Source organism: Cryobacterium sp. MP_3.1, assembly GCF_035984795.1.
In the GTDB taxonomy this organism is placed as follows: domain Bacteria; phylum Actinomycetota; class Actinomycetes; order Actinomycetales; family Microbacteriaceae; genus Cryobacterium; species Cryobacterium zongtaii.
Genome location: NZ_JAXCHV010000029.1, coordinates 1 through 44,915, shown reverse-complemented (window position 1 = coordinate 44,915; position 44,915 = coordinate 1). Strand labels below are relative to the sequence as shown.

The window sequence follows — 44,915 nt, the reverse complement described above, 5'->3', positions numbered from 1 at the left end:
CACCCGAAGACGGGTTTCCACTCGTTAACGAAGACACGGTCGTTGCAACTCCCAGAAGTACGGGGTGTTGCAACGACCGCTAGAACCCAAGCATCGGGTGTGGGGCCTTTCTCACGGTTCGCGGCGTTGGGCCGGGGGGACCCACTGGTGGGCGCGCTCGTTGCGCGCGGCCGCCTCGGCCGTCTCCCGGATGCGGGCGGCGCGGGTGGCGGGCCGCTTGGCCTGCACGATCCACTCCAGGATGCCACGGCGGGGAGAGCGGGGAAAGGCATCCCAGTTCGCCCGGGCACCGTCGAGGGCGGCGAGGGCCTCGGCCAGGTCGGGCGGCACGATCAGGTCCTCGACCTCGTCGAGCAGGATCCAGGAGCCGTCGGCCTCGGCGGAGCGCACCGCAGCCTCCCCGGCGTCCCGCATCAGTCCCTCGGCGCGGAGCCGTTCGATGCGCTGCTTATTGGGCCTGGACCACGCGCTGCCGCGGCGGCGCGGCGCGAAGTAGAGCATGGTGCGCCGCTCGTCGACCTTGCCGCCCTTGCTGTCGACCCAGCCCACCGCGAGGGCCTCGAGCACGGCCTCCTCATAGCCGAGCACCGGCATCCCGGAGCCTTGCCGCCAGGTGACCAGCCACACGCCGGTCTTCGTCGTGTGGTTCTCCGCCAGCCAGGCCCGCCACGCGGCCCGGTCGTCCGGGTGCACACGTTCGGCGTCGTCGCTCACGGCGCCACCATAGCCCGCGAACGGTGCGCTGAACCTTCGCGAGCCGGGCGCACGAGGCTAGAGCGTCGCATCGTAGGCGTGCTTCAGCCAGGCGGCCACCTCGGAGTCGACCTGACTGGCGGAGGTGAGCGGGATCCGGGCGGGGAAGTCGGCGCCGAGCTCGGTGGCCGGCCGCAGCCGGGTGCTCGGTGCCACGTCAGGCATCGGTATGCGCAGACCCAGGTCCACGCGGTGCCGGGTGGTCGGCTGCACCACGGCGAAGGTGCGCTGCGGTCCGGACAACGCGACGTGCGTCGTGCGCGTCTGGATGCCCACCTCGTCGAGGTCGCCGGCGTACAGCAGCACGGCGTCCAGAATCGGCCGCAGCGACGGGCGGTCGGCATACTGGGCGTCGATCAGTTCGTCGGCGGCCCGCACCGTGGAATCCGGGTAGCCGAACGTCTCGTGCACGAGCAGTGCGCGCGGGTAGCCGCTGAGCCCCTCGGTCCCCAACCACTCGCGCAGGGCGTGTTCGTCGGGCGGGTCCAACTCCTGGATGCGGGCCAGCCAGTGCTCGAGGCCGCTGCCGGTGGATTGCTGCAACATGCCGATCTCCCAGAGCCGGATCGCGGCCCAGGGCAGTGGCTGCTCGTCGGTCATGCAGGCAGGGTACGCCCGCGGCGCCGCCCGCGCACCGACTGTGCACCGGCAGCGCCGGGGGTTTCGGCTCGTCGCCTAGATGACGCCCAGCGCGAGCATCGCGTCGGCGACCCTGGTGAAGCCGGCGATGTTCGCCCCGGCCACGTAACTTCCCGGTGTCCCGTACTCGTCAGCGGTTTCCAGGCACCGATCGTGGATGCCGCGCATGATCTCGGCGAGACGGTCCTCGGTGTGCTCGAAGGTCCACGAGTCACGCGACGCGTTCTGCTGCATCTCCAGCGCGCTGGTGGCCACCCCGCCCGCGTTGACGGCCTTCGCGGGAGCGAACAACACGTTGGCCTCCGCCAACAACCGGGCGGCGTTCGGGGTGGTCGGCATGTTCGCGCCCTCGGCGACGATCTGGCAGCCGTTGCGGATCAGTGCCGCGGCGCCGTCGGCGTCGAGTTCGTTCTGGGTCGCGCACGGCAGCGCGATGTCGCACGGAACATCCCAAATCGACCCGCCGGCAACGTGCGTGACGCTTCCCGGGCGCAGGGTCGCATACTCGGCGATCCGTCCCCGGCGCTCACCCTTGACCTCCTTGAGCACAGCGAGGTCGATCCCGGACGGGTCGACGACGTAACCGCCGGAGTCCGAGCAGGCGATCACGGTGCCGCCGAGCTGGTGCACCTTCTCGATGGCGTAGATCGCAACGTTTCCCGAGCCGGACACGACGACGCGCTTGCCGTCGAAGCCCTGGCCGGCGGCTTTGAGCATCTCGTCGACGAAGAAGACGGTGCCGTAGCCGGTCGCCTCGGTGCGCACCTGGGAACCGCCCCAGCTCAGTCCCTTGCCGGTCATCGTGCCGGATTCGTAGCGGTTGGTGATGCGCTTGTACTGGCCGAACATGTAGCCGATCTCACGCCCGCCGACGCCGATGTCACCGGCCGGAACATCCGTGTACTCACCCAGGTGCCGGTACAGCTCGGTCATGAACGACTGGCAGAAACGCATCACTTCGGCGTCTGAGCGGCCCTTCGGATCAAAATCCGACCCGCCTTTTCCGCCGCCGATGGGCAGCCCGGTGAGGGAGTTCTTGAAGATCTGCTCGAAGCCCAGGAACTTCACGATCCCGAGGTTGACGCTCGGGTGGAAGCGCAGGCCGCCCTTGTACGGCCCGAGGGCGGAGTTGAACTCCACCCGGAACCCGCGATTCACCTCGATCTTGCCCGAATCCGTCACCCACGGCACCCGGAAGATGATCTGGCGTTCGGGTTCGCACAGGCGTCGGATCACGGCCGAGTCGGCGTACTGCGGATGCTTGGTCACCACCGGTCCGAGACTCTCCAGAACCTCCCGCACCGCCTGGTGGAATTCGGCTTCGCCCGGGTTCCGGTCGAGGACCTCCTCGAAAATTGGAACCAACTGCCTGTCGAGCACCGACATAGATCTCCTTCGTGCGTGGGGGAGCCGAAGGCAGCTCGGCAGCTGCGTGACGGGTTCGGCCTTTCCACCGTACCGGCTCCACCTGGACGGGGGCATCCGGGGTCCCCGCTGCCCCCGCTGCCCCCGCAGCGCGACGCTCAGTCGATCAGGTCGGCGGCGTGCAGCCGGCGCAGCACCTCGACGCCGGCCGGCGGGCACCGCTGGTGGTCGGCCGAGGTGGCCCAGTGCAGGGCGCTCACCTCGGCGCTGGCCGCGGGTTCCTCGACGGTCTGCGCCCCGAACACACTCATCCGCACCAGCCGGCCGTCGGGTTCACCGTGTGCCTGGATCAGCACCGTGAACAGGGGTTCGAGGGCGGCGGGGTCCAGGCGCACGGTGACCTCTTCCTAGGCTTCCCTGGCGGCCGCATCCGCCTCGCTCTCGCCGGGGTCGATCTTGCCGCCGGGCATGAACCAGACGTCCCGCCCGCGGGCGGTGACCATGAGCACCCGGCGGTCACGGATGAGTGCGACGGCGGCGACCAGGATGTCGGGGTGCGCGCCGGCGGGCGCGGCCGGAGCGTCGCTCACGCGCGGGCGAAGGCCGAGGCGTCCCGCACCTGCTCGGGGGTCGGCCGTACGCCGGTGTAGCGCTCGAACTGTTCGGCGGCCTGCAGGGCGATGACCTCGGCGCCGGTGATGACGGTCTTGCCGGCCGCCCGCGCCGCGAGGACCAGCGGCGTCTCCGCGGGCAGCGCCACGACGTCGAAGACGGTGTCGGCGGCGGCGATGGCCGCGGCCGTGAAGGCGGACTCGGTGGCCTGCGCGCCGCCGGCCATGCCGATCGGGGTGACGTTCACCAGCAGCGGTGCCGTCGCGGTGCCGGGCTCGGCCAGCCAGCTGTAGCCGAGCTCGTCGGCCAGGGCCCGGCCGCGGCTCTCGTTGCGGGCCACGATGGTGCCCGCGGCGAAGCCGGTGTCGCGGAGGGCCGCACCGACGGCCTTGGCCATGCCGCCGGAGCCGCGCAACAGGAACGGGGTGGCCGGGTCGAGGTTGTTGGCTCTGAGCAGGTCGGCCGCGGCGATGTAGTCGGTGTTGTACGCCCGCAGGTAGCCGTCGTCGTTGACGATGGTGTTCACCGACTGGATGGCCGTGGCCGAGGCGTCGAGTTCGTCCACGAGAGCGATGACATCCTCCTTGAACGGCATCGACACCGAGCAGCCGCGGATACCGAGCGCCCGCACCCCGGCGATGGCGCCGGCCAGGTCGGTCGACGTGAACGCCTTGTAGACGAAGTCCAGCCCGAACTGCTCGTAGAGGTAGTTGTGGAACCGGGTGCCGAAGTTGCTCGGCCGCGCGGCCAGCGAGATGCAGAGCCGGGTGTCCTTGTTGAGCGGGGGCTTGGTCGGAGTCGTCAGCGGGGGCTTCGTTGTGTCAGTCATCGCCTCCAATGCTACGGCCCGCCCGGATATTCACCCGGGCGGGCCGCAGTACCGAAGAAGAAGGGACTCGCTCAGCAGCACCGGCCCTGGGGGTTGGTGTCCTGACGGTCGGTCTGGTCGCGCCAGAACTCCCGTTCCGTCAGCACCGGTGCCGAGGGATCCGTGCCGTGCACCGACTCGTGGTGCGCGCGGTACTTGTCGTAGGCATCCTCACCCATGACCCCTCTGACGTACCAGGCGAGCCCGGCCGCGGCCGAGCGCACCGCGGTGGCGACGCGCATCAGTGCTGGCCCGACATCAGTGCTCGCGCGCCTTGCGCTTGCCGGTCTTCGGAAGGGCGTCCCAGAGGGCCTGGTTGGCCTTCTCGGCCGGCGTGGCCATGATGCCCGCCGGCGCGAAGATCCGCGACGGCACGGCCGGGTCTTCGCTGGTCGCACTGGAGTGGGTCCTCCACGCGTTCCAGGTGGCCTGCAGCGCGGTGAAGATCACGACCACGGCGAGGGTGACGAAGACTATCGAGAGGATGCCCTGCACCATGGTGTTGCGCACCACGGCCTCCATCGCCTCCACCGAGGTAGCCGTGCCGAAGCTCGTCTCCCCGGCGGCCAGGGCATTGGAGAACGCGGCGTTCTGGGCGAAGTAACCCACCGACGGCACGGTCGAGAAGATCTTCAGGATCGAGGCCGTGATGGTCACCACGGCCGCGAAGCCGAGCGGCAGCGCCACGATCCAGATGTACTTGAACAGTCCGCGCTTGGCCACGATGGCCATACACACGGCGAGGGCGATCGCAGCCAGCAGCTGGTTGGCGATCCCGAACAGCGGGAACAGCGTGTTGATGCCGCCGAGCGGGTCGGTGACGCCCATCACGAGCACCGCACCCCAGGCTGCGACCATGATGCCGGTGCAGATCCAGGCGCCGGTGCGCCAGCTGGTGTCCTTGAACTTCGGGAAGATGTTGCCCAGGCTGTCCTGCAGCATGAACCGCGCGACGCGGGTGCCGGCATCCACTGCCGTGAGGATGAACAGCGCCTCGAACATGATCGCGAAGTGGTACCAGAACGCCATCATGCCGCTGCCGCCGGCGACCTGCTGCATGATGTTGGCCAGCCCCACCGACAGGGTCGGGGCGCCACCGGTGCGGGACACGATCGACTCCTCGCCGACGTTGATCGCGGTCTGGGTGAGCAGCTCAGGGGTGACGCTCACGCCGGTCAGGCCCAGGCCGTTCACGAACGCGGCCGCGCCCTGCACGGTGCCGCCGGTGAGGGCGGGTGACGCGTTCATGGCGTAGTAGATGCCCTGGTCGATCGACAGCGCGGCCACGAGGGCCATGATCGCCACGAAGGACTCCATCAGCATGCCGCCGTAGCCGATGAACCGGCTCTGGCGTTCCTTCTCGATCAGCTTGGGCGTGGTGCCGGAGGCGATCAGCGCGTGGAATCCGCTCAACGCACCGCAGGCGATGGTGACGAAGAGGAACGGGAAGAGGGTGCCGCTGACGACGGGGCCGGCGCCGCTGGAGGCGAACTCGGTGACCGCGGGGACCAGGATCTCGGGCCGCACGATGATGATCGCGATGGCGAGCATGCCGATGGTGCCGATCTTCATGAAGGTGGAGAGGTAGTCGCGCGGGGCCAGCAGCAGCCAGACCGGCAGGATGGCGGCGATGAAACCGTAGACGATGATGCCGATCGCCAGCGGCACCTTGTCGATGGTGAAGAGGGCCGCACCCCACGTGGTTTCGCTGATCGCGCCACCGCCGACGATCGCGGCGATGAGCAGTACGAAGCCGATGATCGAGATCTCGGTGACCTTGCCCGGGCGAAGGAAGCGCAGGTAGCAGCCCATGAACAGGGCGATCGGGATGGTCATTCCGACCGAGAAGACGCCCCAGGCGCTCTCGGCGAGGGCGTTGACCACGACGAGGGCGAGGATGGCGACGATGATGACCATGATCGTGAGCGTGGCGAGCAGGGCGGCGGTGCCGCCGACCCGGCCGAGCTCGTCGCGGGCCATCTGGCCCAGCGACCGGCCGCCACGGCGCATCGAGAAGAACAGCACCAGGTAGTCCTGCACCGCACCGGCGAACACCACACCGACGATGATCCAGATCGTGCCGGGCAGGTAACCCATCTGGGCGGCGAGAACCGGGCCCACCAGGGGGCCGGCGCCGGCGATGGCGGCGAAGTGGTGGCCGAAGAGCACCCGGCGGTCGGTGGCGGCGTAGTCCTTGCCGTCCGCCTTGTACTCGGCGGGGGTCGCCCGCCGGTCATCCGGGTGCAGCAGGTGCTTCTGGATGTAGTTGGAGTAGAACCGGTACCCGATCAGGTACGTGCAGATGGCGGCGAAGACGAACCAGATGGCGTTCACGGTCTCGCCGCGCACGACGGCCAACATCACCCAGCTCAGCCCGCCGAGCAGCGCGATGGCCACCCAGATCGCGATCTTCACCGGGGTCCAGTGGGCCTCCTCGGCCTCATGGATTCTGGGATCCAGGGCCACCGGCGGAAGGGCCGGGTCCTGGGTCAGGTCTGGATCGTCGGTTGCGCCTTGCGGAATGCTGGACGTCGCGCCCATCGGTACTCCTCTTTGAGATACACGGTCTATGAAAACACAGAGAAACTCACAGCATTTTGCCGGGTAACTCGGTAACGGTAACACTCGTCGCGCTCGGCGACGGTGCCATTGGTCCCGCTGGTGACGTGTCGTGAGGTGCGAAAGTCACGGATGAGCCGCGCTGGTGAACACGTCGTTGAGGGTGACGGTGGTCAGCCCGCGGTCGTGCAGCAGCGCGCGCAACTGCGGGAAAACGTTGGTGACCGGTTCGAAGTTGAGGTGCCCGATCACGATGTGCTGAGGCAGGAACCAGGTGGTCGCGAAATCCACCACCTGTTGTTCGGTGAGGAGCCCCGAGTCCGCCAGCGACCCGTACCAGGTGGTCGGGACCGTGTAGCCCAGCGCGGCGGCCAGGGCATCCACCCGATCGTCGTGCACGCCGTACGGCGGCCGGAAATAGGGCCGGGCGTCGACGCCGTAGGTGTCGCTGAGGAAGTCGTGGTTGCGCTGGAGTTCGGTGGTGACGTCGGCGTCGCTGAGGGTGCTGAGGTCGGGGTGTGACCAGGTGTGGTTGCCCAGCTGGATCTGGCCGGTCTGCACGAGGGGCCGGAGCCGGTCGGCGTTGTCGGTCCAGGCGTCGTAACAGCCGGTGACGAAGAAGGTGAGCCTGGTTCCCGTCTCGGCGGCGAAGCGGATGTACCGGGCCACCACCTCGCTGCTGGAGCCGTCGTCGACGGTCCAGGCCAGCAGGGTGCCCTCGCCGGGCAGGTCGGACAGGGTGCCGGGCGGCACCGGAACCCGCACCAGACCGGGCGCGGGCTGGGTGACGGGCACGGGCGGCGGTACCGCGCCGGGCAACGGTCGGGGGAGGGGGCTGGGAGTCGGTGGCGTCGTGGTTGCCGGGACGCTCGGGCGCGGAGCGGCTGCGAGGGTCGCGCAGCCGGCGAGGGTGAGGGAAAGACCCAGCGAGGCCAGCACAGTGCGCCGGGTGATGGCGGGGTCCTGCCGCACGGCGGTCCTCCCCCCGGAGCCGGTCGTTGGAGCCGATGGAAAGCCAGAACAAGCCGGGCGTGAGTCGAACGAGTCGAAGATATCGCCGCTGCCGGCCGCAGACAACGCCCGTAATCGGGGGCCGTGCCCGCATCGCTAAAATGGTCGAATCCGTACCCGGGCCTCTGCCCGGTATTTTGACCATCCTTTTGGACCATTGGAGCCACCGTGGCCGCACTTTCCCGTCTTGATTCCGTCATCGCCCTCGCCCGCCACCGCGGCTTCGTCTTCCAAGCCGGTGAGATCTACGGCGGCAGCCGGTCGGCCTGGGACTACGGGCCCCTCGGTGTGGAGCTCAAGGAGAACATCAAGAAGCAGTGGTGGCGTTTCATGGTCACCAGCCGCGACGACGTCGTGGGCCTGGACTCCTCGGTGATCCTGCCGCGCAAGGTCTGGGAGGCCTCCGGCCACGTCGAGGTCTTCTCCGACCCGCTGGTGGAGTGCACCAGCTGCCACAAGCGCTTCCGCGAGGACCACCTGGTGGAGGAGTTCGAGGAGAAGAAGGGCCGCGCCCCCGAGGGCGGCATCGACGGCATCGCCTGCCCCAACTGCGGCAACCGGCACACCTGGACCGAGCCGCGCGCGTTCTCCGGCCTGCTCAAGACCTTCCTGGGCCCGGTCGACGACGAGGCCGGCATGCACTACCTGCGCCCGGAGACGGCGCAGGGCATCTTCGTGAACTTCGCCAACGTGCTGCAGGCCGCGCGCATGAAGCCCCCGTTCGGCATCGGTCAGATCGGCAAGAGCTTCCGCAACGAGATCACCCCCGGAAACTTCATCTTCCGCACGCGCGAGTTCGAGCAGATGGAGATGGAATTCTTCGTGGAGCCCGGCACCGACGAGGAATGGCACCAGTACTGGATCGACCAGCGGATGAGCTGGTACACGGGTCTGGGCATCAACATCGAGAACCTCCGCCTGTTCGAGCACCCCGCGGAGAAGCTCTCGCACTACTCCAAGCGCACCGTCGACATCGAGTACCGCTTCGGCTTCTCCGGCAGTGAGTTCGGTGAACTCGAGGGTGTCGCCAACCGCACCGACTTCGACCTCAAGACGCACTCGGAGGCGTCCGGCAAGGACCTCTCCTACTTCGACCAGACCAAGAACGAACGCTGGGTCCCCTACGTGATCGAGCCCGCGGCCGGCCTGACCCGCTCGCTGATGGCGTTCCTGGTGGATGCGTACCACGAGGAAGAAGTGCCCAACGCGAAGGGCGGCGTCGACAAGCGCACCGTGCTCAAGCTCGACCCGCGCCTGGCCCCGATCAAGGCCGCCGTGCTGCCGCTCTCGCGGAACGAAGCCCTCTCGCCGATGGCCCGCTCGCTGGCCGCGCGCCTGCGCGAATCGTGGAACGTGGACTTCGACGACGCCGGCGCCATCGGCCGCCGGTACCGCCGCCAGGACGAGATCGGCACGCCGTACTGCATCACGGTGGACTTCGACTCGCTCGAGGACCAGGCCGTCACCGTGCGTGACCGCGACACCATGGCGCAGGAGCGCGTGCCCCTGGCCGAGCTCGACGCCTACCTGGCCGTGCGCCTGCGCGGAGCGTAACCCGCCCCATCCGGCGCCTGACCCGCTTGATCGTCTCGCGGGTCGGGCGCCGCTGTGCGCGTGGCGCGCCACCCGCAGAGCGGCGCCGCACCCGCATGACTCCGGATGCTGCGCCTCCGGGCGACCGTGACGACCGGGTCAGGACGCGGCGTCGGAGAGGCCGGCCGCGCCGGGCAGTCCGACGGGCGCCGCCGTGGTCTCCGGCAGGGTCACCTCGATGCCGAACAGGGCGTCGAGCCCGCCGAGGAATGCTTCCTGATCGCCGGCACGGGCCAGCTCGCGGGAACGCACCATGGGCGTGTGCAACAGCACCCCGGCGAGGTGCCGCAGGGCGGATTCGGTCTGCTCGCTGGTGTCACCGCGCCGCTTGGCCCGCTCGATCTCGCCGTCGAGGATGTCGAAGACGTGCGAACGCAGCGCCACGACGGCGGGCGCCAGGCTCTGCTCCTCGGCAACGGCCGAGAACTTCCTGGCGGCGCGGCCCACCAGCGCGCGCGCCTCGCTGGTGGCGTTGAGCTGTTCGAGGGGGGCGTGGATGCGGATGGTCTCGAGGTCGAGCAGTTCCACCCCGGGCACGTCACTGACGTCGGGGTCGACGTTGCGCGGCAGGCCGAGGTCGATGACCAGCTGGCGGGCCGCCTCGGCCTCTGACCCGACGGGACAGGAGCGCACGGGACCGGCCTCGGCAACCGGCGCACCGATACCGGCGTGCGTCGCGGCGAGGAGCGCCCGGCCGGCGGTGAGGATGCCCGCATCGATGACGTGGTGATCGACGGTGGTGCAGGTGAGGATCAGGTCGGCCAGGGCGGTCTCGGCGGCCAGGGCATCGGCATCCGTCGACACGGCCGAGATGTCGTGGGCCACGGCGAACTTCTCGGCCCGGCCCGACGACGAATAGACCCGCACGTCGGTGACGCCGAGTTCACGGAGGGCCGCCAGTGAGGCGCCGGCGTACCGGCCGGTGCCCACGAGCAGCACCCGGGTGTGTGCCCAGTCGGTGACCCGGCTCTCGGCCAGTTCCAGCGCCAGACGCACCAGGGAGCGCCCGGCGGCGCCGATGCCGGTGTGGTTCTTCACGCCGCGGGAGGTCTGCGAGGCGCGCTGGAACAGGCGCTCCAGCTCGGGGCTGGTGGTGCCGGCGGCGCGGGCCTCCTCGAGGGAGCGGCGCACCTGGCCGGCGATCTCGCCCTCGCCGACGACCACGGACTCGAGTCCGCTGGTCACGGCGAAGAGGTGCTCGGCCACGCCGTTGCCGTGCACCAGGTCCAGGGTGTCGCGCAGCAGGTCGGCGCTTACGCCGGTGCTCGCGCTGACGGCGTCGATCGCGGCGTAGACCGCGGGAAGCGGGGAGACCCCGAACGGTTCGTCGAGGTCGAGGTAGGCCTCGAAGCGGTTGCAGGTGGCCACGACCACGGCGCCGCTGAGTGCATCGTGCCCCGTGAGCATCCCGCCCGCTGCGGAGTCGGCGCCCACAGACAGCTTTTCGAGCACGTCAAAGCTGGAGTTCTTGTGGTTCGCGGACAAACAAATCAACACCGCTTGATTCTACGGTGTGTGCAACAACACCTCGAATCGTTCCCCCGGCCGATGTAGAGGACAATCGAGAGTGATGAACCTCGAGACGACACACCCACTTTCTTCCGGCCTCACCGCAGACTCCCGGCTCGTGCGGGCATACCAGGGCACCCGTCCGGACGTGACTCCGGTCTGGTTCATGCGCCAGGCCGGCCGTTCGCTGCCCGAGTACCGTGAGCTGCGGGTGGGCACCCGGATGCTCGACGCCTGCCTGGACCCCGCCATGGCCAGCGAGATCACCCTGCAGCCGATCCGCCGGCACGGTGTCGACGCGGGCATCCTGTTCAGCGACATCGTGGTGCCCCTCAAGCTCGTGGGCGTGGACGTGGAGATCGTGGCCGGCAAGGGCCCGGTGCTCGCCAAGGCGGTGCGCACCGCGGCGGATGTCGACAGTCTCACCGCGCTCGACCCCGCCGTGCTCGACACGGCGTTGGCCCCGATCAGGGAGGCCGTCGCGCTCACCGTCGCTGCGCTGGGCTCGACCCCGCTGATCGGTTTCGCCGGGGCGCCGTTCACCCTCGCCGCGTACATCGTCGAGGGCGGACCGTCCAAGGACCACATCCACGCCCGCACACTCATGCACTCGGATCCGGACGCGTGGGCCCGGCTGATGGCCTGGACCGCCGAGGTCACCGGCCGGTTCCTCCGCGCCCAGGTGCTCGCCGGCGCCAGCGCCGCGCAGCTGTTCGACTCCTGGGCCGGCGCCCTCTCGCTCAACGACTACACCCGCTTCGTCGCCCCGGCGTCCACCGCCGCGATCGCGCACGTGCGCGACCTCACCTACACGGAATCCGCCGCCGACGCGGCCGCCGATCCGGAGTCGATCCGCCGCAACGTGCCCGTTGTGCACTTCGGCGTCGGCACCGGCGAACTGCTCAAGGCCATGCACGGCATCGGCGCCGACGTCGTCGGGGTGGACTACCGGGTGCCGCTGGATGAGGCCAGTCGGCGCCTCGGCGGTGTCGTGCCGGTGCAGGGCAACATCGACCCCGCCCTGCTGAACGCGCCCTGGCCGGTGTTGGAAGCCCACGTTCTCGATGTGCTCGAGCGCGGCCGCACGGCGCCGTCCCACGTGCTCAACCTGGGTCACGGAGTGCCGCCGGAGACGAACCCCGACGTGCTCACCCGGCTCGTCGAGTTCGTGCACAGCACGACATCGAGCACTTCCAGCGCGTCCTAGAACACCGCTCACTCGAGCACGTGCCGGCGGGAGCCGCCGGCGGAAAGCAAGGTCATGAAGGACGTTCTGGTCATCGGCGGAGGTGTCGCCGGTCTGGTGGCGGCCCGCGAGTGCGCCCACCTCGGGCTCAGCGTTGTCGTCCTGGAGACCGCAGACGAGCCGGGCGGAGCCGTGGCCGGCCACGAGGTCGCCGGCCTCCGGCTCGATGCCGGTGCGGAGAGCTTCGCCGTGCGCGGCAACACCGTGGCGTCCTTCATCGCCGACCTCGGCCTCACCGCCGAGATCATCGAACCGAACCCGGCCGGGGCCTGGCTGCACCTGCCGCCGCACCGGCCCGGCGGAGCCCCGATGTCGGTGCCGCTGCCCAAGGCCGGCGTGCTCGGCATTCCGGGCTCACCGCTGGCCGAGGACGTGCGCCGCGCGATCGGCTGGTCCGGCGCCCTGCGCGCCTACGCCGACAGGCTGATGCCGGTGCTCAAGATCGGCCGTGAGCAGAGCCTCGGTGAGCTCGTCGGCAAACGGATGGGCACCAAGGTGCTCGAACGCCTGGTCAACCCGGTCGCCGGCGGCGTCTACGCCACCGCGGCCGCCGACCTCGAGGTCGACGTCGTGGCCCCTGGCCTCAACCGCGCCCTCACCACGGCCGGGTCGCTCTCCGGCGCCGTCACGGCTCTCCGCACCGCCGCACCGGCCGGTTCCGCCGTCCGCGGGCTGAACGGCGGCATGCACCGCCTCGTCGCCGCCCTCGTCACCGATCTCGACACCTACGACGTCGAGATTCGCACGAGCACCGCCGCGACCGGCCTCACGCCCGTTGACACCGAAGAAACCGGCGCCGACGGCACCGCGACGACCACCCGCACGTGGGCCGTCCGGCTTGCCCCGACGGCGGATGCCGATGCCGCGGCCGACGCCGAGCCGGGCACCCTCGAAGCCCGGCAGGTCATCCTCGCCGTGCCGGCGGCAGCCGCGCTGGCCCTGCTGGCCCCGCTCGGCGCCGAATTCGCCGCTCTCGCCGCCCTGGACTGGCCGGAACCGGCCGCCGTAGAGCTCGCCACGCTGGTGCTCGACGCCCCGGTGCTGGACGCGCATCCGCGCGGCACCGGCGCGCTCGTGGCGGAGGGGACCCCTGGCGTCACCGCCAAGGCGATCACCCACGTCACCGCCAAGTGGGCCTGGGTGGCTGCCCTCACGCCGCCAGGCCGGCACATTGTGCGGCTCTCCTACGGACGCGCCGGCGCCCCGGTGCCGACCCTCGGCCTCAGCGACGCCCAGCTGCAGCAGCTCGCCGTGCAGGACGCCGCCGCGATCCTCGGGGTGGACCTCGCCGACAGTCAGGTGGCCGGTTTCGCCCGCACGCTGTGGGCCGACGGCCTCTCGCCGGCCACGATCGGCGCACCCGAACGCATCCGCCGGGTGCGGGAGGTCGTCGAGACCACGCCCGGCCTCGACGTGACCGGCGGCTGGCTCTCCGGCACCGGCTTGGCCTCGGTGATCCCCGACGCCCTCGCGGCGGGTATCCGGGTCAGGCGGGCAGTGCTAGACCTCTGATCAGGAGTCTTTGAGGTCCCGTACACATGTGCCTCCCCGGGCTGGGGGGCTACGCTGGCAACTCATGAACGTATAGGAATGGAGTCACAATGCGGGGAAAGCTTCTTTTCATCACGGGTGGCCTCGTCGGCTACGTGCTGGGTGCACGCGCCGGACGTCAGCGCTACGACCAGATCGCGTCGGCCGCCTCGGACCTCTGGAACCGGCCGCCCGTGCAGAGGCGCGTGAACGAGGTCAAGGACTTCGCCCTCGAGCGTGTCGGCGACGTTCCCGGCGCACTCTACGAAGCCGGCAAGAAGGTCGCTTCTGCAGTGTCGAACAAGACCGACAAGGCCGGCAAGACCACGGGCACCCCGGCCACCGGCGCGTCCGGCGCCGCCACCGCGGCCACGAAGGCCGCTGCGTCTGCCACCCAGTCCGCCAAGGCCGCCGCGGCCTCTGCCACCTCCGCGGCTGACTCCGCGAAGGCCGCCGACGACACCTCGGCCGCGCAGTAATCTCACAGACGACAGTCCAAGGAAGGATGCCAGTGAGCAACAGCGGGTACAACCCCAAGAGCAAGCAGTCACTGTTCACGCTCCTCAGCGAGCTTCCGGGTCAGATCGTCGATCTGGTCAAGGCCGAGATCGACGCCTTCAAGGCCGACATCTCCGGCAAGGCCAAGAACGTCGGCATCGGCCTGGGCCTGTTCATCGGTGCCGCGGTGTTCGGCTTCTTCGCGATCATCGTGTTCATCGCCCTGGCCGTGATCGCCCTCGACCTCGTGCTGCCGCTCTGGCTGGCCGCCCTCATCGTGGCCGTCGCGCTGCTCCTGATCGCGGTGATCCTGGCCCTGATCGGGCTCAACCGGGTCAAAAAGGGCACCCGCCACGACCCGGATGGCGTGACCGCGAGCATCCAGAAGGACGTCGACGCATTCAAGGGAGTTGGCGAGTATGAGCACTGACAAGAGCCCGGAGACCACGCCGGAACACCGAAGCACCGCCGAGTTGCGCTCCGAAGCCGACCGGGCGCGTGCCGCGCTCGCCGGCACGCTGGACGCCATCGAGTACAAGCTCAATGTGCCCAAGCAGATCAAGATCAATACCCGGCGCTTCACCCTCGGGTTGCACAGGCTCGGCGATGACAACCCCCTCGCCCTGGCCGGCATCGCCCTGGGTGCTGCCGCGGCAGCGGGAACAATCGTTTGGTGGGGCGTGAAAACGGTCCTCGACCGCCGCTGAGCGCGCGGGTGGGCGGGTCTACTTTTGGCTCTCCGGGCAAAGCGGTGGAGACTAGTAGACATGACTCACCCGGCTGCCGGAGAGGCAGTAGACAAGACCACGCCCACCCCCGCTACACACACCTCCTCAGAGGCTGAACCCACCGAGGCCTCGCCCTCCGGATTCACCCTCTTCACGGTGCTGCGCAAGGACCCGGCCAACCCCGACGACCTCGACGGCCGCGACGTGCCGCGGTTCGTCGACGAACTCGACGACATCATCGCCCTGGTCGAGGCCGAGGGCGTGACCCTGCGCGGGATCTACGACGTCTCCGGCCTCCGCGCCGACGCCGACGCGATGCTCTGGACCCACGCCGACGAGGCGCAGACCCTGCAGTGGGCCAACCGGGAGCTGCGCCGCAGCCGCCTGCTCAAGAGCCTGCTGCCCACCTGGAACGCCATGGGCGTGCACCGCGACGCCGAGTTCAACAAGAGCCACGTGCCCGGCTTCCTGCGCGGCGTTGAGCCCAAGGCCTGGCTCACCGTCTACCCCTTCGTGCGCAGCTTCGAGTGGTATCTGCTGCCCGAGGCCGAGCGCAGCACGATGCTCGCTGACCACGGCCGCAGGGGTGCCGCGTTCCGCGGCGCCATCGCCAACACGGTGTCGTCGTTCGCGCTGGGCGACTACGAGTGGCTGCTGCCGATCGAGTCCGACGAGCTCACCGAGCTGGTCGACCTGATGCGCGAGCTCCGCGCCACGGAGGCCCGTCGTCACGTGCGCGAGGAGGTGCCGTTCTACACCGGACGACGCATCTCGACCGCCGAGCTTGTGGAGGTCCTGCAGTAATGACGAACTACGACGCCATCCTGCTCGCCGGCTTCGGCGGACCAGAGGGCCAGGACGACGTGATCCCGTTCCTGCGCAATGTCACCCGTGGCCGCGGCATCCCGGAGGAACGCCTCGAAGAGGTCGCGGTGCACTACCGCCACTTCGGCGGCATCAGCCCGATCAACCAGCAGAACCGCGTGCTGCGCGCTGCCCTGCAGGCCGAACTGGACCGTCGCGGCATCAACCTGCCGGTGATCTGGGGCAACCGCAACTGGGCGCCTTACCTGCCGGACACCATCGCCGAGGCGCACGCCAACGGCCAGGACCGCCTGCTCGCCATCGCCACCAGCGCGTACAGCTCCTACTCCGGCTGCCGTCAGTACCGGGAGGACTTCGCCCAGGCGCTGGACACCACCGGGCTGACCGGAACCGTGCAGATCGACAAGATCCGCCAGTTCTTCGACCACCCCGGCTTCGTCACCCCGTTCATCACCGGTGTGCGCCAGGGCCTGGCCGACGTCAAGGCCCAGAACCCCGGCATCAACCTCAGCACCGAGGTCGAGGTGCTGTTCAGCACCCACTCGATCCCGTCCACGGATGCCGCCAAGAGCGGGCCCGCCGAGCGCGGCTTCGGGGAGGGTGGCGCATACGCCGCCCAGCACCTGGCCGTCGCCGACGTGGTCATGCAGGGCCTCGAGTCCCCGTGGCAGCTGGTCTACCAGTCCCGCAGCGGCCCGCCCAGCATGCCGTGGCTCGAGCCCGACATCAACGACGCCATCGCGCTGCTGCCGGCGCGCGGCATCCGCGCCGTCGTCATCGTGCCGCTCGGTTTCGTCAGCGACCACATGGAGGTCATGTGGGACCTCGACAACGAGGCCACCGAAACGGCGAAGGAACACGGCCTGTTCTCGGTGCGCGTGCCCACCCCCGGCGCCGACCCGGTCTACGTGAGCGGCTTGATCGACCTCGTCGAGGAGCGTCTCAACGACGTGCCCGTTGAGGGACGCCCGGCCCTGACCGACCTCGGCCCCTGGTACGACATCTGCCGGCCGGGCTGCTGCGAGAACGTGCGCCTCGGTTTCAAGCCGGCCGTCGCCGGTGTCGCGCCGTGAGCATCATCCGCGTCGGAACCCGGGGCAGCGCCTTGGCCATGGCCCAGACAACGGCCGTCGCCAACCGCATTCAGGCGGCGACCGGGGGCGAAGTGGAGATCATCCCGATCACCACGCACGGCGACGTGTCCCGTGAATCCCTCTCCAGCCTGGGCGGCACCGGCGTCTTCGCCAGCGCCCTGCGCGAGGCCCTGCTGAACGACGAGTGCGACGTTGTCGTGCACTCGTTCAAGGACCTGCCCACCGAGGAGTACCCGGGCCTCGCCATCGGCGCCACGCCCAAGCGCGCGGATGCCAGGGACGTACTCTGCGCCAGGGACGGCTTCACCCTGGCCACCCTGCCCGAGGGTGCCACGGTCGGTACCGGGTCGCCCCGCCGCGCCGCGCAGCTGCGCGCCCAGCGTCCCGACCTGGAGGTCGTCGACATCCGCGGCAACGTCGGTACCCGGCTCGCGCTGGTCGCCGACGAGAAGCTGCACGCCGTGGTGCTCGCCGCGGCGGGCCTGGGCCGCCTGGGCCTGCTCGAGAACGTGGCCACCGACTACCTGGAACTCTCCGACTGGCCCACCGCGCCGGGGCAGGGCGCCCTGGCCATCGAGGTGCGCGAGGGTAAGCCGGACCGCCTGCTCACCAAGGCCCTCGCCGTGCTCAACCACGCCACCACCCAGGCCACCGTGACGGCCGAGCGACACGTGCTCGCCCGGCTCGAGGCCGGCTGCGCGGCCCCGATCGGGGCCACCGCTGTGCTCGACGACGGCCTGCTGTTCCTCACCGCCACCGTGTACAGCCCGGACGGCACCCGCCGGATCACGGCATCGCACGCGGCGACCCCCGAGTCACACTCCGCTGTCGACCTGCAGGATGCCGCCCTCGACGTCGCCGAGCGCGCCGCCAGGGAGCTCCTCGCCGGCGGGGCCGCCGAGATCGCCCCGCTGTCGGTGACCTCGTGAGCGCCGTGCGGCACAATCCGGACAAGCCGTTGGCCGGCTGGCGGGTCCTCGTGCCCCGCGGCGGGCCCTGGGGTGACCAGGTGGCCGCTAACCTGCGCTCCCGCGGCGCCATGCCGATCGTCGCTCCGATGATCAACTTCGCGCCCACCGACGACGCCGCGGCCCTCGACACGGCCCTGGCCAAACTCGCCGCCGGCGACTTCGACTGGATGACCGTCACCAGCGCCACCACGGTCGATGTGCTCTCCTCCCACCGGGCCGTCGTGGCGCCGGGCACCCGCATCGCCGCGGTCGGCGAGACCACTGCCGCCGCGCTCGTTGCCGCGGGCTACCACGTCGACATCGTCCCCTCCGAGGACAACTCGGCCAAGGGCCTGCTCGCCGACTGGGAGGCCGCCACCCACGGCGTCATCCCTCTGCGCATCCTCACCCTGCGGTCCGAGATCGCCAAACCGCTGCTCACCGAGGGCCTGCGCCGCATCGGCCACGACGTCGAGTCCGTCGTGGCCTACCGCACCGTCGGGGTGCCGGTCTCCGACCGGGTCGTCACCGACATCAAGGCCGGACGGGTGCACGCGGTCCTGGTCACCAGCGGGAGCGTCGCGCAGCAGGTGCAGGATCAGCTCGGCCCGATTCCCCGGACCACCCTGGTCGCCTGTATCGGCCCGCGCACGGCGAAGGATGCGGCGGCCATCGGCCTGCGCGTGGACGTGATCGCCGACGAGCGCAGCGCCGAGTCCCTCATCGAGGCTCTCGTGGGTCTCGCTCCCCGGGACCTGTAGAACAGCTGGGAGTGCATTGCACCTTGTGCGTCGTTGCACTTAGTGTAAGTATGTGATTCCGCCCCTCATCGCCCCCGATCGGCGTGCCGACATCAAGGCACGGCACCGTCGGGCGATCCTGGACGCCGCCGACGCGCTGATCCGCGAACGGGGCAAGCCTCAATTCAGTGTCAACGAACTCGCCGACCGGGCCGACGTCTCCCGGCGCACGGTGTTCAACCACTTCACCTCGCTCGACGACGTGATCATGACGACCTGCACCCGGTTGCTCGGCGTCACCGTCGATGACTTCCGGGCGGCGACGCGGGCGACGCCCGCGGGCGACGGCAGTCGGGTGGCGCTCTTCGACGAGATCACCACGGCCCTTCGAGCCGTCGACCTGCCCACCGTGGTCGCCTACCTCTGGGGCGTCCTCGCCGCGGATGGCGAGAACGGCCGTTCCCAGCACGCTCTCACCGACGTCTTCACCCGCGCCACCCAGCAGCTCACCACCGAGATCGCCGATCGCAGCACCGCGATCGACGCGTTCGAGGTGGCGATCCTGGTCAGCACCGTGATGAACGGCGTCGCGGTCGTGGCGGTGCACTGGATCGCCACGACGGGCGCCACGCTCGACGAGTCCTCCCGAACGGTGTGGGACGACCTACTCGACCGCCTCATCGCCTCCATCCGGATGGGCTACTCGGCGTCCAGCTGACCCGCACCCCCCTCGAGCTTCTGTACCCACTCTCTTCCCGATGATGCGATGCGAGTTCCCCTCCCGTCACTAGGCAAACACGAAAGAACCTGAGGAATATGGCATCCCTTCTCTACCGACTCGGTCGGTTCTCCGCCCATCGGGCCTGGCTGGTCATCGTCGCGTGGGTGGTCATTCTCGGCCTCGCCGGCGGCGCCTTCGCCCTCTTCGGCGGCACTCTCACCTCGGCGGTGAGCATCCCGGGCACCGCCACCCAGAAGGTGAGCGACGAGCTCGCCGAGAAGTTCCCCGCCGCCAGCGGTGGTCGGGGCTCCGTCGTTTTCACCACCACCGACGACACGGCGTTCACGGCCGAGCAGAAGACGGCGATCGGCGAGCTGCTCGCCGACACCGTCGAGCTCGACAACGTGACGTCGAGTACCAACCCCTTCGACACGCAGGCGCAGATCGACGGCCAGGCGCAGCAGATCATCGACGGCCGCCAGCAGATCGTGGACGGCACGACCCAGATCGATGCCGGGCAGGCTCAGATCGACGCGGCCACCGCCCAGCTCGCGGCCGGTCAGGCACAGCTCGACGCCGCCCGCAGCCAGGCGGAAGCGGCCGGACAACTCGCCGCCGCCCAGCCGGCGCTGGATGAGCAGCAGGCCCAGCTTGACGCCGGCGCGGCGGCCATCGCCGAGCAGCAGGCCACTCTCGACGCGGGGCGCACCGCCCTGGAGACGCAGAGCACCACCCTGGAACAGGGCTCCGACCTGCTCGACCTGGCCGCGGGCATCCGCCAGGTATCGGACGATGAGACGACCGCGGTCGCGAGTCTGCAGTTCGACACGTCGCTCAACCAGGTTCCCGCCGAGTCGAAGGAGGCGGTTGTCGAGGAGATGGAGAACGCCCAGATCGACGGTGTCGTCGCCGAGGTGTCCAACGAGATCGCCGCCAGCATTCCCGAGATCCTCGGCCCGGGCGAGATCGGCGGCGTGATCATCGCGGCCGTCGTGCTGTTCGTCATGCTCGGCACACTGATCGGTGCGGGTCTTCCGCTCGTGAACGCGCTCATCGGCGTCGGTGTCGGCGTACTCGCGTCGCTCGCCCTGTCCGGCAGCGTCGAGATGCTCTCCGTCACCCCGGTCCTGGGCGTCATGCTCGGGCTCGCGGTCGGCATCGACTACTCGCTCTTCATCCTCAACCGGCATCGCACCCAGTTGCGCAGAGGGGTAGAACTGCAGGAGTCGATCGGACTGGCGAACGGCACCTCCGGCAACGCCGTGGTGTTCGCCGGCGCGACCGTGCTCATCGCCCTGCTCGCCCTCAACCTCACCGGGATCCCGTTCCTGGGCCTGATGGGCACCGTCGGCGCCGTCTGTGTCTTCGTGGCGATCCTCGTCGCGATCACCCTGACGCCGGCGCTGCTGGGCCTGGTCGGCGAGAAGATCCTCACCAAGAAGGCACGCGCGCACATCGGCACCCCCTCCGCCAAGGTCTCGGCGCCGATCAAGCCGATGAACACCCTGCGCGCCGTCGTGACCGTGATCGCGGGCATCGCCGTGCTGCTGATCGTGGCGATCCCCGCGCTGTCCATGCGCCTGGGGCTCCCCGCCGGCTCGTCCGAGCCGCTGGACTCGAGTGCGTACCGGGCCTACAAGCTCGTCGACGACAAGTTCGGCGCCGGCGTCAACGGCCCGCTGCTCGTGGTCGCCGACCTCGAGACGGCCATCACCGACGACGAGCTCATCGCCGAACAGGTGCGCATCGGAACCGCGCTGAAGGCGGAGAACGACGTCGTCGCGGTCGCACCGATCGGTGCGTCGGACGACGACCTGCTGCTCGCCTTCCAGGTCATCCCCGCGGATGGGCCGAACAGCGAGTCCACCGAGCAGCTGGTGCGCGACCTGCGAGGCCTCGACATCGACGGGGTCAGTTCCCTCGGCGTCGCCGGCAACGCATCCGGCAATATCGACGTCAGCGAGAAACTCGCCGACGCTCTGCCGCTGTACCTGCTCGTGGTCGTCGGACTCTCGTTGATCATCCTGATCTTCGTGTTCCGCTCGATCCTGGTGCCGATCACCGCGACCCTCGGCTTCGTATTGTCGTTGTTCGCCTCGTTCGGCGCGATCACGGCGGTCTTCCAGTGGGGCTGGCTCGGAGCGCTGTTCGGCATCCATGACCCGGGGCCCATCCTGAGCTTCCTGCCCATCCTGGTGGTCGGCGTGCTGTTCGGCCTGGCGATGGACTACCAGCTGTTCCTGGTCAGCGGCATGCGCGAAGCATACGCCCACGGCGCACCGGCCCGGATGGCCGTGCAGCGCGGTTTCCACGCCGGCCGCACGGTGGTCATCGCCGCGGCGCTGATCATGGCCTCGGTCTTCTCCGGTTTCGTGTTCTCGAACTCGGTGATGATCCAGTCGATCGGCTTCGGGCTCGCCATCGGCGTGCTCCTGGACGCCTTCGTGGTGCGGTTGCTCATCATCCCGGCCGTGATGCACCTGCTGGGTGACGCGGCCTGGTGGCTGCCGAAGTGGCTGGACCGCATCCTGCCCAACGTCGACGTTGAGGGCGCATCGCTCGAGCGCACGCACCCGGTGCACCCGGCGGATGAGCCCGAGCTGGTGACCACCCCGCGCGTCTAAGCACGCACCCCGCTCGGCCGACGGCGCGGCTCGATCCCTCACGGATCGGGCCGCGCCGTTTCCGCACCCTCCTGGCCGCACCTCCCGGCCCGCCCTCCCGGCCCGCCCTCCCCGGGCCCGCGCTCTCAGGCTGGAGGCCTAGGCTGGTCGGGTGATAAACCCCGTCATCCGCCCGCGACGACTGCGCAGCACCCCCGCACTTCGCCGCCTGGCCAGCGAAACCCGTGTCCACCCCGCCGAGCTCGTTCTGCCGCTCTTCGTGCGCGAGGGCAACGAATCCACGCCGATCTCCTCGATGCCCGGCATTGTGCAGCACAGCGTCGACGGCGCCCGCCGCGCCGTGGCCGAGGCCGCCGCGGCCGGCATCGGGGGAGTGATGCTCTTCGGTGTCCCCGCCGTGCGCGATGCCACCGGCACCGGCGCCACCGATCCCGACGGCATCCTCAACGTCGCCACCCGCGCCGTGGTCGCCGAGGTGGGCGATGCGCTGGTGGTGCAGACCGACCTGTGCCTGGACGAATTCACCGACCACGGTCACTGCGGTGTGCTCGCCGCAGACGGTTCCGTCGACAACGACGCCACCCTGCTGCGCTACAACGACATGGCCCTCGCGCAGGCCGAGGCCGGCTCGGCGCTGCTGGGCCTGTCCGGCATGATGGACGGTCAGGTCGCCTCCGTGCGCGCCACCCTCGACGCCGCCGGCTACGCCGACACCGCCGTGCTGGCCTACTCGGCCAAGTACGCCTCCGCCTACTACGGCCCGTTCCGCGAGGCCGTGCAGTCCACCCTCGTCGGCGACCGCCGTACCTATCAGCTCGACCCCGCCAACCGGCGCGAGGGCGTGCGCGAGGCCCGCATCGACATCGCTGAGGGCGCCGACGTCGTCATGGTCAAGCCAGCAGGCAGCTACCTCGACGTGCTCGCCGAGGTCGCCGCGATGAGCTCGGTCCCGGTCTGGGCGTACCAGGTGTCCGGCGAATACGCCATGATCGAGGCCGCGGCCGCGCAGGGCTGGATCGACCGCCGCCGTGCCATCGAGGAGTCGGTGCTCAGCATCCGCCGGGCCGGCGCCGACGCCATTCTCACCTACTGGGCAGTCGAACTAGCCGCCTGGCTCACCGAAACGGATGCCCGATGACGCACACCACCCACAACGACGAGCTCTTCGCCCGCGCCCAGCTCTCCATCCCCGGCGGTGTCAACTCGCCGGTGCGCGCCTTCCGCTCGGTCGGCGGCACCCCGCTGTTCCTGGTCAAGGCGGCCGGCGCCTACGTCACCGACTCCGACGGACGCGAGTACGTCGACCTGGTCAGCTCCTGGGGTCCAGCGATCCTCGGCCACGCGCATCCCGCCGTCGTCGGCGCCGTGCAGGAGGCCGCCGCCCTCGGGCTCTCCTTCGGGGCCTCCACCCCTGGCGAGACCGTGCTGGCCGAGCTGATCAAGAGCCGGGTCGGCGCGATCGAGAAGCTGCGCCTGGTCTCCACCGGCACAGAGGCCACCATGACGGCCATCCGCCTGGCCCGCGGCTTCACCCAGCGTGACCTGTTGATCAAGTTCGCCGGCCACTACCACGGCCACTCCGACGGCCTGCTGGCCGAGGCCGGCTCCGGCCTGGCCACCCTCGCGCTGCCCGGCTCGGCCGGCGTCACCGCGGCCACCGCCGCACAGACCCTGGTGCTGCCGTACAACGACCTGGGCGCCGTGCGCGCCGCGTTCGAGGCGTACCCCGGTCAGATCGCCGCGGTGATCACCGAGGCAGCCGCCGCGAACATGGGCGTCGTCGCCCCGGATGCCGGCTTCAACGCGGCCCTCTGCGACCTCGCTCACGAATACGGCGCGCTGCTCATCGTCGACGAGGTCCTCACCGGCTTCAGGGTGCACCCGGGCGGCTACTGGGCGTTGCAGGCCGAGGACGGCGAGAGCTACACCCCGGACCTGTTCACCTACGGCAAGGTCATCGGCGGCGGCCTGCCGGTCGCCGCGCTCGGTGGCCGGGCCGACGTGATGGACTTCCTCGCCCCGGCCGGGCCGGTCTACCAGGCCGGAACGCTCTCGGGCAACCCGGTGGCCGTGGCCGCCGGCATCGCCACCCTCACCGCCGCCGACGGGCACGTGTACGAGCGCCTGAACGAGACCGCCGAGCTGCTCTCCGAGGCCGTCTCCAGCGCGCTCTTCGCCGAAGGAGTCGCGCACAGCGTTCAACACGCCGGCAACCTGTTCAGCTTCGTCTTCGGTCAGGAAGCCGCGATCACGCCGCCGCGCAGCTACGCCGAGGTGCAGCGCCAGGAAACCTACCGGTACGGGCCGTTCTTCCACTCCATGCTCGAAAGCGGCATCTCCCTGCCGCCGTCGGTGTTCGAGGCCTGGTTCGTCTCCGCCGCGCACGACGGCGACTCGATCGGCAAGATCCTCGAGGCACTGCCGGCCGCGGCCAAGGCGGCCGCCGAGGCGCGCCCGGCAGCCTGAATCGCAGGACCCACCCGCTGACTGTTGCCGAATCGGACAATTGCGCCCGGCGCACCGGGCGCAATTGTCCGCACGGGCAACAGAAGCGGCTCGTCTAGGGGCACTCCAGCGCGGCGGCGTTACGTCTTTGTGAGGTAGCGACAGGAGGTTTTCCAACCGGACCCGGCAGACTGGGGGAATGGCTTCCTTGCGCGTACATCCCGATCGGCTGGAGATTCACCTGACGGCCGCGGAAAAGACGCTGGCGTTCCGCCGAGAGGACGTGGTGATCCAACGGGAGAACATCCGGTCGGTGACGATCACGGATGATCCGTGGATTTGGGTGCGCGGCATCCGCGCCCCTGGCGCCCTCGTGCCGCTGGTCCTGGCCGTCGGCGTGTGGAAGTTCCACGGTGGCAAGGACTTCCTGGCCATCAAGCGCCGGCGCCAGGCCGTCGTGATCGACCTGACCGGCGACGACTTCGCCCGGGTGATCCTGTCGACTAACCACGCACCCGACCTCATCGCCTCGCTCAAACTCGAGGCCACCGACGCGCAGGACGTGCCGGAGCTCGACGAGCCGGCCAAGCCGGTCAAGCCGGCCAAACGGGTGCGAACCCCCAAGGCCGCCAAGCCCGTCGAGACGAGTCATCTTGTGGACGCGGCTGCGCCGGTGAAGCCGGCCCGGCGGGCCAGGCCAGGCAAGGCCGTCGGAACCGTCGAAGCAGCCGAGACCGCCGAGCCGATTGAGTCGATTGCGTCGGCCGCTCCGGTCAAGCCCGCCCGGCGGGTCAGGACCGCCAAGCCCGTCACGGTCGTCGAACCGGCCGAAGCGGTCGAACCCGCCGTTGCGGTCAAGCCCAAGCGCACGTCTCGCGCCAAGGTGGCCCCTGTGGCCGAGAGCGACGTGGACGCGGCCGCTGAGTCACCCGCTGAGCCGGCCGCCGAGCCGGTAGACCTGCCGGTCGAGCCGCCGGAGGCCACCGCCTAGGTCGCCCGGCTCGTGAGGGGTCAGCGAATGGTGCTGGCCCGCACGTGGATGCGTTCGCCGGTCTGGCCGAACAGGCTCAGGATCTCCGTCGGCTCCGGCCCCGCGCTGCCGAAGGCGTGCGGTACTCGGGTGTCGAACTCCGCGACCTCGCCCACGCCGAGGATCATGTCGTGGTCGCCCAGCATCAGGCGCAGGCGGCCGCTCAGCACGTAGAACCAGTCGAATCCCTCGTGGCTGCGCTGCTCGAGTTGCTCGTCGCCGGCGCGCCCGGGGATGGTCACCTTGAACGCCTGCAGGCCGCCGGCGGTGCGGCTGAGCGGCACGAAGGTGCGGCCGTGCCGGGTGAACGGGCGTTGATCCAGCCTCGGATCGTCGGTGGCGGGAGTGTGCACCAAGTCGTCGATGGTCACGTCATGGGCGGTCGAGAGGGCGAGCAGCAGTTCCAGGGTGGGCTTGCGCTGTCCTGACTCCAGGCGGGAGAGCGTGCTCTCGGAGATTCCGGTGGTCGCGGAGAGCTGGGCCTGGGTGCGGCCGCTCTGCAGGCGCAGCTCACGCAGCCGGGCGCCCACGGTTTGGGCCACGGATAGCAGGTCAGAGGTCATCCCCCCATCGTGCCACTACTCGCGAAAGCGGTCTTGTGGCTGCCACAGCCGGCGGCAGCAACCGAGTGCCCGCTCTCGCGGCCGCACTCAGGCGAGGCGGTCGAGGAACTCGATAGTTCGCGCCAGGATGAGCTCGGCGATCTCCTCGTCGTATTCGTTCAGGCTGGGGTCCGCGACCAGGTGGGCGGAGCCAGGGTAGATGTACAACTCGGCCGCACCGGCATCCTCGGCGAGTTCCTCGACTTCGAGCAACTCGACCCAGTCGTCCTCCGCGGTCACGTGCAGTTGCAGCGCTGCCGTGGCGGGCCAGTCCGAACCGAACATGGCGGCCGGAACCCCGCCGTGGTACAGGATCGCGCCGAGAGCGCCGGGGCGGGTCTGGGCGAGCTTCTGGGCCGGTAGGGAGCCGAGCGAGAAGCCGGCGTAGACAGTGTCCGCGGGCATCGCATCCGCTGCCCGTTCGCCACGCTCGATGATGGTGTACACGCCGGTCTTCTCGGCGTGCGCGACACCGGCGTCAAGGGTGTCGAAGGTGAGCCCGTCGTAGAGGTCGGGCACGACCACCTCGTGGCCGGCGTCCCGCAGGCGCTGGGCGAAATCAGCCACCCCGTCGGTGAGGCCCTGCGCGTGGTGGAAGAGGATGACGTGGGTCACAACGGTCCTTTCGGCACGGTCCGGCCCGGTCGGGAACCTAGGCGGACAGGAAGAGGATGAATCCGATCAGCGGCAGCGTACCCTGCGTGAGGGCAGACCTGACCCTGCCCGGCCCCGAGGTGGTGAGAACGATGGCGGCGACGAACATCGACGCCGAGCTGAACAGGATCAGGGCCGCGCCGGCCTGCTCGGGGCCGCCGAAGTACAGGAACAGTCCGAGGACGGCGCCCACCGCCAGAAAAAGATTGTAGAAACCCTGGTTATAGGCCAGAACTCGGGTGGTCTCCGCCTCGGTCTGGCTGGCCAGTCCGAAGCGCCGCCAGGTCTTCGGCCGGGTCCACCAGGCACTCTCCATCAGAAAGATGTAGACGTGCAGCACCGCTGCGAGAGCGATGAAAACGGATGCGATGATGGCCATTCCGTCAGCCTAGCCGGGCGTTTACCGTCGGGGCAGGCGTCAGCGCAATACGTCGACGACGGTGCGGCCGTGCACCCGGCCGGCCAGGATGTCTTCGGCGGCCGCGAACGACTGCTCGAGCGTGATGACCGAGGTCAGGCCGTCAAGCAGCTCGAGGTCGAGGTCGGTCGAGAGGTGCGCCCAGGCCTCCTCGCGAAGCGGCAGGGGAGCCTCGACCGAATTGATGCCGGCCAGGGTGACGGCGCGAAGGATGAACGGCATCACGGTGGTCGGCAGGTCGGCGCCCTGGGCCAGCCCGCAGGCGGCCACCACCCCGCCCTGGTTGGTCTGGGCGAGGATGTTGGCGAGGGTGAAGCTGCCGACGGAGTCGATCGCGCCGGCCCAGCGCTGGGTCTGCAGGGGCTTGCCGGCCTCGTCGAGGGTGTGCCGGTCGAGGATCTCGGCGGCGCCGAGTCCGCGCAGGTAGTCCCCGAGCTCGTCCCCGCGGCCGGTGGAGGCGACCACGCGATAGCCGCGCGCCGCGAGCAGCGCGATGGCGATCGACCCGACGCCGCCGGCGGCGCCGGTCACGAGGACATCTCCGGAGTCAGGGGTCACGCCGCCGCGTTCGAGGGCGAGCACCGCGAGCATGGCCGTGAAGCCGGCCGTGCCGATGGCTGCGGCGCGCTGGGCGCTCACGGCCTTCGGCAGGCGCACCAGGGAGCCGCCGGAGACGCGGGCCCGTTCGGCGAGGCCGCCGTGGTGGCTTTCGCCGATCCCGGCGCCGTTGAGGATGACGTGGTCGCCGGCCGCCCAGCGTGGGTCGTTGCTGGACTCGACGGTGCCGACCAGGTCGATGCCCGCGATCAGCGGCCAGACCCTGGCCACGCCCGGCTTGCCCATCAGGGCCAGGCCGTCCTTGTAGTTGATGCTGGAGAACTCCACCGCCACGGTGACATCGCCGTCCATCAGCGCAGCGTCATCGAGCGTGGTCAGGGCCGAGGACTGGGTGCGGGTGCCCGACTCATCCTCGGTGCGGGTGACGACGATCGCGCGGAATTCGGTAGCAGACATGCCTTCACCCTAGACCCGCCGGATGTGCCGGATCCGGTCCGGCACCGGGCCTTTCTGCCCGGAGCGCCCTCAGGTGACGTCGCGCTTCCAGCTGATGAAGTAGCCGCCGACGGTGGCGGCCAGCCCGTAGGCCAAGAGCACCAGGCCGCCCTGCCAGCTGGTGAGCACGGCCATGCCCGGGCTGGTCAGGGCGTAGAAGCTCTCCCCGACCAGTGCGTCAGAGGCGGCGCCCGGCAGGAACTTGCCGATGTCGGCGGTCACCTCGGTGAACGTCGCGGCGAAGCGCAGCAGCGGCTCGACGAACTGGGTGAACGCGAGCACGATCACGATCGATGCGACCTGGCTCGGCACGAGCACGCCCAGGCCAACACCGATCACGGCCCAGAGCGCCATGGCGAGCACTGTACGGCCGATCAGGGCCCAGGTTTCGCCGTCGGCGAGCAGCGGGTCCACGCCGAAGCCACCGAGAACCAGCGCGCCGACTCCGACGGATGCGGCCAGGCCGACCACGCCCAGCGCCGCGCCCACCACGAACAGGGCGATGGTCTTGGCGCCAAGCACCCGGCCGCGCTTCGGGGTGGCGAGGAAGGTGGGGGTGAGGGTCTGGTGCCGGAACTCGCCCGTGGTGGCCAGGGCGCCCAGCAGCACCGGGAAGACGTACCCCACCGAGGAGGCGAAGCTGTAGATCAGCAGGGGCACGCTGCCCAGGCTGGTCAGGTCGGCACCGCCGCCGCCGGCGTTCATGGCGTCGGGGGTGATGGCGCCGCTGTCCAGGCCGCCGAACAGAGCGGCGAGGCCGCCGGCCAGCAGGGTGATGTAGCCGAAGAGCACCAGCGCAAGGATCCACCACATCCGGGTGGTCAGGATCTTGCTGAATTCGGCGGCCACGGGGCGCAGGATCAGGTTCACAGCGAGTCGCCTCCTTCGACGAGGGCGAGGAAGGATTCTTCCAGGCCCGCCTTCTGCCGGTGCAGTGCGTTCAGTTCCACGCCCGCGGCGAAGGCTATGTGCCCGACCCGGCCGGGGTCCGGCACCGCGACGATCAGGCCGGTGCGGCCGGAGGTGAAGGGCAGGCCGGCCTCGGTGAGGGCAGCGATGAGGGCGTCCCGGTCCGGGGAGTCCACGATGACCTGCGGCGCGATGTTGGTGTCGAGGCTGGACAGCGGGCCGGAGTGAACCAGTTCACCCTTGGCGATGATGATCACGTCGTCGACGCTCTGCTGCACCTCGCTGAGCAGGTGGGAGCTGACCAGCACGGTGCGTCCCTCGGCGGCCATGCTGCTGAGGAAGCCGCGGATCCATTTGATGCCTTCCGGATCGAGGCCGTTGATCGGTTCGTCGAGCACCAGCACGCCGGGGTCTCCCAGCAGCGAGTAAGCCAGGCCCAGTCGCTGGCGCATGCCCAGCGAGTACCCGCCGACCCGCTGGCCCGCGTGTTCGGCCAGGCCCACCGTGTGCAGCACCTCGGCGACCCTGCTGCGGGGGATCCCGGCGGCGATGGTGTACACGCCCAGGTGATGGGCTGCGGTGCGACCCGGGTGGAAACTCGCGGCTTCCAGCGCCGCCCCGACGGTGTGCAGCGGTCGGGGCAGGTCACGGTAGCGCAGGCCCCCGAAGGTGGCGGTGCCCGAGGTGGGGGCGACGAGGCCCAGCAGCATCCGCAGTGTGGTGGTCTTGCCGGCGCCATTCGGGCCGAGGAAACCGGTGACCCGGCCGGGCTCGACGGTGAAGGACAGGTCATTGACCGCCGTGACCTGGCCGAACTTCTTGGTGATGCTGGTGAATTCGATGACAGCGCCGATTGGCATCCGAGTCCCCTCTATCGCTCGATGCCCAGCCTATGGGGAAAACGAGCCGGTCCGCCGGGGTTTTTCGGGCGCGGGTGAGTCAACCTTGGCCGGATGCGGTCAGCGGAGCACAATATCCGTGATCGCCGCCAGCAGCACATCGATCTCGCCGGGGGTGCTGTACGGGGCCAGGCCGATGCGCAGGGCGCCGGCCTCGCCCAGGCCCAGGTGCCTGGAAGCCTCCAACGCGTAGAACGAGCCGGAGGGCGCGAGGATCCCACGCTCGAACAGGAACTCGGTGGCGTCGGCGGCGCTCCGGCCCGCGAAGCCCACCAGTACCGTGGGGGTGCGCTCGACGGCCCGGGAGTACACCGTAACGCCGGGCAGGGCGGCCAGCCCGGACTCCAACCGGTCGCGGAGGGAATCCTCGTGGGCCTCGGCCAGTTTCAGCGAGGAGCGCAGCAGCGCCCGGCGGCTGATGCTCGGCCGCGCCGCCACGCCGGTGGCCAGCGCGCCGAGCCCCGCGAGGAAGTCGACGGCGGCGCTCACCCCGGCCAGGGTCTCGTACGGCAGGGTGCCGAGTTCGAAACGTTCCGGCACCACATCCGTCGACGGCAGCAGCTTGTCGGGGTGGATGCCGGCCAGCAGGGCCGGGTCCGCCGCGAGCACTCCGCAGTGCGGGCCGAAGAACTTGTACGGCGAGCAGACGAAGAAGTCCGCGCCGAGCACGGCGAGGTCCACGAAAGTGTGCGGCACGTAGTGCACGCCGTCGACGAAGAGCAGCGCCCCGGCCTCGTGCACCACCGCGGCGATCTCGGCGATCGGCGGCCGCGTGCCGATCAGGTTGGAGGCGGCGGTCACCGCCACGAGGCGGGTGCGGTCGGTGAGCACCGCGGCCACCGCGGACGCGGGCAGTTCACCGGTCTCCGGGTCGAAGTCCACCCAGACCACGGTGGCGCCGGCGCGGTCGGCAGCCTGCAACCAGGGGCGGATGTTGGCGTCGTGGTCGAGCCTGGACACCACGATCTCGTCGCCGGGCGCCCAGTCGAGCGAGAGGTGGCGGGAGAAGTCGTAGGTGAGCTGGGTGGCGCTGCGTCCGTAGACGATGCCGTGCGGGTCGGCGCCGAGCAGGTCGGCCATTGCCGAACGGAATCCGGTGACGGCGTCGTCGGCGTTCCGCTCCGAGAGGCTGCGGCGGCCGCGGATCGACAGCGGGCCGGTGAGCGTCTCGAGGATGGCCTGTCCGACGCCGAGCGGGGTCTGGGTGCCGCCCGGGCTGTCGAAGTGCACGGTTCCCGCCGAGAGGGCGGGGAAATGGGCGCGGATCGATTCGACGTCGTAGGTCACCCTGCCATCCAAGCATTGATCCGGCGACCGCCGCCGACGCCGACGCCGACGCTGACGCCGACACCGACACCGAACTACCATGGCGCCATGCCAGAGACTGCGGCGGTGCCCTCCGGACGCCGGCGCGTCTCGCCCGGGGCGGTTCTCGACGGGTTCTTCTTCGTGCTGGCCGGCCTCGCGTCGGTGTGGCTCGCGGTGCTGCTGGCCACCGAGAGCCTGGGGTTGGGCTGGGGGCTGCTCTGGTTCGCGGTGCTGTTCTGGGCGCTGCTGGCCTATCTGGTGCTGCCGCGCCTACACCGCATCCTGACCCGGCTCTACGTGCCCGACTACTTCATCGGCCGCACCCGCACGAGCGACGGCCTGCTCGGCGACCCGGTCAACCTCGCCGTCACCGGCAGCGCCGAACAGCTGCACGCTGCGCTCGCCGCGGCCGGCTGGACCCGGGCCGACGACGTCACACTCGCCTCGAGCTGGCGCATCGTGACCGCGACGGTACGCCGGCGCAGCTATCTGCGGGCGCCGGTGAGTCCGCTGTTGCTTTTCGACAGGGTGCAGGACTTCGCGTATCAGCAGGAGGTGGCGAACAACCCGGCCAAGCGCCACCACGTGCGCTTCTGGCGCTGCCCGGATGGCTGGATGCTGCCCGGCGGTCACCGGGTGGACTGGGTGGCGGCGGGCACCTTCGACAGGGCGGTGGGGCTGAGCCTGTTCACCCTGCAGGTCACCCACAAGATCGACGAGCACACCGACATCGAGCGTGACCACGTCGTCGCGAGCATCCGGCGGGCGGTGCCGCAGACCCGCCTGGTGCTGATCCGGGACTTCGCCACCGGCTACCACTCCCGCAACGGCGGCGGCGACAACATCCAGACGGATGGCGACCTGCCGGTGATCGACCTGCGCGGGATGCCCGTGCTCGGGACGCCGCCCGGCACGGCGCTGCCCGACGGGGGAACCGTCATCGAATTGACCGGGCTGTCGTGACGGGCGCGGTCGCCCCTGGCAGGGTCAAGCGTCCCCCGTCGGTGATCGGCGGGGTGCTGCTGATGGGGGTGCGGGCGCTGACGGGTGGATTCGCCATCCTCACTGTCGTCCTGTCGTGGGACAGCTTCGTGGGTACGATCGTCGTCAACGGCGAGAAGCTCGCTCGGAGCGACCCGCAGGCCGCCGGTGCCGTGCTGGGCTGGCTGCTCGCGGCCTACGGCCTCTACCTCGTGCTCTACCTGGGCCTGGCCGGGTTGGTGTTCACCGGCCACAACTGGGCCCGGGTGGAGGCGATGTCGTTCGCCTCGGTGAGCATCCTGCTCTCGTTCGCCGACTACGCGCTCAACGGCGCCCAGATCACCCTGCGCACCTCGCTGGTGAGCGTCACGATCGACATCCTGATCCTGCTCGCGCTCTCGAGCACCCAGGCGCGCCACTACGCCCGGGCCGCGAGGGCGGCCCGGGCGGAGCGGTGAAACGGGTGCAGCGGTGAAACAACTCAGCCGTTGAACTCGACCGGGTCCGGGCCGATCCGGGTGTCGGTGTTCAGGCCGTCGATCAGCAGCAGGTCGGCGGGGCTGAGATCGAAGTCGAAGACGGCCAGGTTTTCAATGATGCGGCTGGGCGTGACCGACTTGGGGATCACGATGCGGCCCTGCTGCAGGTGCCAGCGCAGGATGACCTGCGCGGGGGAGCGGCCGGCGCGGGCGGCGACATCCGCCACGACGGGGTCGGCCAGCAGGCCGCCCTGCGCGAGCGGGCTCCAAGCCTCGGTCGCGATGCCCTGCGCCGCGTTGGCGGCGCGCACCGCCGTCTGGGTGAGGCGCGGGTGCAGCTCCACCTGGTTCACGGCCGGCACGATCCTGGAGGTATGGGTAAGACGCTCGAGGTGCTCGGGGGCGAAGTTCGAGACGCCGATCGCTCGCACACGCCCGTCGGTGAGCAGCTGCTCCATGGCGCGCCACGACTCGATGTAGTTGTCGTTGGCGGGTGCGGGCCAGTGGATCAGGTAAAGGTCAACGTAATCCAGGCCCAGCGCGGCCAGGCTGGCCTCGTAGGCGGCAATCGTGCTCGCAAAGCCCTGGTCGCTGTTCCACAGCTTGGTGGTGATGAACAGCTCGTCGCGCGGGATGCCCGACGCGGCCAGGGCGCGGCCGACGCCGGCCTCGTTGCCGTAGATGGCGGCGGTGTCGATGCTGCGGTAACCGGCGTCGAGGGCGGCGGTCACGGCCGCGGCGGTCTCGTCGTCCGGCACCTGGAAGACGCCGAAGCCGAGTTGGGGGATCTCGACACCGTTGTTCAGGGTGATGGTGGGGATGCTCATGCGGTGGTCCTTTTGGTTCGGGGTGCTGGGGATCAGGAGGCGGTGGTGACGAGGGGGGTGGCGCTCGCCGGGGCATCCGCCGGCACCAGGACGTTGCGGCGGGTGGCGGCGACGATCATCACGATCGCGGCGGCCGCGGTGATCGCGGCGCCGGCCCAGAGCGGCGAGGTGTAGCCCAGGCCCACGCTGATGGTGATGCCGCCGATCCAGGCGCCGAGGGCGTTGCCCACGTTGAACGCGGCGATGTTGGCGCTGGAGGCCAGGGTCGGTGCGGTGTCGGCGTAGAGCATGATGCGGGTCTGCAGGCCGGGAACCGTTCCGAAGCCGAAGCCGCCCATCAGCACGAGCGCGATCACGGTGGCGACCGGGTTCGCTGCGGTGAGGGCGAAGAGCGCCATCACCACCGTGAGTCCGATCAACAGCACCACCAGGGTGGGATCGAGCCGCCGGTCGGCGGCCTTGCCGCCGAGGATATTGCCCACGAACAGGCCGGCGCCGAAGACCACGAGCAGCCACGGAACGGCCGCGCTGGAGAAGCCGCTCACCTCGGTGAGCGTGTAGGCGATGTAGGTGAAGGCGCCGAACATGCCGCCGAATCCGAGCACCGTCACCACCAGGGAGAGCCAGACCTGGCTGGACCGAAAGGCGCGGAGTTCGCCGCGCAGGTTGCTCACGTGCGCGGTGTCGTCGGTGGCGCGGGGCACGAGGGCCACGATGCCGGCCAGGGCGAGGACGCCGATCACGGTGATCGCCCAGAAGGTGGCTCGCCAGCCGAAGCTCTGGCCGATGAAGGTGCCGAACGGCACGCCGAGGACGTTGGCGAGGGTGAGGCCGGTGAACATGATGGCGATGGCGCCGGACTTCTTGCTCGGCGGCACCAGGCTGGCGGCGACGACGGCGCCGATGCCGAAGAAGGCGCCGTGACAGAGAGCGGCGATGATGCGGCCGAGCAGCATGATCGAGTAGCTCGGGGCGAGTGCCGAGATCAGGTTGCCGATGATGAAGAGCACCATCAGTCCCACCAGAACGTGTTTGCGGGGCAGCCGGGTCACCGCGGCGGTCAGCAGGATGGCGCCGACGGCGACGCTGAGGGCGTAGCCGGAGATGAGCCAGCCGGCGGCGGCCTCGGTCACGGCGAAGTCGGCGGCAACCTCGGGCAGCAGGCCGGCGATGACGAACTCGGTCAGGCCGATCCCGAAGCCGCCGAGGGCGAGTGCGATCAATCCAATGGGCATGCGGAAATTCCTTCAAGGGTGCGGAGGTGCGCGGGCCGTTGGTCGAGCCTGTCGAGGCCACACGCTGGTAGTTGCAGGCGCGTCATAAATGATTGCACACGCTAGGTAACTGCGCAAGCAACTACTTTTTGCGAGCGAGCGGATGCGTGACCGGGCTGATTCGCTCAGGCCGCGTGCGCCGCGCAGGCCGGGGCGGCGGCGGCCACGCAGTCCGGGCAGGCAACAAGCTGCTCCCGGCAGGACAGGTCCCGGCAGTTGAGCATGTTCTTGGTGCCCGCGCCGCAGACCTGGCAGTGGCCGAGAACGGTGGCGTGGTCGCTGAAATCCACCGACATCCGCTGGTCGAACACGTAGAGCGAGCCGTCCCAGAGTCCGTCGTCGCCGTAGGCCTCGCCGTAGCGAACGATGCCGCCCTCGAGTTGGTAGACCTCGCCGAAGCCACGGTCCTTCATCAATGACGACAGCACCTCGCAGCGGATGCCACCGGTGCAATACGTCACCACGGGCTGGCCCTTGAGGTGGTCGTATTTGCCGCTGTCGAGCTCGGCCGCGAACTCGCGGGTGTTCGCCACATCCGGCACCACGGCACCCCGGAACCGACCGATCTCGGCTTCGAAGGCGTTGCGGCCGTCGAAGAACACCACGTCGTCGCCGCGTTCGGCCACGAGGGCGTGCAGTTCGGCCGGGGCCAGGCGGGTGCCGCCGCCCACGACGCCACCGGCATCCACGGTGAGGGCCTCCGGTGAGCCGAAGCTCACGATCTCGTCGCGCACCTTCACCACCAGCCGGGGGAAGTCCAGGCTCGCCCCGGACTCGTCGAGGCCGGTTCCCTCACTCCACTTGAAGTCGATCTGGGCGAACGGTGCGTACTGACGGGTCTTGCGCACATAGCGCTTGAGGGCGGGCAGGTCGCCGCCCACGGTGCCGTTCAGGCCGTCCTTCGAGATCAGGATGCGGCCGCGCAGGCCCAGAGACTCGCAGAGGTCGCGCTGCCACAGGCGGATGGCTTCGGGGTCGCTGAGCGGAGTGAAGACGTAGTAGAGCAGGATCTTCGGAATGGCCACCCCCACATTTTAGGCGGCGGCGAGGGGGCGCGAGGCGGCCCACGTAGACTGAGCCAATCAGACCGCCACCAGATCCTTGGAGTGTGCATGACCACGATCGATCCCTTCGCCCGTTTCGGCGAGGTGCCCCAGTTCAACCTGACCAGCTCGGTGATGACCGACGGCGGCCCGCTTGCCGCCGCCCAGTACGGCGCCGGCGCCGGCGGCCAGGATGTCTCGCCCGACCTGCACTGGAGCGGCTTCCCGGCCGAGACCCAGAGCTTCGCACTCACGGTGTTCGACCCGGATGCCCCGACCGGTTCCGGGTATTGGCACTGGGCGGTTTTCAACATTCCCGCCGACGTCGACAGCCTGCCCACCGGTGCCGGAGTCGCGAACTCGGTGCTTCTGCCCGCCGGCGCCGTCGTCATGCCCAACGAAATCCGCCAGCCCACCTTCATCGGTGCGGCACCGCCACGCGGAACGGGCACGCACCGCTACCAGTTCGTGCTGCACGCCCTCGACGTTGCAGACCTCGGCGTCGACCCGCAGGCCACCCCGGCCGTGCTCGGCTTCAACGTGCACTTCCACACCCTGGCCCGCGCCGTGCTCGAGGCCACCGGAGTCGCCGGAGGCGCCGCCTAGCTGTCCTGAGCCGACAGCCCTCGCTCTCCTCGGGCGGCAGATCGCTCGTCCGTAAGCCATCCTCGACTACGCGCCCATCGCTTCGGTCGAACCTGTCGAGACCCTCGCTGCCCGTCCCCTTTGGCCCAGAACTGTGTTCGATATTTGCTCAAGCTCTTGTTGACAATTCCTCGCATATAGGTGCGATTTGTGAGAGAATGGGGGTATGGACGACGAGCTGGATAGTGGCTCCACCGCACCGACGGGAACTTCTCCCACCGGGTCGAACGTGCACGACTGGAACACCGGCCTGTCCGGTCCAGATCCCCTCACGGCACCGGATGCCGACAGCCTGAGCGGCACCACCGACACGCAGGCCCACACTGCAGGTGGAACTGCCGGCCGCACTCGGGGCCGCTCGAAGCCGCGGCCCGGGTGGCGGGATCCGGCCGAGCTGCCGGGGGTGCAGCGCGCGCATACCGGTGCGTTCGGTCAGAAGCTCCAGGCCCTGGATGATGCGGCCCGCACGGTGATGGCGGTGATGGACTCCATTGACGTGAACGCGTTGAGTGACCCGGAGGTGGTGGCGTTGACGCAGATGGTCGAGCGGACCGGCCGGCCGGTGGATGCCGCCCGGGTGGCCACGGCGACCGTGGTCGGTTACCGGTCCCGCAGCGGTTTGGGCGCGGAGTCGCTGGCCTGGCGGTTGGGGGCGTCGCACCAGAATGATCTGCTGATCGGGCTGACCGGCACCTCGGTGCCGGAGATGAAACGACGCGTGGCCCTGGGTGAGAAGGTCGCCCCGCGGATGTGGGGCGGCACGGTCCTGGAGCCCGAGTTCCCATTCGTGGCCGCGGCGCTGACCGCCGGCGAGATCGGCATCGACGCGGCCGAGAACATCGTGAAGGGCCTGGCCGACTACAAAGTGCACGGCCGCTTCGACGCCGACCAGTCGCTGGTGGACGGCGGTGAGGCCGAGCTGGTCGAGTCCGCGACCGGGTCGGTATTCGGCCGCACCCCCGGCCCCGGCTGCACGGGACCGATCGTTCGTCTGGGCGACTCGGCCGGGTTCACTTTCCCGGCCGACCGGATCCGGGAGATGGCACTGACCTGGCAGGCGGTGTTGAATCCCGACGGCGCCGCGCCGAACGATGCGGTTTTCGAGGCGAAGTCCACGTTCTCGTTCGGCAAGCTCAGCCAAGGCCTGCATCCGTTGCGCGGTGGGGTGACGCCGGAGCTCAAGGGCATCATGCAGAACCTGTTCAACACGTTCCTGTCCGCGCGCAGCGCCCCCGCGTTCCCGTCCGCGGACGAGCAGCAGCGCATCGAGGCCGGCGAACTGGTTCCCGGCGAGATCCTGGACGAACGCGACGGCGGCCAGAAGCGCGCCGACATCCTTCGCGGCATCCTGGTCCAGGTCGCCCAGGACCCTCGCACCCCGACCATGGGCGGGATGCCGCCGACGGTGATGGTGCACGTGAGTGCCCATGACCTCGTCACCGGGGTCGGGGTCGGTTGGATCGACGGGGTCGAGGGTCCTGTCTCGATGAAGACGATCAACCAGATGGTCGACAACGGCGGCTTCCGGCCGGTCTTCTTCGGCGGCACCGGCGCCGTCCTCGCCCTCGGCGAAACAGTCCGGTGCTTCACGCCGCTGCAACGCAGGGCGATCACTGCCCGAGATGGTGGTTGCATCATTCCGGGCTGTACCTGCCCACCGCAATGGACCGAGGTGCACCATGTGACACCGTGGCAGCACGGCGGCCCGACCAACGTCTCGAACGGGGTGCTGTTGTGCTGGCGCCACCATCACGGCATCGACAACGCCGGCGGCTGGAAAATCCGGATGGTCCTGGGCATGCCCGAAGTCAAAGCCCCGCACTGGATCGACCCCACCGGCACCTGGCGAAAACCACCCCAACACCGCGCCCACGACCCCAAAACCCGACGACAGAACGAGTAGCCGCGGGCGCACCTCGACTCGATGGATAGCCGATTCCGATCGATCTGAGAGATTCTCAGGTCATCTCATGGTTGCGCGCCTATGTTCTACACGCGGCAAAAAACGATGCAAGCGCTACCAACGCCAGTCGGCACTTCGAAGCCGCTTCCGGTAGCGCCACGTCGGCAGTAAGGCACCATGTTTCACTCGTCCCCCCACTCCAGCACCAGCTTCGACCCGGCCGCCGGCCCCTCCGCGGACTCGCACCTCACGCACCGGGAAACCGGCCTGTCCAGGGTGCCGGTGTGGCTCTGGAAAGCGATCATGACGCGCATCGCACCGGGCGAACTGCACAAGTTCAACGCGGACCCGATCGACGACGTCGACTACCACTTCGACCTTGACTACGTGGGCGACGGCATCCGTGATCACCGCCTCGACGTTCTCGTGCCGCACGAGCACCACGACGTGACCACGCCACCGAGCCCGCTGCCCGTCTACATCTACTTCCACGGCGGCGGATGGACCTCCGGCGACAAGGCACCGCTCACCAAGTACGCCGCCAGCCAGGCGGTCGAGGGCATGGTCGTCGTCAACGCCAATTACCGCATGGCCACTCGATTCAAGATCGGCCACATGCTCGACGACGCCAACGCTGTGCTCACCTGGGTCCAGCGCAACATCGTCGAATACGGTGGCGACCCCACCCGCATCGTTCTCGGCGGCGACTCAGCGGGCGGGCACATCGCGGCCCTGCTCACCGCCGCGGCCAACGACGCCACCCTCGCCGCGCACTACAACCTCGACCTGCCGATCGAGGCCGGCCACCTGCGCGGACTCGTGCAGCACTGCAGTATCGCCGACTTCTCGGTCATGTTCGAGCGCGGCTTCGTGCTCAGCCTCAACTTCCTTCGGATGCTGCTTCCCGAACGCAGCCCCGGCATGTCGCTGCGCGACGCCGCCCGTTTCCTCTCGCCCATCGAGTGGCTCGACAAGGGCTTCCCGCCGGTCTTCATCACGACCTCCGAGCGCGACTACTTCTACCGGGCCAACCTCAACTTCATCGAGGCCCTGCGCCGGCGGTCCATCCTGGCCGACACGGTGATCTACGGCCGGCACCGCACCAACACCCGGCACACCTGGCAGCAGGACGCCCGGCACCCCGAATCGCAGGAGGTCTACCGCCGTCTGGGTTCATTCGTGCGCAAGGTGGCGGCGCTGCCCGCCCAGGCTCGGTCCATGCCCGCTCAGGCCGAGCCCGCCCTGGCCTAGCTCCTCGGCCTGCGCGGGTCTGCCCGGGCATGGTAGACAAGTTCGACACTTGCCAGGCCATTCGGGCCGCGCCAGCCACGAGGAGCACACATGAGCCAGGCCGACACGTTCCCGGTGACCGGGCTCCCCAAGACCGGGCTGCCCACTCGCGCCCTCGTCGTCGGTGACCCGTTCCGGGCCGAGCAGATCTCCCACCAGCTCGACAACGTGCGCGAGGTCGCCCACCAGCGTGAGTATCGCTCGTTCGTCGGCGACTGGAACGGCAGCACCGTCGTCGTCTCCTCACACGGTGTGGGCGCCCCCGGCGCCATCTGCCTGTTCCAGGAGCTGATGGATGCCGGCGTGGACACCATCATCAGACTCGGCACCGCCGGCGCCCTGCTGCGTGGCATCGGCGACGGCGACCTGATCATCGCCGAGTCCTGCGTGCGCGACGACGGCGTCACCGACCAGCTGGTGCCGGAGAGCTACCCGGCGGCCGCGAATCCCGAGGTCGTGATCGCACTGGCCGAGGCAGCCCGGCGGCACGACGCCCCCCACCACCGCGGAATCGTCTGGACCCGGGCGGCCTTCTACCCGGGAATCATCGATCTCAACCAGGCCGGTTACGTCAAGCTCGGCGTGCTCGCCATCGAAATGGAACTCTCGGCCCTGCTGGTGCTCGCCTCCACCCGCGGCGTACGCGCGGGCGGCGGCCTCGTGATCGACGGCGCCACCGCCGACGACCTCGTCGACACCACCGGTTACGATCCGCATCGCACCGTCGTGGCGGATGGCGTCAGTCGCGGCATCTCCGTCACCCTCGACGCCCTCGTCGCCCTGCCGGAGCTCGTCTGATGGCCACCGACCACGTCGACCTGATCCTCACCGCGGATGCCGTGCTCACCGTCGACGCCGCTGGCACGATCATCGAGGCCGGCGCCGTCGCCATCCGTGCCGGGATCATCGTCGACGTCGGGCCGGCCGTCGACCTGCTCGCCCGGTACGACGCGGCGGAGGTGCTCGAGAGCCCGGGCTGCGTGATCGCCCCCGGCTGGGTGAACACCCACAGCCACTTGGCCATGAACCTGTTCAGGGGTGCGGCCGACGACGTCACCCTCGAGGTGTTCCTCGAGCGGATGGTCGGCGCCGAACTCGCCACCCTCAGCGCCGAGACTGTCGCCATCGGAACCAGGGCCGGGATCGCCGAGTGCCTCTTGGGCGGCACCACCACGGCGCTGGACATGTACTGGTTCCCGCGGGCCAGCCGCGCTGTCGCGGCGGAGGCCGGATTCCGGCTGCTGAACGGCCCCACCTTCCTCGGCAACGCGGATCCCGAGGGCCGCGACTTCGCGGGCATGCTCGAGGAAGCCAGATCGATCCTCACCGACAACCGCACCGAGTCGCCCGACGACGACCTCTGGGTGATGCCTCACTCGGCCTACACCCTCAGTAGCGACCAGCTGGAGAGCATCCGGGAGCTGGCCGCCTCGCGCGGCGCCCGCATCCACACGCACGCCTCCGAGAGCCTCGGCGAACTGGCGCTGACGGTGCAGGTCAACGGCGACCGGCCGGTCGCCGTCCTCGATGCGGCCGGGCTGCTGACTAACCACACCGTCCTGGCCCATGCCGTGCACCTCACCGACGACGAGGTCACCCGCATCGCCGCCAGCGGCGCCGCCGTGGCGCACTGCCCGATGTCGAACCTCAAGCTCGGCTGCGGCATCGCCCCACTGCCCGAGCTGTTGCAGCACGGCGCTACCGTGGGCTTGGGCACGGATGGCGCTGCCTCCGCCGGTTCCCTCGACATGTACGCCGCCGTGCGGATGGCCGCGCTGCTGCACAAGGGCACCAGCAACGACCCGACCATGATCAGCGCCGAACGCGCCGTACGGCTCGGCACCGTCGACGGCGCCCGCGCCCTCGGTCTGGCCGACGTGGGCACGATCGAGCCCGGCATGCAGGCCGACCTCCAGGTCGTGCGCATCGACACGCTGAACAGCAGGCCCGGCCGGGACCCGTGGTCTGCGCTGGCCTACACGGCCACCGCCACAGACGTGCGACACGCCGTGGTTAGGGGCCGGATTGTGCTGCGCGACAGGGTGCTGCAGACCATCGACGAGACGTCGGCCCTGCGCGAGCTGTCGGAGGCCGCCGCCCGCTAGCATCATCGGGTGCACATGTTCTTTCGAACCCTGCTCCACAGCCTGCTGTCGCGCTTCGGGCCACGCCTCGGGCACTACGACGTCGCCCGCACGCGGTTCATCACGCTGCCGACCGACCAGGACATCCTGCGGCACATGAACAACGGCGTGTACCTCTCGATCATGGACATCGCCAGGTTCGACATGCTGCACCGCACCGGAATCTGGGCGATCTTCCAGGCCAAGGGCTGGTATCCGGTGGTGGTCGCAGAGACCATCAGCTTTCGCAAGTCACTGACCCTCGGCCAGCGGTTCACCGTCGAGTCGCGCATCCTGGGCTTCGACGACAAGGCCGTTTACGTCGAGCAACGCTTCGTGCGGCCCGTTGAGGGCCCGGATGCGCGACCGGGCGACGTCGAGGTCTACGCCCGCGGCTTCATCCGCGGCCGGTTCCTCAAGCGCACGGGTGGCGTGGTCACCATCGACGAACTCACCGACGCCGTCGGTGCCGTGCCCGCCGAAGTGAGCGTGCCCGAGTGGCTGCTCGAGTGGAGCGCCGACGTGGCGATGCCGGCTACCCGGGCGCCGGCCCCCAGCATCTGGGAGTAGCGGCTAGGCGCGGTCCTCGCTCGCTGGCGTAGGGGTGGGCTTGGGCACCAGGAGCTCCTGATAGTGACTCTGCAGCGCGGGGTAGTACTTGCTGAACGACGGCAGCGGGTGGTGGGTGCGGGAGGCGACGAGCCTGTCGAGGTAGTAATCCCAGACCGGCCCGAACGTGGCGGCCTCGGCAGGGGAGTGCAGCCTCAGTCCGAAGGTCAGCACGGTCTTGCCGGATCCGCCCGTCAGATGCGCCATCACCCGCCAGGCATCCTCGCCCTCGCCGATGTCCAGCGCCAGCTTCTTGAACTCCACACATTCCAGAATGCTCACGTACTCCCACTGCGAGTCGTTCTTCGATTCCATCCGGAAGCGCACGGCCCCGGTGCGAGGGGACCCTGTGTAGGTGCCGATCCAGCCGTGCAGGCCCTCGGGTTTGGTCACGGCCTCCCACACCGACTCCGGGGCCGCCGGGAAGATGCGGTCGAAGAGCAGGTAGAGCCCGTCCTCCCGGTGGGCGAACCGCCCTGTGGCGTGGGCGACATCCGGCGGACCGGGCAGGGGCTGGGGGGGCATGGTGACCTCCACGTTGAGTGAAACACGAGCCTTCCCTCTGAGGCTATGCCTAGTTCGAGGCCGCCGCCAGAGTCCTCAGTCGCTCTCGAGCACGGCCATGGCAGCGTTGTGCCCGCCGAGTCCGCTGACCCCGCCGCCGCGTCGAGCGCCGGCTCCGCAGAGCAGAATCCGCGGATGCCGGGTGGCCACGCCCCAGCGCTGGGCGGCGGTATCCCTGGGTGCGTCGTCTTCCAGGAACGGCCAGGACAGGAGCCCGTGGAAAATGTCCCCGCCGGGCAGGTTGAGCGCCGACTCGAGGTCCGCGGTGGTCTTGGTCTCGATGCACGGCCTGCCGTCGGCATCCCGGAGCAGCAGGTCCTCGACGGGTTCGGCCAGCACCGAGTTGAGCGAGGCCAGAACGGCGGCCTGCAACTGGGCCCTGACGGCGGTGTTGTCCAGGCGGGTGAGCCGGTCGGGGGTGTGCAGGCCGAACACCGTGAGGGTCTGGGCGCCGGCCGCCACCAGTTCGGGCGAGATGATGCTCGGATCGGTGAGGGAGTGGCAATAGATCTCACAGGAGACCAGATCGGGGACCCGGCCCGCACCGGCCTGCCGATACGCGGCCTCGAGCTGGCTGAGCGTCTCATTGATGTGAAAGGTTCCGCCGAACGCGGCCTCGGCCGACACCGACGCATCCAGCAGGCGGGGGAGGCGACTCAGCAGCAGGTTCACCTTCACCTGGGCGCCCTCGGGCTTCACGGTGTCCGGTGTGCGCTCACTCAGGAGGCCGTCCAGCACCCACGGTGCCACGTTCGCCAGCACGTGGCTTCCCACGGTGCTCTCGTCCCGGTGTTCGTGCCGGTAGCGCACGGTGCCGTCCGGATCGATGCCGGTGACCTCTGCGCTCGTCAGGATGCGCGCTCCGGCCTGGCGGGCCACCCGCTCCAGCTCCCCGGTCACCGCACCCATGCCGCCGACGGGTACGTCCCAGTCTCCGGTGCCGTTTCCGATCGAGTGGTAGAGAAAGCAGCGGTTTGCATCCAGTGACGCGTCATGCACCGAGGTGAACGTGCCGATCAGGCCGTCGGTGGCCACCACCCCGCGCACGAGGTCGGAGCCGAATCGCCGGTTGAGCAGGTCGCCGAGCGGATGCTCGATGAACTCGTCCCACAGGGCGTCGTCACCGACCAGCCGGCGGGCCTCTGACCGGGTGGGCAACGGCTCGCACACCGTGGGGAACAGCGCACGGGCCAGATGCCCCAGGTCGCCACCGAGTTGCTGCCACCCCGCGATGTCCGCCCCGGCTCCGATCCTCTCGAAGGAGGCCCGCGTCGCCTCGGCATCGCCCGCATCCACCAGCAGGCCGGTCGCCGGGTTGGCCGGATCCGGGGTGTACGACGAGTACCGCCGCCGTGCCAGCTCGATCGACAGGCCGAGCTCGTCGATGATGCGGGCAGGCAGCAGGCTCACCAGGTACGAGTACCGGGACAGACGGGCATCCACCCCGGTGAAGGCGGCGGCCGATACCGCGGCTCCGCCCACGTGGTCGTCCCGTTCGAGCACCAGCACACTCCGCCCGGCCTTGGCCAGATAGGCCGCGGCGGTGAGGCCGTTATGGCCGCCTCCGACGATCACGATGTCGGGTGTGGAGTCCATGTAAGAGCCCTTCTCAAGCGCCGATGCTGGTCTGTCGACCCTATCCTCGCCGGGGCGACACGCCCGGGATGCGGATGGGATTTGCGACCCCCCCAGAATCCCCGTAATGTCATCTCTCGTCACCCCACAGGTTCGGAAAGCCGAAGAGCTACCGGCCTCAAGCGGGACCAAATCCAAGCAGAAAAGAAAGCGATTCTTCGCTTTGTACAGCTTGATGAAGTTTGCTTCGAATTCCCTAATCGGAAATCCCCGCAGACAACAAGAACAAACATCGAAGTGCCCCGGAGCGACAGCCATTAGGCCTGAAGTCGGGTGCGTCCGATCCTTGAGAACTCAACAGCGTGCACAATGTCAAATGCCAAAAACCTCGGTCGTAGGGTCCCTTTCTAGGGGATACC

Annotated in this window: 45 protein-coding genes; 23 read left to right on the top strand and 22 right to left on the bottom strand. The window is 69.5% G+C overall.

Features of this window, described 5'->3' with window-relative positions:
• Positions 1–111 precede the first annotated feature (111 nt).
• The 9 genes from RCH12_RS15250 to RCH12_RS15210 all read right to left on the bottom strand — a co-directional run bounded on the left by RCH12_RS15250 (position 112) and on the right by RCH12_RS15210 (position 7,768).
• Positions 112–714 (bottom strand): YdeI/OmpD-associated family protein, encoded by a 603-nt coding sequence (locus RCH12_RS15250; protein ID WP_327017427.1) that lies wholly within the window; start codon positions 712–714, stop codon positions 112–114.
• Positions 715–771: 57 nt separating this feature from the next.
• Complete coding sequence (locus RCH12_RS15245; RefSeq protein ID WP_103429852.1) at positions 772–1,353, bottom strand: DUF5655 domain-containing protein; 582 nt, start codon at positions 1,351–1,353, stop codon at positions 772–774.
• Between the two features lie 75 nt (positions 1,354–1,428).
• On the bottom strand, positions 1,429–2,778 hold the full coding sequence (gdhA, locus tag RCH12_RS15240) for an NADP-specific glutamate dehydrogenase (protein ID WP_327017426.1): 1,350 nt from the start codon (positions 2,776–2,778) through the stop codon (positions 1,429–1,431).
• 137 nt (positions 2,779–2,915) lie between these two features.
• On the bottom strand, positions 2,916–3,152 hold the full coding sequence (locus RCH12_RS15235; RefSeq protein ID WP_327017425.1) for a hypothetical protein: 237 nt from the start codon (positions 3,150–3,152) through the stop codon (positions 2,916–2,918).
• 12 nt (positions 3,153–3,164) lie between these two features.
• The gene (locus tag RCH12_RS15230) at positions 3,165–3,347 is read right to left on the bottom strand and encodes an NUDIX domain-containing protein (RefSeq protein WP_327017424.1); all 183 of its coding nucleotides are present in this window, start codon (positions 3,345–3,347) and stop codon (positions 3,165–3,167) included.
• Complete coding sequence (locus RCH12_RS15225) at positions 3,344–4,198, bottom strand: shikimate 5-dehydrogenase (protein ID WP_327017423.1); 855 nt, start codon at positions 4,196–4,198, stop codon at positions 3,344–3,346. Before RCH12_RS15225 ends, RCH12_RS15230 begins: the two co-directional genes overlap by 4 nt.
• 71 nt (positions 4,199–4,269) lie before the next feature.
• The gene (locus tag RCH12_RS15220; protein ID WP_103429849.1) at positions 4,270–4,479 is read right to left on the bottom strand and encodes a YbdD/YjiX family protein; all 210 of its coding nucleotides are present in this window, start codon (positions 4,477–4,479) and stop codon (positions 4,270–4,272) included.
• A 16-nt stretch (positions 4,480–4,495) separates the two neighbouring features.
• Entirely contained in the window at positions 4,496–6,778 is a 2,283-nt protein-coding gene (locus tag RCH12_RS15215) for a carbon starvation CstA family protein (RefSeq protein WP_103429848.1), read from the bottom strand.
• Positions 6,779–6,922: 144 nt separating this feature from the next.
• Positions 6,923–7,768: a polysaccharide deacetylase family protein gene (locus tag RCH12_RS15210; protein WP_327017422.1), complete on the bottom strand. Its 846-nt coding sequence runs from the start codon at positions 7,766–7,768 to the stop codon at positions 6,923–6,925.
• A gap of 207 nt (positions 7,769–7,975) precedes the next feature.
• Between RCH12_RS15210 and RCH12_RS15205 the strand changes: the two genes are divergently transcribed.
• Positions 7,976–9,361 carry a glycine--tRNA ligase gene (locus RCH12_RS15205; protein ID WP_103429846.1) on the top strand — a complete coding sequence of 462 codons (1,386 nt, stop codon included), beginning with the start codon at positions 7,976–7,978 and terminating at the stop codon, positions 9,359–9,361.
• Positions 9,362–9,499: 138 nt separating this feature from the next.
• Here RCH12_RS15205 and RCH12_RS15200 read toward each other — a convergent pair whose 3' ends face one another.
• Positions 9,500–10,897: a glutamyl-tRNA reductase gene (locus RCH12_RS15200; protein ID WP_103429845.1), complete on the bottom strand. Its 1,398-nt coding sequence runs from the start codon at positions 10,895–10,897 to the stop codon at positions 9,500–9,502.
• Between the two features lie 73 nt (positions 10,898–10,970).
• Here RCH12_RS15200 and hemE point away from each other — a divergent pair, with 73 nt between their 5' ends.
• From hemE to RCH12_RS15130, 14 genes are all read left to right on the top strand, one after another.
• Positions 10,971–12,116 (top strand): uroporphyrinogen decarboxylase, encoded by a 1,146-nt coding sequence (gene hemE / locus RCH12_RS15195; protein ID WP_327017421.1) that lies wholly within the window; start codon positions 10,971–10,973, stop codon positions 12,114–12,116.
• 54 nt (positions 12,117–12,170) lie between these two features.
• A complete protein-coding gene (gene hemG, locus RCH12_RS15190; protein ID WP_327017420.1) occupies positions 12,171–13,667 on the top strand; it encodes a protoporphyrinogen oxidase in 1,497 nt (498 codons plus the stop codon).
• 89 nt (positions 13,668–13,756) lie between these two features.
• Positions 13,757–14,164: a hypothetical protein gene (locus tag RCH12_RS15185; RefSeq protein WP_103429842.1), complete on the top strand. Its 408-nt coding sequence runs from the start codon at positions 13,757–13,759 to the stop codon at positions 14,162–14,164.
• A 32-nt stretch (positions 14,165–14,196) separates the two neighbouring features.
• A complete protein-coding gene (locus RCH12_RS15180) occupies positions 14,197–14,613 on the top strand; it encodes a phage holin family protein (protein ID WP_165787928.1) in 417 nt (138 codons plus the stop codon).
• Positions 14,603–14,890 (top strand): DUF3618 domain-containing protein, encoded by a 288-nt coding sequence (locus tag RCH12_RS15175; RefSeq protein ID WP_103429840.1) that lies wholly within the window; start codon positions 14,603–14,605, stop codon positions 14,888–14,890. The genes RCH12_RS15180 and RCH12_RS15175 overlap by 11 nt, the downstream gene beginning before the upstream one ends.
• A 60-nt stretch (positions 14,891–14,950) precedes the next feature.
• On the top strand, positions 14,951–15,715 hold the full coding sequence (hemQ, locus tag RCH12_RS15170; RefSeq protein ID WP_327017419.1) for a hydrogen peroxide-dependent heme synthase: 765 nt from the start codon (positions 14,951–14,953) through the stop codon (positions 15,713–15,715).
• Positions 15,715–16,809 (top strand): ferrochelatase, encoded by a 1,095-nt coding sequence (locus tag RCH12_RS15165; RefSeq protein WP_327017418.1) that lies wholly within the window; start codon positions 15,715–15,717, stop codon positions 16,807–16,809. Before hemQ ends, RCH12_RS15165 begins: the two co-directional genes overlap by 1 nt.
• Positions 16,806–17,759, top strand: a complete 954-nt coding sequence (gene hemC / locus RCH12_RS15160; protein WP_103429837.1) for a hydroxymethylbilane synthase — start codon at positions 16,806–16,808, stop codon at positions 17,757–17,759. Before RCH12_RS15165 ends, hemC begins: the two co-directional genes overlap by 4 nt.
• Positions 17,756–18,541: a uroporphyrinogen-III synthase gene (locus RCH12_RS15155; protein WP_327017417.1), complete on the top strand. Its 786-nt coding sequence runs from the start codon at positions 17,756–17,758 to the stop codon at positions 18,539–18,541. Before hemC ends, RCH12_RS15155 begins: the two co-directional genes overlap by 4 nt.
• A 52-nt stretch (positions 18,542–18,593) precedes the next feature.
• Positions 18,594–19,238: a TetR/AcrR family transcriptional regulator gene (locus RCH12_RS15150; RefSeq protein WP_103429835.1), complete on the top strand. Its 645-nt coding sequence runs from the start codon at positions 18,594–18,596 to the stop codon at positions 19,236–19,238.
• Between the two features lie 98 nt (positions 19,239–19,336).
• Positions 19,337–21,865, top strand: coding sequence for an MMPL family transporter (locus RCH12_RS15145; protein ID WP_327017416.1), 2,529 nt, complete (start codon positions 19,337–19,339; stop codon positions 21,863–21,865).
• Positions 21,866–22,019: 154 nt separating this feature from the next.
• A complete protein-coding gene (gene hemB, locus RCH12_RS15140) occupies positions 22,020–23,003 on the top strand; it encodes a porphobilinogen synthase (protein ID WP_442784581.1) in 984 nt (327 codons plus the stop codon).
• Entirely contained in the window at positions 23,000–24,331 is a 1,332-nt protein-coding gene (gene hemL / locus RCH12_RS15135; protein ID WP_103429832.1) for a glutamate-1-semialdehyde 2,1-aminomutase, read from the top strand. Before hemB ends, hemL begins: the two co-directional genes overlap by 4 nt.
• Positions 24,332–24,509: 178 nt before the next feature.
• Positions 24,510–25,301 carry a hypothetical protein gene (locus tag RCH12_RS15130; protein WP_327017414.1) on the top strand — a complete coding sequence of 264 codons (792 nt, stop codon included), beginning with the start codon at positions 24,510–24,512 and terminating at the stop codon, positions 25,299–25,301.
• A gap of 20 nt (positions 25,302–25,321) precedes the next feature.
• Here the strand turns inward: RCH12_RS15130 and RCH12_RS15125 are convergent, their stop codons facing one another.
• The 7 genes from RCH12_RS15125 to RCH12_RS15095 all read right to left on the bottom strand — a co-directional run bounded on the left by RCH12_RS15125 (position 25,322) and on the right by RCH12_RS15095 (position 31,162).
• The gene (locus RCH12_RS15125; RefSeq protein WP_327017413.1) at positions 25,322–25,903 is read right to left on the bottom strand and encodes a helix-turn-helix domain-containing protein; all 582 of its coding nucleotides are present in this window, start codon (positions 25,901–25,903) and stop codon (positions 25,322–25,324) included.
• Positions 25,904–25,990: 87 nt separating this feature from the next.
• On the bottom strand, positions 25,991–26,557 hold the full coding sequence (locus RCH12_RS15120; protein ID WP_327017412.1) for a dienelactone hydrolase family protein: 567 nt from the start codon (positions 26,555–26,557) through the stop codon (positions 25,991–25,993).
• 37 nt (positions 26,558–26,594) lie between these two features.
• Positions 26,595–26,975, bottom strand: coding sequence for a DUF1304 domain-containing protein (locus tag RCH12_RS15115; RefSeq protein ID WP_327017411.1), 381 nt, complete (start codon positions 26,973–26,975; stop codon positions 26,595–26,597).
• Between the two features lie 39 nt (positions 26,976–27,014).
• Positions 27,015–28,028 (bottom strand): acrylyl-CoA reductase (NADPH), encoded by a 1,014-nt coding sequence (acuI, locus tag RCH12_RS15110; RefSeq protein WP_327017410.1) that lies wholly within the window; start codon positions 28,026–28,028, stop codon positions 27,015–27,017.
• A 69-nt stretch (positions 28,029–28,097) separates the two neighbouring features.
• Positions 28,098–28,937, bottom strand: coding sequence for an ABC transporter permease (locus RCH12_RS15105; protein ID WP_240632326.1), 840 nt, complete (start codon positions 28,935–28,937; stop codon positions 28,098–28,100).
• A complete protein-coding gene (locus RCH12_RS15100) occupies positions 28,934–29,836 on the bottom strand; it encodes an ATP-binding cassette domain-containing protein (RefSeq protein WP_327017409.1) in 903 nt (300 codons plus the stop codon). The genes RCH12_RS15105 and RCH12_RS15100 overlap by 4 nt, the downstream gene beginning before the upstream one ends.
• 99 nt (positions 29,837–29,935) lie before the next feature.
• Positions 29,936–31,162, bottom strand: coding sequence for a cysteine desulfurase-like protein (locus tag RCH12_RS15095; protein ID WP_327017408.1), 1,227 nt, complete (start codon positions 31,160–31,162; stop codon positions 29,936–29,938).
• Between the two features lie 87 nt (positions 31,163–31,249).
• On the opposite strand from RCH12_RS15095, the gene RCH12_RS15090 reads away from it, so the two are divergent.
• Positions 31,250–32,146, top strand: coding sequence for an LssY C-terminal domain-containing protein (locus tag RCH12_RS15090; RefSeq protein WP_327017407.1), 897 nt, complete (start codon positions 31,250–31,252; stop codon positions 32,144–32,146).
• Positions 32,143–32,622: a hypothetical protein gene (locus RCH12_RS15085; protein WP_327017406.1), complete on the top strand. Its 480-nt coding sequence runs from the start codon at positions 32,143–32,145 to the stop codon at positions 32,620–32,622. The genes RCH12_RS15090 and RCH12_RS15085 overlap by 4 nt, the downstream gene beginning before the upstream one ends.
• Positions 32,623–32,645: 23 nt before the next feature.
• Here RCH12_RS15085 and RCH12_RS15080 read toward each other — a convergent pair whose 3' ends face one another.
• The 3 genes from RCH12_RS15080 to trhO form a co-directional block, all read right to left on the bottom strand.
• Complete coding sequence (locus tag RCH12_RS15080) at positions 32,646–33,470, bottom strand: aldo/keto reductase (RefSeq protein WP_327017405.1); 825 nt, start codon at positions 33,468–33,470, stop codon at positions 32,646–32,648.
• A 32-nt stretch (positions 33,471–33,502) separates the two neighbouring features.
• The gene (locus RCH12_RS15075) at positions 33,503–34,705 is read right to left on the bottom strand and encodes an MFS transporter (protein ID WP_327017404.1); all 1,203 of its coding nucleotides are present in this window, start codon (positions 34,703–34,705) and stop codon (positions 33,503–33,505) included.
• Between the two features lie 164 nt (positions 34,706–34,869).
• Complete coding sequence (gene trhO / locus RCH12_RS15070) at positions 34,870–35,769, bottom strand: oxygen-dependent tRNA uridine(34) hydroxylase TrhO (protein WP_327017403.1); 900 nt, start codon at positions 35,767–35,769, stop codon at positions 34,870–34,872.
• 87 nt (positions 35,770–35,856) lie between these two features.
• Here trhO and RCH12_RS15065 point away from each other — a divergent pair, with 87 nt between their 5' ends.
• From RCH12_RS15065 to RCH12_RS15040, 6 genes are all read left to right on the top strand, one after another.
• A complete protein-coding gene (locus RCH12_RS15065; RefSeq protein ID WP_327017402.1) occupies positions 35,857–36,393 on the top strand; it encodes a YbhB/YbcL family Raf kinase inhibitor-like protein in 537 nt (178 codons plus the stop codon).
• A gap of 205 nt (positions 36,394–36,598) precedes the next feature.
• The gene (locus tag RCH12_RS15060; RefSeq protein ID WP_327017401.1) at positions 36,599–38,335 is read left to right on the top strand and encodes an HNH endonuclease signature motif containing protein; all 1,737 of its coding nucleotides are present in this window, start codon (positions 36,599–36,601) and stop codon (positions 38,333–38,335) included.
• Between the two features lie 177 nt (positions 38,336–38,512).
• Entirely contained in the window at positions 38,513–39,586 is a 1,074-nt protein-coding gene (locus RCH12_RS15055) for an alpha/beta hydrolase (protein WP_327017400.1), read from the top strand.
• Between the two features lie 90 nt (positions 39,587–39,676).
• On the top strand, positions 39,677–40,423 hold the full coding sequence (locus tag RCH12_RS15050) for a nucleoside phosphorylase (protein ID WP_327017399.1): 747 nt from the start codon (positions 39,677–39,679) through the stop codon (positions 40,421–40,423).
• Positions 40,423–41,730: an amidohydrolase family protein gene (locus RCH12_RS15045; RefSeq protein ID WP_327017398.1), complete on the top strand. Its 1,308-nt coding sequence runs from the start codon at positions 40,423–40,425 to the stop codon at positions 41,728–41,730. The genes RCH12_RS15050 and RCH12_RS15045 overlap by 1 nt, the downstream gene beginning before the upstream one ends.
• A 9-nt stretch (positions 41,731–41,739) precedes the next feature.
• Positions 41,740–42,318, top strand: coding sequence for a thioesterase family protein (locus tag RCH12_RS15040; protein WP_243399003.1), 579 nt, complete (start codon positions 41,740–41,742; stop codon positions 42,316–42,318).
• A 3-nt stretch (positions 42,319–42,321) separates the two neighbouring features.
• Here RCH12_RS15040 and RCH12_RS15035 read toward each other — a convergent pair whose 3' ends face one another.
• Together RCH12_RS15035 and RCH12_RS15030 are read right to left on the bottom strand one after the other, a co-directional pair.
• Complete coding sequence (locus RCH12_RS15035; protein ID WP_327017397.1) at positions 42,322–42,882, bottom strand: SRPBCC domain-containing protein; 561 nt, start codon at positions 42,880–42,882, stop codon at positions 42,322–42,324.
• A 75-nt stretch (positions 42,883–42,957) separates the two neighbouring features.
• Positions 42,958–44,517 carry a phytoene desaturase family protein gene (locus tag RCH12_RS15030; protein ID WP_327017396.1) on the bottom strand — a complete coding sequence of 520 codons (1,560 nt, stop codon included), beginning with the start codon at positions 44,515–44,517 and terminating at the stop codon, positions 42,958–42,960.
• Between the last annotated feature and the right edge of the window lie 398 nt (positions 44,518–44,915).

Excerpts from the sequence above, each read along its gene's own strand:
- RCH12_RS15245 (WP_103429852.1), bottom strand. The coding sequence starts at position 1,353 with ATGACCGACGAGCAGCCACTGCCCTGGGCCGCGATCCGGCTCTGGGAG.
- gdhA (WP_327017426.1), bottom strand. The coding sequence starts at position 2,778 with ATGTCGGTGCTCGACAGGCAGTTGGTTCCAATTTTCGAGGAGGTCCTC.
- RCH12_RS15225 (WP_327017423.1), bottom strand. The coding sequence starts at position 4,198 with ATGACTGACACAACGAAGCCCCCGCTGACGACTCCGACCAAGCCCCCG.
- RCH12_RS15220 (WP_103429849.1), bottom strand. The coding sequence starts at position 4,479 with ATGCGCGTCGCCACCGCGGTGCGCTCGGCCGCGGCCGGGCTCGCCTGG.
- RCH12_RS15215 (WP_103429848.1), bottom strand. The coding sequence starts at position 6,778 with ATGGGCGCGACGTCCAGCATTCCGCAAGGCGCAACCGACGATCCAGAC.
- hemE (WP_327017421.1), top strand. The coding sequence starts at position 10,971 with ATGAACCTCGAGACGACACACCCACTTTCTTCCGGCCTCACCGCAGAC.
- hemG (WP_327017420.1), top strand. The coding sequence starts at position 12,171 with ATGAAGGACGTTCTGGTCATCGGCGGAGGTGTCGCCGGTCTGGTGGCG.
- RCH12_RS15185 (WP_103429842.1), top strand. The coding sequence starts at position 13,757 with ATGCGGGGAAAGCTTCTTTTCATCACGGGTGGCCTCGTCGGCTACGTG.
- RCH12_RS15175 (WP_103429840.1), top strand. The coding sequence starts at position 14,603 with ATGAGCACTGACAAGAGCCCGGAGACCACGCCGGAACACCGAAGCACC.
- hemQ (WP_327017419.1), top strand. The coding sequence starts at position 14,951 with ATGACTCACCCGGCTGCCGGAGAGGCAGTAGACAAGACCACGCCCACC.
- RCH12_RS15165 (WP_327017418.1), top strand. The coding sequence starts at position 15,715 with ATGACGAACTACGACGCCATCCTGCTCGCCGGCTTCGGCGGACCAGAG.
- RCH12_RS15145 (WP_327017416.1), top strand. The coding sequence starts at position 19,337 with ATGGCATCCCTTCTCTACCGACTCGGTCGGTTCTCCGCCCATCGGGCC.
- hemL (WP_103429832.1), top strand. The coding sequence starts at position 23,000 with ATGACGCACACCACCCACAACGACGAGCTCTTCGCCCGCGCCCAGCTC.
- RCH12_RS15130 (WP_327017414.1), top strand. The coding sequence starts at position 24,510 with ATGGCTTCCTTGCGCGTACATCCCGATCGGCTGGAGATTCACCTGACG.
- RCH12_RS15125 (WP_327017413.1), bottom strand. The coding sequence starts at position 25,903 with ATGACCTCTGACCTGCTATCCGTGGCCCAAACCGTGGGCGCCCGGCTG.
- RCH12_RS15115 (WP_327017411.1), bottom strand. The coding sequence starts at position 26,975 with ATGGCCATCATCGCATCCGTTTTCATCGCTCTCGCAGCGGTGCTGCAC.
- acuI (WP_327017410.1), bottom strand. The coding sequence starts at position 28,028 with ATGTCTGCTACCGAATTCCGCGCGATCGTCGTCACCCGCACCGAGGAT.
- RCH12_RS15100 (WP_327017409.1), bottom strand. The coding sequence starts at position 29,836 with ATGCCAATCGGCGCTGTCATCGAATTCACCAGCATCACCAAGAAGTTC.
- RCH12_RS15090 (WP_327017407.1), top strand. The coding sequence starts at position 31,250 with ATGCCAGAGACTGCGGCGGTGCCCTCCGGACGCCGGCGCGTCTCGCCC.
- RCH12_RS15080 (WP_327017405.1), bottom strand. The coding sequence starts at position 33,470 with ATGAGCATCCCCACCATCACCCTGAACAACGGTGTCGAGATCCCCCAA.
- RCH12_RS15075 (WP_327017404.1), bottom strand. The coding sequence starts at position 34,705 with ATGCCCATTGGATTGATCGCACTCGCCCTCGGCGGCTTCGGGATCGGC.
- RCH12_RS15065 (WP_327017402.1), top strand. The coding sequence starts at position 35,857 with ATGACCACGATCGATCCCTTCGCCCGTTTCGGCGAGGTGCCCCAGTTC.
- RCH12_RS15060 (WP_327017401.1), top strand. The coding sequence starts at position 36,599 with ATGGACGACGAGCTGGATAGTGGCTCCACCGCACCGACGGGAACTTCT.
- RCH12_RS15055 (WP_327017400.1), top strand. The coding sequence starts at position 38,513 with ATGTTTCACTCGTCCCCCCACTCCAGCACCAGCTTCGACCCGGCCGCC.
- RCH12_RS15050 (WP_327017399.1), top strand. The coding sequence starts at position 39,677 with ATGAGCCAGGCCGACACGTTCCCGGTGACCGGGCTCCCCAAGACCGGG.
- RCH12_RS15045 (WP_327017398.1), top strand. The coding sequence starts at position 40,423 with ATGGCCACCGACCACGTCGACCTGATCCTCACCGCGGATGCCGTGCTC.
- RCH12_RS15035 (WP_327017397.1), bottom strand. The coding sequence starts at position 42,882 with ATGCCCCCCCAGCCCCTGCCCGGTCCGCCGGATGTCGCCCACGCCACA.
- RCH12_RS15030 (WP_327017396.1), bottom strand. The coding sequence starts at position 44,517 with ATGGACTCCACACCCGACATCGTGATCGTCGGAGGCGGCCATAACGGC.